At 45.5% G+C, this 57,671-nt stretch carries 53 protein-coding genes, 3 pseudogenes and 1 other annotated feature (2 of these 57 cut by a window edge); of the genes and pseudogenes, 19 read left to right on the forward strand and 37 right to left on the reverse strand.

Going from position 1 to position 57,671, the window contains the following annotated elements; all coding sequences use genetic code 11:
• From ACEN8J_RS16650 to ACEN8J_RS16670, 5 genes and pseudogenes are all read right to left on the reverse strand, one after another.
• A protein-coding gene (locus ACEN8J_RS16650) for a DUF2326 domain-containing protein (protein WP_495593740.1) crosses the window boundary here: on the reverse strand, positions 1-851 show its 5' portion. 1,042 nt of this gene lie to the left of the window's left edge; 851 of the gene's 1,893 nt are visible here — the first part of the coding sequence; its start codon is at positions 849-851; its stop codon lies off the left edge, out of view.
• A 1-nt stretch (position 852) separates the two neighbouring features.
• Positions 853-1,353 carry a hypothetical protein gene (locus tag ACEN8J_RS16655; protein ID WP_495593741.1) on the reverse strand — a complete coding sequence of 167 codons (501 nt, stop codon included), beginning with the start codon at positions 1,351-1,353 and terminating at the stop codon, positions 853-855.
• Between the two features lie 10 nt (positions 1,354-1,363).
• The gene (locus tag ACEN8J_RS16660) at positions 1,364-2,110 is read right to left on the reverse strand and encodes a hypothetical protein (RefSeq protein WP_495593742.1); all 747 of its coding nucleotides are present in this window, start codon (positions 2,108-2,110) and stop codon (positions 1,364-1,366) included.
• A gap of 573 nt (positions 2,111-2,683) precedes the next feature.
• A pseudogene (locus ACEN8J_RS16665) lies at positions 2,684-2,929 on the reverse strand (nucleoside triphosphate pyrophosphohydrolase); the annotation flags it as partial.
• A gap of 77 nt (positions 2,930-3,006) precedes the next feature.
• The gene (locus tag ACEN8J_RS16670) at positions 3,007-3,546 is read right to left on the reverse strand and encodes a HEPN domain-containing protein (RefSeq protein ID WP_029516130.1); all 540 of its coding nucleotides are present in this window, start codon (positions 3,544-3,546) and stop codon (positions 3,007-3,009) included.
• A 353-nt stretch (positions 3,547-3,899) separates the two neighbouring features.
• On the opposite strand from ACEN8J_RS16670, the gene ACEN8J_RS16675 reads away from it, so the two are divergent.
• Positions 3,900-4,247, forward strand: a complete 348-nt coding sequence (locus ACEN8J_RS16675; RefSeq protein WP_029516129.1) for a helix-turn-helix domain-containing protein — start codon at positions 3,900-3,902, stop codon at positions 4,245-4,247.
• A 41-nt stretch (positions 4,248-4,288) separates the two neighbouring features.
• On the opposite strand, the gene hcp is transcribed toward ACEN8J_RS16675, so the two are convergent.
• The 4 genes from hcp to ACEN8J_RS16695 all read right to left on the reverse strand — a co-directional run bounded on the left by hcp (position 4,289) and on the right by ACEN8J_RS16695 (position 10,020).
• Complete coding sequence (gene hcp / locus ACEN8J_RS16680; RefSeq protein ID WP_340931532.1) at positions 4,289-5,581, reverse strand: hydroxylamine reductase; 1,293 nt, start codon at positions 5,579-5,581, stop codon at positions 4,289-4,291.
• 144 nt (positions 5,582-5,725) lie between these two features.
• Positions 5,726-7,027: a response regulator gene (locus ACEN8J_RS16685; protein WP_495593744.1), complete on the reverse strand. Its 1,302-nt coding sequence runs from the start codon at positions 7,025-7,027 to the stop codon at positions 5,726-5,728.
• Positions 6,978-8,978 (reverse strand): cache domain-containing sensor histidine kinase, encoded by a 2,001-nt coding sequence (locus ACEN8J_RS16690; RefSeq protein WP_495593745.1) that lies wholly within the window; start codon positions 8,976-8,978, stop codon positions 6,978-6,980. The genes ACEN8J_RS16685 and ACEN8J_RS16690 overlap by 50 nt, the downstream gene beginning before the upstream one ends.
• A 34-nt stretch (positions 8,979-9,012) precedes the next feature.
• Positions 9,013-10,020 carry a substrate-binding domain-containing protein gene (locus tag ACEN8J_RS16695; protein ID WP_165144527.1) on the reverse strand — a complete coding sequence of 336 codons (1,008 nt, stop codon included), beginning with the start codon at positions 10,018-10,020 and terminating at the stop codon, positions 9,013-9,015.
• Positions 10,021-10,237: 217 nt separating this feature from the next.
• Between ACEN8J_RS16695 and ACEN8J_RS16700 the strand changes: the two genes are divergently transcribed.
• A complete protein-coding gene (locus tag ACEN8J_RS16700) occupies positions 10,238-11,464 on the forward strand; it encodes an acyltransferase (RefSeq protein ID WP_495593746.1) in 1,227 nt (408 codons plus the stop codon).
• Positions 11,465-11,645: 181 nt separating this feature from the next.
• On the opposite strand, the gene ACEN8J_RS16705 is transcribed toward ACEN8J_RS16700, so the two are convergent.
• Together ACEN8J_RS16705 and ACEN8J_RS16710 are read right to left on the reverse strand one after the other, a co-directional pair.
• The gene (locus ACEN8J_RS16705) at positions 11,646-11,915 is read right to left on the reverse strand and encodes an aspartyl-phosphate phosphatase Spo0E family protein (RefSeq protein ID WP_141695431.1); all 270 of its coding nucleotides are present in this window, start codon (positions 11,913-11,915) and stop codon (positions 11,646-11,648) included.
• 238 nt (positions 11,916-12,153) lie between these two features.
• The gene (locus ACEN8J_RS16710; RefSeq protein ID WP_495593747.1) at positions 12,154-13,551 is read right to left on the reverse strand and encodes a helix-turn-helix domain-containing protein; all 1,398 of its coding nucleotides are present in this window, start codon (positions 13,549-13,551) and stop codon (positions 12,154-12,156) included.
• A gap of 203 nt (positions 13,552-13,754) precedes the next feature.
• Between ACEN8J_RS16710 and ACEN8J_RS16715 the strand changes: the two genes are divergently transcribed.
• The 3 genes from ACEN8J_RS16715 (at position 13,755) to ACEN8J_RS16725 (ending at position 15,468) form a co-directional block, all read left to right on the forward strand.
• Positions 13,755-14,204 carry an AbrB/MazE/SpoVT family DNA-binding domain-containing protein gene (locus tag ACEN8J_RS16715; protein ID WP_029516123.1) on the forward strand — a complete coding sequence of 150 codons (450 nt, stop codon included), beginning with the start codon at positions 13,755-13,757 and terminating at the stop codon, positions 14,202-14,204.
• Between the two features lie 170 nt (positions 14,205-14,374).
• Positions 14,375-14,881, forward strand: a complete 507-nt coding sequence (locus ACEN8J_RS16720; protein WP_209950033.1) for a DJ-1/PfpI family protein — start codon at positions 14,375-14,377, stop codon at positions 14,879-14,881.
• Between the two features lie 92 nt (positions 14,882-14,973).
• Positions 14,974-15,468 (forward strand): hypothetical protein, encoded by a 495-nt coding sequence (locus ACEN8J_RS16725; protein WP_029516121.1) that lies wholly within the window; start codon positions 14,974-14,976, stop codon positions 15,466-15,468.
• Between the two features lie 84 nt (positions 15,469-15,552).
• Here the strand turns inward: ACEN8J_RS16725 and ACEN8J_RS16730 are convergent, their stop codons facing one another.
• The gene (locus tag ACEN8J_RS16730) at positions 15,553-16,023 is read right to left on the reverse strand and encodes a hypothetical protein (protein WP_318627021.1); all 471 of its coding nucleotides are present in this window, start codon (positions 16,021-16,023) and stop codon (positions 15,553-15,555) included.
• Between the two features lie 393 nt (positions 16,024-16,416).
• Here ACEN8J_RS16730 and ACEN8J_RS16735 point away from each other — a divergent pair.
• The 4 genes and pseudogenes from ACEN8J_RS16735 to ACEN8J_RS16750 all read left to right on the forward strand — a co-directional run.
• Positions 16,417-16,659 (forward strand): annotated as a pseudogene (locus ACEN8J_RS16735) (hypothetical protein); the annotation flags it as partial.
• Between the two features lie 82 nt (positions 16,660-16,741).
• The gene (locus ACEN8J_RS16740) at positions 16,742-17,815 is read left to right on the forward strand and encodes a polysaccharide deacetylase family protein (RefSeq protein WP_029516119.1); all 1,074 of its coding nucleotides are present in this window, start codon (positions 16,742-16,744) and stop codon (positions 17,813-17,815) included.
• A gap of 176 nt (positions 17,816-17,991) precedes the next feature.
• Positions 17,992-18,927 carry a hypothetical protein gene (locus tag ACEN8J_RS16745; protein WP_029516118.1) on the forward strand — a complete coding sequence of 312 codons (936 nt, stop codon included), beginning with the start codon at positions 17,992-17,994 and terminating at the stop codon, positions 18,925-18,927.
• A 75-nt stretch (positions 18,928-19,002) separates the two neighbouring features.
• Positions 19,003-19,239, forward strand: a complete 237-nt coding sequence (locus ACEN8J_RS16750; protein WP_013309068.1) for an NHLP leader peptide family RiPP precursor — start codon at positions 19,003-19,005, stop codon at positions 19,237-19,239.
• A 99-nt stretch (positions 19,240-19,338) separates the two neighbouring features.
• Here ACEN8J_RS16750 and ACEN8J_RS16755 read toward each other — a convergent pair whose 3' ends face one another.
• Together ACEN8J_RS16755 and ACEN8J_RS16760 are read right to left on the reverse strand one after the other, a co-directional pair.
• Positions 19,339-21,228 carry an ATP-binding protein gene (locus ACEN8J_RS16755; protein ID WP_029516117.1) on the reverse strand — a complete coding sequence of 630 codons (1,890 nt, stop codon included), beginning with the start codon at positions 21,226-21,228 and terminating at the stop codon, positions 19,339-19,341.
• Positions 21,229-21,360: 132 nt separating this feature from the next.
• Positions 21,361-21,648, reverse strand: coding sequence for a hypothetical protein (locus ACEN8J_RS16760; RefSeq protein ID WP_029516116.1), 288 nt, complete (start codon positions 21,646-21,648; stop codon positions 21,361-21,363).
• A 183-nt stretch (positions 21,649-21,831) separates the two neighbouring features.
• Here ACEN8J_RS16760 and ACEN8J_RS16765 point away from each other — a divergent pair, with 183 nt between their 5' ends.
• From ACEN8J_RS16765 to ACEN8J_RS16780, 4 genes and pseudogenes are all read left to right on the forward strand, one after another.
• Positions 21,832-22,092, forward strand: a complete 261-nt coding sequence (locus ACEN8J_RS16765) for a hypothetical protein (RefSeq protein WP_029516115.1) — start codon at positions 21,832-21,834, stop codon at positions 22,090-22,092.
• Between the two features lie 91 nt (positions 22,093-22,183).
• Positions 22,184-22,363, forward strand: coding sequence for a hypothetical protein (locus tag ACEN8J_RS16770; protein ID WP_029516114.1), 180 nt, complete (start codon positions 22,184-22,186; stop codon positions 22,361-22,363).
• A gap of 101 nt (positions 22,364-22,464) precedes the next feature.
• Positions 22,465-22,735: a binding site (T-box leader), on the forward strand.
• Between the two features lie 88 nt (positions 22,736-22,823).
• A complete protein-coding gene (locus ACEN8J_RS16775; RefSeq protein ID WP_029516113.1) occupies positions 22,824-23,906 on the forward strand; it encodes a bifunctional 3-deoxy-7-phosphoheptulonate synthase/chorismate mutase in 1,083 nt (360 codons plus the stop codon).
• Positions 23,907-24,145: 239 nt separating this feature from the next.
• A pseudogene (locus ACEN8J_RS16780) lies at positions 24,146-24,313 on the forward strand (hypothetical protein); the annotation flags it as partial.
• A gap of 86 nt (positions 24,314-24,399) precedes the next feature.
• On the opposite strand, the gene ACEN8J_RS16785 reads toward ACEN8J_RS16780, so the two are convergent.
• Positions 24,400-25,260: a TrmB family transcriptional regulator gene (locus tag ACEN8J_RS16785; RefSeq protein ID WP_029516112.1), complete on the reverse strand. Its 861-nt coding sequence runs from the start codon at positions 25,258-25,260 to the stop codon at positions 24,400-24,402.
• 154 nt (positions 25,261-25,414) lie between these two features.
• Between ACEN8J_RS16785 and ACEN8J_RS16790 the strand changes: the two genes are divergently transcribed.
• The gene (locus tag ACEN8J_RS16790; protein ID WP_029516111.1) at positions 25,415-26,317 is read left to right on the forward strand and encodes a DMT family transporter; all 903 of its coding nucleotides are present in this window, start codon (positions 25,415-25,417) and stop codon (positions 26,315-26,317) included.
• A 116-nt stretch (positions 26,318-26,433) separates the two neighbouring features.
• On the opposite strand, the gene ACEN8J_RS16795 is transcribed toward ACEN8J_RS16790, so the two are convergent.
• Positions 26,434-26,613 (reverse strand): aspartyl-phosphate phosphatase Spo0E family protein, encoded by a 180-nt coding sequence (locus tag ACEN8J_RS16795; protein WP_023987319.1) that lies wholly within the window; start codon positions 26,611-26,613, stop codon positions 26,434-26,436.
• 150 nt (positions 26,614-26,763) lie between these two features.
• Positions 26,764-27,996 carry an MFS transporter gene (locus tag ACEN8J_RS16800; RefSeq protein ID WP_495593749.1) on the reverse strand — a complete coding sequence of 411 codons (1,233 nt, stop codon included), beginning with the start codon at positions 27,994-27,996 and terminating at the stop codon, positions 26,764-26,766.
• Between the two features lie 131 nt (positions 27,997-28,127).
• On the opposite strand from ACEN8J_RS16800, the gene ACEN8J_RS16805 reads away from it, so the two are divergent.
• Together ACEN8J_RS16805 and ACEN8J_RS16810 are read left to right on the forward strand one after the other, a co-directional pair.
• Positions 28,128-28,385, forward strand: a complete 258-nt coding sequence (locus ACEN8J_RS16805; RefSeq protein WP_029516109.1) for a YqkE family protein — start codon at positions 28,128-28,130, stop codon at positions 28,383-28,385.
• 330 nt (positions 28,386-28,715) lie between these two features.
• Complete coding sequence (locus ACEN8J_RS16810) at positions 28,716-29,393, forward strand: peptidylprolyl isomerase (protein WP_029516108.1); 678 nt, start codon at positions 28,716-28,718, stop codon at positions 29,391-29,393.
• A 228-nt stretch (positions 29,394-29,621) separates the two neighbouring features.
• Here ACEN8J_RS16810 and ACEN8J_RS16815 read toward each other — a convergent pair whose 3' ends face one another.
• Together ACEN8J_RS16815 and ACEN8J_RS16820 are read right to left on the reverse strand one after the other, a co-directional pair.
• A complete protein-coding gene (locus ACEN8J_RS16815) occupies positions 29,622-30,293 on the reverse strand; it encodes an MgtC/SapB family protein (protein ID WP_069010363.1) in 672 nt (223 codons plus the stop codon).
• Positions 30,294-30,413: 120 nt separating this feature from the next.
• Positions 30,414-31,847 (reverse strand): N-acyl-D-glucosamine 2-epimerase, encoded by a 1,434-nt coding sequence (locus tag ACEN8J_RS16820; protein WP_165144482.1) that lies wholly within the window; start codon positions 31,845-31,847, stop codon positions 30,414-30,416.
• A gap of 186 nt (positions 31,848-32,033) precedes the next feature.
• Between ACEN8J_RS16820 and ACEN8J_RS16825 the strand changes: the two genes are divergently transcribed.
• Positions 32,034-32,825 carry an SDR family oxidoreductase gene (locus tag ACEN8J_RS16825; protein WP_165144479.1) on the forward strand — a complete coding sequence of 264 codons (792 nt, stop codon included), beginning with the start codon at positions 32,034-32,036 and terminating at the stop codon, positions 32,823-32,825.
• Positions 32,826-32,993: 168 nt separating this feature from the next.
• On the opposite strand, the gene ACEN8J_RS16830 is transcribed toward ACEN8J_RS16825, so the two are convergent.
• Complete coding sequence (locus ACEN8J_RS16830; protein ID WP_029516104.1) at positions 32,994-33,788, reverse strand: YwaF family protein; 795 nt, start codon at positions 33,786-33,788, stop codon at positions 32,994-32,996.
• A gap of 152 nt (positions 33,789-33,940) precedes the next feature.
• Here ACEN8J_RS16830 and ACEN8J_RS16835 point away from each other — a divergent pair, with 152 nt between their 5' ends.
• Positions 33,941-34,153 (forward strand): hypothetical protein, encoded by a 213-nt coding sequence (locus ACEN8J_RS16835; protein WP_013309048.1) that lies wholly within the window; start codon positions 33,941-33,943, stop codon positions 34,151-34,153.
• Positions 34,154-34,247: 94 nt separating this feature from the next.
• Here the strand turns inward: ACEN8J_RS16835 and ACEN8J_RS16840 are convergent, their stop codons facing one another.
• The 7 genes from ACEN8J_RS16840 to ACEN8J_RS16870 form a co-directional block, all read right to left on the reverse strand.
• The gene (locus ACEN8J_RS16840; protein ID WP_029516103.1) at positions 34,248-35,519 is read right to left on the reverse strand and encodes a methyl-accepting chemotaxis protein; all 1,272 of its coding nucleotides are present in this window, start codon (positions 35,517-35,519) and stop codon (positions 34,248-34,250) included.
• A 263-nt stretch (positions 35,520-35,782) separates the two neighbouring features.
• On the reverse strand, positions 35,783-37,123 hold the full coding sequence (locus tag ACEN8J_RS16845) for a hemolysin family protein (RefSeq protein ID WP_340931517.1): 1,341 nt from the start codon (positions 37,121-37,123) through the stop codon (positions 35,783-35,785).
• Positions 37,124-37,264: 141 nt separating this feature from the next.
• Positions 37,265-37,924 carry an SGNH/GDSL hydrolase family protein gene (locus tag ACEN8J_RS16850; protein ID WP_318627026.1) on the reverse strand — a complete coding sequence of 220 codons (660 nt, stop codon included), beginning with the start codon at positions 37,922-37,924 and terminating at the stop codon, positions 37,265-37,267.
• A 168-nt stretch (positions 37,925-38,092) separates the two neighbouring features.
• Positions 38,093-39,010: a PD-(D/E)XK nuclease family protein gene (locus ACEN8J_RS16855; protein ID WP_029516100.1), complete on the reverse strand. Its 918-nt coding sequence runs from the start codon at positions 39,008-39,010 to the stop codon at positions 38,093-38,095.
• A gap of 116 nt (positions 39,011-39,126) precedes the next feature.
• Complete coding sequence (locus ACEN8J_RS16860; RefSeq protein ID WP_495593750.1) at positions 39,127-40,437, reverse strand: galactokinase; 1,311 nt, start codon at positions 40,435-40,437, stop codon at positions 39,127-39,129.
• Between the two features lie 189 nt (positions 40,438-40,626).
• Positions 40,627-42,150: a copper amine oxidase N-terminal domain-containing protein gene (locus ACEN8J_RS16865; protein WP_029516098.1), complete on the reverse strand. Its 1,524-nt coding sequence runs from the start codon at positions 42,148-42,150 to the stop codon at positions 40,627-40,629.
• Positions 42,151-42,251: 101 nt separating this feature from the next.
• The gene (locus tag ACEN8J_RS16870) at positions 42,252-43,916 is read right to left on the reverse strand and encodes a PucR family transcriptional regulator (protein WP_495593751.1); all 1,665 of its coding nucleotides are present in this window, start codon (positions 43,914-43,916) and stop codon (positions 42,252-42,254) included.
• Between the two features lie 244 nt (positions 43,917-44,160).
• On the opposite strand from ACEN8J_RS16870, the gene ald reads away from it, so the two are divergent.
• A complete protein-coding gene (gene ald / locus ACEN8J_RS16875) occupies positions 44,161-45,291 on the forward strand; it encodes an alanine dehydrogenase (RefSeq protein WP_341038904.1) in 1,131 nt (376 codons plus the stop codon).
• A gap of 81 nt (positions 45,292-45,372) precedes the next feature.
• On the opposite strand, the gene ACEN8J_RS16880 is transcribed toward ald, so the two are convergent.
• The 10 genes from ACEN8J_RS16880 to ACEN8J_RS16925 all read right to left on the reverse strand — a co-directional run.
• The gene (locus tag ACEN8J_RS16880) at positions 45,373-45,918 is read right to left on the reverse strand and encodes a mismatch-specific DNA-glycosylase (protein WP_341038902.1); all 546 of its coding nucleotides are present in this window, start codon (positions 45,916-45,918) and stop codon (positions 45,373-45,375) included.
• A 14-nt stretch (positions 45,919-45,932) separates the two neighbouring features.
• Complete coding sequence (locus tag ACEN8J_RS16885) at positions 45,933-46,796, reverse strand: aldo/keto reductase (protein WP_495593752.1); 864 nt, start codon at positions 46,794-46,796, stop codon at positions 45,933-45,935.
• A 13-nt stretch (positions 46,797-46,809) separates the two neighbouring features.
• On the reverse strand, positions 46,810-48,051 hold the full coding sequence (locus ACEN8J_RS16890; RefSeq protein ID WP_495593753.1) for a WD40/YVTN/BNR-like repeat-containing protein: 1,242 nt from the start codon (positions 48,049-48,051) through the stop codon (positions 46,810-46,812).
• Positions 48,052-48,200: 149 nt separating this feature from the next.
• Complete coding sequence (locus tag ACEN8J_RS16895) at positions 48,201-49,655, reverse strand: PstS family phosphate ABC transporter substrate-binding protein (RefSeq protein ID WP_495593754.1); 1,455 nt, start codon at positions 49,653-49,655, stop codon at positions 48,201-48,203.
• A gap of 197 nt (positions 49,656-49,852) precedes the next feature.
• Complete coding sequence (locus ACEN8J_RS16900) at positions 49,853-50,617, reverse strand: class I SAM-dependent methyltransferase (protein WP_495593755.1); 765 nt, start codon at positions 50,615-50,617, stop codon at positions 49,853-49,855.
• 209 nt (positions 50,618-50,826) lie between these two features.
• On the reverse strand, positions 50,827-52,923 hold the full coding sequence (locus ACEN8J_RS16905) for a DUF6449 domain-containing protein (protein WP_029516089.1): 2,097 nt from the start codon (positions 52,921-52,923) through the stop codon (positions 50,827-50,829).
• Entirely contained in the window at positions 52,898-53,800 is a 903-nt protein-coding gene (locus ACEN8J_RS16910; RefSeq protein ID WP_495593756.1) for an ABC transporter ATP-binding protein, read from the reverse strand. The genes ACEN8J_RS16905 and ACEN8J_RS16910 overlap by 26 nt, the downstream gene beginning before the upstream one ends.
• Complete coding sequence (locus tag ACEN8J_RS16915) at positions 53,793-54,182, reverse strand: GntR family transcriptional regulator (RefSeq protein ID WP_029516087.1); 390 nt, start codon at positions 54,180-54,182, stop codon at positions 53,793-53,795. Before ACEN8J_RS16915 ends, ACEN8J_RS16910 begins: the two co-directional genes overlap by 8 nt.
• A gap of 163 nt (positions 54,183-54,345) precedes the next feature.
• Positions 54,346-57,021 (reverse strand): PAS domain S-box protein, encoded by a 2,676-nt coding sequence (locus ACEN8J_RS16920; protein WP_318627035.1) that lies wholly within the window; start codon positions 57,019-57,021, stop codon positions 54,346-54,348.
• Positions 57,022-57,204: 183 nt separating this feature from the next.
• A protein-coding gene (locus ACEN8J_RS16925) for a nucleoside hydrolase (RefSeq protein WP_165144455.1) crosses the window boundary here: on the reverse strand, positions 57,205-57,671 show its 3' end. Its footprint extends 469 nt past the window's final position; the window shows 467 of its 936 coding nt (coding positions 470-936); the start codon falls outside the window, past its right edge; the stop codon is at positions 57,205-57,207.

Raw genomic sequence — 57,671 nt, forward strand, 5'->3', positions numbered from 1 at the left:
TCCTGAACCAGTTTACTACGTCTTTGGTTAGCTAAATCCTGTGTTTTATTTATATTTACTAATTCTTGTTTATATTTTGATAAAATCTCTTCGTGGCTGTTAATTTCTTCTTTAATATTTCTTATCTGACTTTGAAGTTCTACTTCCGTTACTTTCAATTGATGCCTTGCATATTTCATAATAACATTATAAGTTTTCTGTTTTTCGCTTGTTTCTTCTGAAACGACTGACTGTTGTATCTCCAATTCCGTTTTTTGTGGTGTTAATAAATTTAAAAGAAATTCAATCCTTTTCCGTTTCACTTGAGCATTTTCATAATAAGTCGCAGGTTGAGCTAAATTTTGAAATCCACCTACTTGATTTCGAAGCAGCATAGAGATTATTTGTCTCCATGATACTAATTTCTTATTATTAAAAAAATTTTGTTCTTGGAATATTTCGCTTTCCAAGAATGAGCAGTACTCTTTAACTTCCTTCATTTTAAAATCAATTTCATACCCATTGATAAGATCATTAATAACCCAATTTTCATAAATTGAGATCAATTGACCATTAATTATCCCTCTCTGAATGGTATAGCGTTTTTCTCCAATTGAGAATTCCAAATACAACTGCATAAGTTCCATACGATCTTTCGCAGCTTTTTTATCATCTGCAAGAAAATTTTCTTTACCTAATCCATAATTTATTAGGTCAATAAAGGTAGATTTCCCAACGCTGTTTCTCGTATTAATATTTTCCGTTCCCGCGTCTTTTGCTAATATAATGTTAAGCCCTTTACGAAAAGTGATATCTATTTCTTTTTCCGAAGGGTATACAAGTAATCGGTTAAGATACAATGAGTTTACCATTTTATATACCACCAACTATCCCTTTTATGCGTTCCTTTAAATCATCTAATGAAATTTGATCCATTAATTGAGAAATATACTTTGCTTTATGTACAACTAACTCAAAACTTTCGTTTGTCAATAAATCAACTGAACTGGAGCGAACATCTTCTTTCAAACAAATGTATTGATCAGCTATTATAATCATATCTCTAGACAATAATTCTTTAAGTCCACTGAGAAATCGACTATTATATTTTTCAATAATGACATTTGAAAGCATTACATCCAGATTATCTTTTTCCCATTCTGGTATCTTGGACATAAATACTCTTTTATCATCTAAACTTAATAGTTCATTCATCACATTAACGAAACGAAATAAATACATGCCTATTGCAATTTCATCGAGAGTAGCTCTTTTGATAAAATGTAAAAATGTTAATAAATACATTCCATTTAGAACACCACTTTCTTCAACGTTATTCAAATCACCTTCCGCTGCAAGATCACGTTTACTCATTTAAAATCCCTCATTCATTAAAAATATAACACTGAAAAGTGGTGTCGAATATAACACCATAAATTTGATCTTCAATATCTTCTCTAACTTGATATTCCTCAGGCAAAATATTAAACAATTCATTGACGAGTTCATTTAATCTGTAGTCCGCATTATATTGGTCAGGAGGAAATCTTACAAGAATTCGCTTTGAGTAGAACTTTTGAACCTTTTGATTTAATAATACAAAATGATCATCAAAGCCTAGCTTTTTCGCCTTCCTTTTCAAAACACCATTATCATTCTTCGATCTTACTGCCAAAGTCTGATTACTTGGTGAGAACTTCGCTTTGTTTTTCAATTTATCGTGAAACTTAGTGAAATCTTCAGCCACACTTTTGTCTGAAGTTGACGTATCAGATTCTTCAATAGCATTTATTGAATCAAGCTGCTCTAGTAATACTGAATAAAGATTAGACAACTGAAATGCTATTTGAGTATCTAGCTTACTTAAGCGATTCGAGCCTAATCTTGCGGAATTACTTCGAAGTCGCTCGATTTCAAACGTTAATTCTAAACTCATTCCGTATCGGACAGCAGTTGTTACAATAGAGTCTGCTTTCTGTGGATTGGTTGTACCCTCTCCAAATACATCTTCCGGATTTTGATCAATTGAGCGTGCCAGGCAGCGCCAATCGTAAACCTGAAGATTCATTTCACATAAAGATTGAATAAGCTGTTGTTGCTCTTTAGGGGATGGCGTATGACTACTTAACATTAGAATTCCTCTCTATACATTTATATATTAAAACACAAATAGCAAATTCAAAGAACATAAATCCCGCCTAAAAAGACCTGCCTAGATAATGATTCAATAGACCCAATAAAATGCCTGAAAATTTTAACAAAATAGGACAAAATAACGAACAACTTAGTTCATTGTAACATTCTGGATAACATAATTGAAGCACGGATTTTCCTGAATTCTATCAATTTATAAGAAACTGTAATATCATTACTAATCCCCTCAGAATTATTTTTCTTCGCTATATTTCGTGGCTGAAAGCATGTTGATAGTGATAATAAAGCAATATTACTTGGAGCTTCAATAGACATGACTGCTCGCAACAGCCTCTAAACACAAGGATTTCGTGATACTTATCACATATTCTTCCCACAACTTCGAGTAGCGAAATAGCCAGTTTATTACACGTTTTAATACTCGTATTTTATAAATGGATACGGAAGAGCGTATTACTCGATATACAATGAGCCTCAAGAATCAATTCTTGAGGTTCACTGTATATCGTTTTCTTAATTTAATATTTCAGTATCACCTATATTAATCCGTCAGCTCTGCTGCATTCGCCCCATGTACTTCTGCCAGCGCTCGGATGACTTCCAGCATATCCGCCAGCTCTTCCAGCGCATCCTGATCTTTTTCCGCTTCAAAATATTCCCCGACTTCTTCACGAAGCTTCGTTCGCAGTTCCTGCTTATATTCCTCTGGGTCCAAAATGCGTGTCCGACATTCCTTACCTTGAGACATAATGAGTTGCGGAATCCGATCTCGCACCAGTTTGTTGTATGTAGGCATATGAAAATAACACCCTTTCTGATGTGGAGGTGTTAGCCATCATCCAACATCTTCCTTTTCGTCATTATATCATTAGCTCAAAAAGAACCGGGTATTATTGATAAAAGATCTACCGATTCATTGAACGAATTTTCTTTATAAATAGACGGATACCGCTTAGACGGATCAGCTACGATCCGCTGTGACAGAGACTCTAGAATAGAGTCCGTTTTATAAAGCAACTTGTCTACTTCCTCCTGTCTCATCGTCTCCTCGGATGCTTCATCCTCTCCCGAAACCAGATAATGTACCGTACCGATAAACAGCACCATATCTAAATTGGGCTCAGCATCTGTGTGAATTAAAGGGAATAGGTCAGTCATGGATCGAATGTACGATGGAATGATTTGGTTTCGATGAACATACATGGCCTTAGCCATAGAAAACATCGCTCGATCACAAAGAATGAGGCAGTTTTGAAACTGATTATGGTCGCGCATCATCTGTGCAAGCTTGATCTGGTATTCGGCAAGCTTTTGAAAATCCATCATGCAATTGAATATGTAGGTGTCGCTGTACTTAGGCAATTTGAAATCGGAATCACTATGTAGTTGGGGACTTAAGGAGTAATGTTTCATGGGGAATCAACTCCTGAATTAAAATTTCATAAATAAGGGTTTTGCAAAATCCTGAAACAAATGTGAGCAACGTAGCACAAATATGTAACCATCAAGATGTATAATTTTCTAGCTACCGGACAAGCTTCCTAATAAATATTACTATATAGTAGTTTTTAATTCAATTTACTTACTAACACTTATTAATTAGATGTAACTCTTTCTCTACACTTCTAACTAGAGGATTTTGCAAAATCCAACAAGCGACTTCCAATAATAATATATAGGTCGTGATGATCTAGTTCGTCTATATATTGCACTTTGGAGCGATTGAAATCGATTTTGTAGAACCCTTACTATAGAGAGGTGTATTCATGTCAGAACTTTTGGAATTAGTCGGTACACGTATTCGAGATATTCGAAAGTCTAAAGGGCTTTCCCAAGAAGCTTTAGCCGAAAAAGCAGGATTCAATTCGAGTTATATTGGATTTATTGAGCGAGCGGAGAGAAATATATCTTTGAAAAATCTGGAGAAAATAGCGAAGGCATTGAACGTGGGCGTCTATCAGTTGCTTACATATGTGAAGGACAATGATGAGCTTACCGAAGAACATTCGAGTATTAAAACCATTTTAACTCTCCTAAGAACTCGTGAATCCAAAGATACTGAACTGGCATTAAAGATTCTTACGGACATCTTTATAAGAATCGATGAACGATGAAACAAAAAAGGAACTGCGCTTTGCAGTTCCCCACCAACCCCTTACGACAACGCCAACATCGCTTTCATATCTTCCTCTGCGGTAGTAATTAGCTTCAAGCCAAACATCTCCACCAGTACATCCAGCACGCCAGAAGAAATGAACTCAGGCGGCTTCGGCCCAATGCGAATATCTTGGATGCCAAGGCTGAACAAGCCCAGCAGAATGGCAACCGCTTTTTGCTCAAACCAGGACAGCACAATGCTGACAGGCAGCTCGTTCACCGTACAACCGAAAGCATCCGCTAATGCCAGAGCGATTTTCACAGTAGAACCCGAATTGTTGCATTGCCCCAAATCAATATAACGGGGAATCCCTGTATCTCCAACGGTTCCATAATCCACGTCATTGAAGCGGAATTTACCACAGGATGTGGTCAGAATGACCGTATCGTTCGGCAAGGATGTAGCCAGCTCGCGATAATAGTTGCCGCCTTTGCCTGGTGCGTCGCAGCCTGCAATAACGAAGAAACGGCGGATATGCCCGTCTTTAACGGCCTGAATAATTTCAGGAGCCAGCCCGATGACCGTCTCGTGATGGTATCCTGTCGTAAGCACCTGTTCCGACTCTACATCTGCGGCTGGCAGAGCCAACGCGCGCTCGATCAATGGAGAGAAATCGTCGTCCATGATCTTAGCTACTCCCTCCAGCCCGGCTACTTCATAAGAGAAGAAGCGGTCTGCATACGTGCCTTTAATCGGCATAACACAGTTCGTCGTAGCCAGAATTGCGCCCGGGAACTCTTCGAACAGTCTACGCTGGTCATACCAGGCTTTACCGATATTCCCTTTGAGATGTGCATATTTCTTCAATGCCGGATAACCGTGAGCAGGCAGCATTTCCGAGTGAGTATAGATATTGATGCCCTTGCCCTCTGTCTGCCGCAGCAATTCCTCCAGCGCATATAAATTATGTCCGGTCACGACGATGCATTGGCCTTCGATTTTATTTTGGCTGACCGTAATCGGCTGCGGAATGCCAAAACGATCCGTATGCGCACGATCCAGCACATCCATGATCCGTACAGCCGCATTTCCGACCTTCATCGCCATTTCCAAATGCTCTTGTACATTAAAGTTAGAATTGGTTAAGGTCATATATAACGCTTCATGCGTGATGCGATCTACCTCAGGATCGGTATAGCCCAACTGGCGAGCATGTGTCGCATAGGCAGCAATCCCTTTTAATGCAAAAATCATCGTATCCTGCAAGCTCGCTATCGTCTCATCTTTCCCGCACACCCCAACTACTTTACACCCGCCACTCGGCGTCTGTTCACACTGATAACAAAACATATCGTTTTCCTCCAAATATTTATAGATATTTGTTCGTTATCCCCAGCGTAACAAACCCCTGAATGCGTAGGTGTGATTACACACACATTTTTTAGCATTTATCATAATAAGACAGTGTAAGACAATTCCACATTCCAATTATTCCTATTCCAACGAATTTTCCTGAATTCCCCCGCCTTTACGGTACTGTACAGGAGACACGCCCATGGTCTTTTTAAAAGCGGTGCTAAAATAGTGCTGACTGTCGTATCCCGTACGTTCTGCTATATCATAGATAGACAACGTCGTGGAATCCAGCAGTTGCACCGCTTTACGGATACGGGCACGCGTGACGAGGGTCACGAAGCTGTCGTTGAGCTCCTTTTTCAGCACGCGGCTGAGATATACGGCGGATACCTGTAGCCGCGAGGCAAGGGCTTCCAGCGTCAACTCCCGGTCTGCGTAGCCTTCCTGAATAAGCTGCCGAGCACGGCGTACGATGGGAGACAGCTGCGATTCGCCATACACCCGATCCCGACACACCCGGTACGCATCCATTGCGTCTTCCAGCCCACCCGCGTTGGATTCCACATGCGTATGAACCGCTATATTCAGGTAGCGTCCAATCGCCTGCTCCATGGAAGCGCCAATCGTCTCGGGTGCCTCCTGCCACAGGCATATGCCGATCAGCCCGTTCGCATCGCGGAACAATACATGTGGCAGGTCCTCCAGCAGTTCGCCAATAATATTCTCAGCGGCAAAAAGAAACAACTGGCGGTCATTCTCGCGCATAATCGTCTGCCGGGCCTCTGCCGCTGGCCACCGTACGACACCGATCTGAGCAGGCGGCCGCGATGGAAGCCGTAAAAACGCCAACTGCTCCATGACATCTATGCCCATATGTTGCCCTTCCAGCCATTCCAGGCAAAACCGCTGGCGCAACAACGGAATATTCCGCTCAATCTGCCCGGCAGCTTGTTCTACATAGGCGGCACGCTTACGCTCTTCCTCGAGCCGCTGACCGAGCCGCGACAGCGCAGCGTGAAGCTGCTCAGCATCTACCGGCTTCAAGATATAATCCTCTACGCCAAGTCGGACTGCCTCCTGCGCATAAGCAAATTCATCATGCCCGGAAATGATTAGACAGCGGCACTCCGGACGTACTTCCCGCAGCCGACGAATCAGTTCAATCCCGTCCATGAACGGCATATTCATATCGACCAGCATGATATCTATGCGAAGCTGACCCACCAGCTCCAGCGCTTCTTCACCATCCTCCGCCTCAGCTGCAACCTCCATGCCGAGTGCCGCCCAGTCTATGCAATCCCGTATCCCCTCTCGGATGATCGGCTCATCATCTGCGATCAATACTTGGTAACGCTGTGCTGTCCCTGTTATCACTTCCGTTATGGCCTGGTCAATCAGACTCACCGTCGTTGAGTTGTCTCTGCCCTTTGATTTCGTCATCCTGACCCTCTCCTTTTTCATGCGGCTTCTTCAGTTGCGCCATATCCAGCAGCAGCGGATGAATGATCGTCACGCAGGTGCCTGCTCCTTCTTTACTATCCAGTACAATTCCATATTCCTCACCAAAAGATAGCCGGATACGCGCTTGTACATTCAGCATGCCGTAGCTTCTACCATTTGTACTAGCCCCACTTTGCTTCTGCTGTCCTTCCATCGCCTCCAGCGGTATTTCCAGCAATTCACGCAGCTCACGCAGCCTTTCTGCCGCCATCCCTGCGCCATCATCACGCACCGTCAGCAGCAGCTTGTCGCCTTCAGCTTTAGCTTCTATCCAAATCGTGCCTGGGCCACGTCTGGCCTTGATGCCGTGATAAATCGCATTTTCCACTACAGGCTGAAGCATCAACTTCAACACGAACAGATCCTTTAGCTCGTCGGGTACATTCAACTCCCAGCGAAGTCGGTCACGATAGCGGGTTTGCTGGATTTGCATATAGCTAGATATATGCTCAATCTCGGAGCGCAGCGGAATAAAGTCATCCCCCTTGCTCAGCCCGAGACGAAACAATCTCGATAGCGCTCCTACCATGTCAGATACGTCGTCTACTCCATTTCTTCGGGCCATCCAATGAATCGTATCTAGCGTATTGTATAGAAAATGGGGCTTAATATGCTCCTGAAGGCTGCGTAGCTCGGCATCCCGTTTTTGCCGTTCTCTCAGTTCGCTAAGTGACATGAGACGGCGAATTTGCTCCAGCATCCGGTTAAAGCTCCGCCCCAGCATTCCGACTTCATCCCCACGGTCACTCCATTGGCGAACTGTAAGATCCCCTGTCTCTGCCGTCCGCATATAGGACATCAGCCGGAAAATTGGCTGCGCAATGGAACTCGACAATCGCAAGGATGCCGTTAAGCCAAATAGACATACAATGAAAACAAAACAGACGACATAGAACTGAATTTGTCGCACTTCCAGTGTAGATTCGCGTGCCGGGAATACCCCCACTGTTCTCCAGCCCGTGAATTCGGAAGCCCTGAACATGAACAGCAATTCCCTGCCCCCAGCTTCACGGGTAAACATCCCGCTGTCACCTGCCCCGAACCATTGCGGTGGAATGCGCTCAATCAAAGGCATATCCGGCCTGTACACGCTGCGTCCCTCAGCATCTGTCACCATTAAATACCCACTTTTGCCCAAGGTTACATCTCTGGCGGCCTGCGACACAGCCCGTAGCTTGAGGTCAATCATTATCGCGCCTAGCACGCGTCCGGTTTCCGAATCCGTAACCGAACGAACGACGGAGACAATTTCACTGTCCTTGTACCGGACATGAGTGGTCACATTACGGTGGCTCGGCTGTCCTAGCACAGTGAATATGCCTGCATGCTGCGCCGCCTGTTGGTACCAATCTTCTTCCGTCAGGCTACGCGTGCTTCGAGCATACATTTCGTTGCTGATATAGTCGCCTTTTTCGTTCACGATCAGAATCCCTGCAATTTCAGGATATAACGTAGTATAGCCCTGCAAAAATTGCTTCATTTTATACAGCGTATCCTGCTCCTGTACAGAACTTAATGCCTGCTTGGAGCTGAGAGCCTGATTTTGCACCGAGTTCTGAGTCTGCTCCCCCTGGTTTTCCGGTGTTATTACACTCGCATGACCTGCGTGGCCGTCAGCCAGCGTCTTCCCTTTCCAGAACTCCCCGATATCGGGGTTAAAAGCAATCAGATACGTCATGTTCTGCAAATTTTCCATTTTGGTGTCCAGTGCTTCATTTACCTTGCCAATCAACTGCATCGTATGGTCTTCCACCTGCCGCTCAATAATCCGTTCCACCGTCCAATTGACCAGCAGACCTAATCCCAGCGAAGGTACAATGCCAAACAACAGGAACAGAAGCATCAGCTGATAACGTAAGGGCATATTGCGCAAGCGTAACCGCGGCATCATGTGGTGCACTCCTAGCTGGATACGCTTCCAAAATTTATTTCGCATAATAATCATCTACATTCGCCTGGGTGACAACAGAGATTCCAGTGTCTACCCGCACGGGCAGCGGAGTGTTGTCTCCAGTGGAAGAAGGCGCAGGAGTCGTCAAATGATGATGCAGATGGAACAGATATTGAAGCGACCAATAGCCCATATTCCATGTTCCCTGGGCAATTGTTGCCGAGATTGTGCCACCACGAATCATATCCAATGTCGCTTTATTCGTATCAAAAGAAATGATTTTCAGCGGGTGGCTGTTTTTTTGACTCAGTACCGCTTCACCTACACCTGTTCCTCCCGTTGCTTCGGTCACAAAAATGCCCGCCAGTTTCGGATAAGCTTTCATCAGCCTTTGCGACTCATCCCGGGAGACCATCGCGTCTGCGCGGCCATCCGCTACTTCCACCACCTTCATGGCAGGATACTGCCGCTGTATGGTATCGCGAAAGCCACGCAAGCGTTCCTCATGATTTTGCTGACCGGGTAGCGTCAAAACAGCGACTTGACCTTCTCGTCCCAACAGCTCTGCCATTTTGTCCGCAGCGGTCACGCCCGCCTTATAATTATCCGTGCCCAAAAAAGAATACGCCCGACTCCCCGGCGCTTCGGCATCAAACAGTACCACAGGAATGCCCGCATCCAGCGCCTTATTAATTACCGGAATCAGAGAGTGAGGATCAATCGCTGATATGGCAATCCCTGCGGGCTTACGAGCAATCGCCTGCTCAATAACTGTCGTCTGCTCCTGTGCATCATAACGGGTAGCTCCCCGATACTCCACAGTCACTCCCAAAGCATCTCCTGCATCCTCGAAACCCTTGAGCCCGCTTTTCCAATACTCCAAGCCAGACTGGAAGGTAATCATCATATAGGTTTCTCCGATGCTGCCTCGTAGCCCCTTATCTTCCCAAGTACCATTCAACGGGCCAGTTTGTTCATACCTGAACACATAGAGAGCAAAGGCCGCAATCAACAGCATATATACCAGCAGCGTTTTTTTCATCCTTCCTCCCTCTTCCTGTGTGTATCCTTAAGTTATAAATTCACTTTAATTTATTCTGGTTTCACTTAGATTGTAAACGCAATCATATTAAATTGGAACTACTTCACTCTTCTTACTTTCAGGTGGCGTTAATCCTGCACTAATGTTTCTACGTTACAATACCTACAATTGCGCTAGGAAAAACATGTGCGTATCTTGAGGAAAAGGAGTGATATGGATGAGCAAGCCGCGTATCGCGGAGTGGACAGAACTACGGGGCCTTGCCTACCTCGCTGTCGTGCTTCAGCATTGCATTGGCGAATATATTTATCGCAGCGACATCCAACAGCCAGATTCTGTGATGCTCGCGATGCTGTATCATTTGACACGTTTTGGCACACCGACGTTCGTTTTCCTGTCTGCGGCGCTGCTTTTTTATAATGGTAACAAACCGATTGGCTACCCTCGCTATATTGGCAGGCGGTTTCGAGATATTTATGTTCCTTTCCTCTGCTGGACGGTTATTTATTGGGTATGTACTCAAAACTGGTCAACGGCGCAGTGGGGAAATATTTATTTTTACAAAGGTATGTTCGAGGAAATGATCATCCCCGTCAGCGGATATCATCTATGGTTTGTAGTGATGATCTTTCAGTTTTATATTTTGTTTCCTTTATTTTCAAAAGCAGCCGGGCAGGTTCAAGCGTTTCTACGCCGTTACAGCACGAAAAGACGCAAACAGCTTGTTTTGGCTGTTATGCTGATTGCCGCTGCGGCTTACGCTTTGTTGTTACAATGGTCCTACTATGACATGTCTGCATGGAGCACTGGGTTGCCGTCCTTTTGGCAGACTCTGTTAGATTACCGCACTTATAACTTTGTTATGTATTTTTTCTATTTTATGCTGGGCGCAGTGTGCGCCTATATGACGGACACCTGGCGGGGATTGGCCCAACAGACGTTACCGTGGAATGTATTTGTCTTTATTGGTCTATTCATGCTTATGGGTCACACAATGCTGATCCAGTCGGGTGTTACGATCAATCTCAATATTTCTACTTATCTGAAACCAAGCACCTTCGTGCTGATTGTCTCGCAGTTGCTTTTGTTGTACGGACTGCTGCTTCATTTGCAAAAAGATACGCGATCCGAGCCGTTTCGCCGTATGCTGAACTGGATTGGACGCTATTCCTTCGGAGGATATCTGGCCCATGCGCTCGTGCTGTCCTTCATATCCTACTACACCCGCCCGCTTGCACTGGGTGATCATCATTTTACAGCTACGCTCATTACGTTTGTCGTCGTGGCAAGTGTTTCTCTGGGCATCAGCTGGCTCTTGGCCCATCTGCCCGGCGGCAACTGGATTGTTGGCTCCAAAGGCAGACAGCGGTTGAACTGGCATGCGTTTCGTTTCCAGTTCCTTTCCTCTAAGCGCGCTTCCAAAAGCACGCAGGAGCTTGGCTAAACTTGTGCGTCTGTGTTTCAGCATGGGGTTATAAATCCAATGGACTTTGGCAGGGCTCTCTTATGGAGCTCTGCTTTTTTTGTTGCCTTAGTATGCTGTCCCCAAAAAAATGATTAACATTTTATGACATGAATATGTATTTTATTTTAAAATAAGTCATTATATAGAATAATAATAAACATTACGTGGGAGAAGTCACAGTTTTGCATAAAGAGAAAGGGGAGGATGGACTGAACATAACATCGTCGTTGTTAATGATCTGATCCAAAACATGGTGAGGCTGCTTTCTGGTCTGATACATACGGTTGTACTGATTAATCAGTTCATCCAAAAGCATAGACTGTTCAAGTACACAAGCATGTCCGAAGCCATACTCTGCGTAAAGATCATGCAAGTGTTGTCTGGCGTGTTCCATTTGTTGAATTAACGTTTCCGTTTTATCCCTGTTCATCCTGCATACCTCCTATTGAATCTTATTTTAAGGAGGGATGTACAAATACGTCATGATCTTTTTTGAACCTAAAAATTACAAAATAATACAAAAATAGACCAGCTATAAGCTGGTCAATAGTAATGAATTTGAAGATGATGATTACTTGGATCACATTCCACCAACGTGTCCTTGTGTTTGGATTGTGCCATGGCTTAGGTTTGCAGTTTGATATGGTACTGTGAATACCAGTAAAAAGCTAGTTACCGCTAAGCAGAAAGCCATCCTTTTGATCATTTTTCTCCCACACCTCCTCATAAATGGATTGAAACCGAGCCTGTGTTTTAGGAGCCGCATGTAATTTGAAATGATAAAATAATCCAAAACAGTTGGCAATAAGTAGTACGTGGTTAATTGTAACAGCTTTTTCAAAAGCGTTTATTAAACAATTGAAACCATATGGATATCTGCCTTTATTTAGGCTGTACTTGGCCATTTTGTACCAGAAGCGTACGTATTCTTCCGATAAAACTTGTTGAGTATACGTATCAGAAGATGATGGTTCCTGATACGCTGCAATTTGGGACTCAAAGCGTCGAAGGATATGATCTACATCTACATTATATCGATTAGCTACTTCAAGGACGTTCAGTAGCTCGGCAAAAATCTCCTTTTCGGCAGCCATATGTTCTACGTAATCTGGCAGAACACTGATGTCCCCGGACATAAGTCTATTGACGTACGTATTAATTTTCGCCCATTGCAGATATTGCTTCTTCCAATAGAGAGACTCAGAATCTTGTTCCTTCACCCAACTTAGATCCGCATAACAATGAATGTGTTCTAATGCTTGTTCATGATCCCCTCTTGCATCGCAAGCACTAGCACACATTAGATCAGAATAGGCTATGTAGGTGAAAAACGGTCTAATTGGCTTTTTTTTCGAATCTGTTCCTTTTCGCTTGGAGTTATGAACCAAATTATATTGGATCTGTCCTAATTGACCCATCTGATGGGCAAATTCATACACCTTGTCCCACATGCTTAATGACCTGTAGACGTTAGCCAAATCTTTTAAAGCATCTAATTGCTCTATCTCGTCTAAACGATCCACAAAAGGGGCAAATTCAATGGCAGCTTGAAGATTTACAGCTCTATCTTGTCCAATATTGATTTGGAACAAACGATACTGGCAGACCGCCAATCGCTCTGAATGCTGCTGCTTCTCACTTTCAGCCACCTTTTTGTAAAGGTATGCCGCTGCTTCGTTGTAACCGTCTTTGTATACATTTTCGGCAACTTCAAAGAGCGATGGCGGATAATTAGGATTATCCAATAACATAATTACAACTCGCTGCAAGCAGTCGAGTCGTCCTAGTTCAATGCATCGGTACAGAAAAGGGCTTATTTTTTTCCAGTTTAGCGGAGATTCTTCAATGCATTCTTCAATATAACGTTCGTAAAAATAATCCGGTGGTAAATTCATTCCCGCAGTAATACTATCCAGTTGATGAACAGAAATAGATCGGTTACCAGTCACAATGCTACTAACTGTACCTACATTCAAATCAATCGTGTGACCAAACTTGGTCATCGTTAAGCCTTTTCGTTTCAGATAAGTTTGAATTTCTGCCTGTATCGTAGGTGTGATTTCCATGGATAAACCACCCTTTCAGCATTTTCATAGAATTTCAATTTCAATTTCAATAAACAATGTAGTTTGGAAACTAATGGTATAATTATTGATTTCTTTCACGATAATACCATCTTTTGGAACAAACATAAATTCTTTTACTTTATTGATTTTTATATTTTTTTTAGGAGATCATTGGATGTTGGACAATGGAAGGAGAAGATCACTTGAAAAATACAGGTATGACACGTCCCTTGGATACGTTAGGCCGGATTGTTATTCCTAAGGAGATGCGAACCTCTATGGGGATTCAAGCTGGTGAATCTTTAGAATTTTATTTGGATGTTGAAACAGGATTATTGAGCATGCGAAAGTATATAGGAGTCTGCTGTCATTTATGCTATTCGGTTCAGGATTTAAGCTATTTCAGGGGTTCATTTTTATGTAAAAAATGCATAAACGATCTGAAGGGAAACATAGGTGTGAGTCAAATGCCTGTACCTGTTATTAAGGAACCTGCGTGCAAAGAAAAAAGTGTACATCGGTTGTCTTCACAACATTTGGTTGAGAAGCTAAGAAGACTCATGCGCGAGCATCCAAACGCCAAGCAAGGCGAATACGCTGAACGGCTCGGCGTATCCCAAGGCCGTATTTCCCAGCTTAAAAAGCTATTATAGGTATCGCTCAACTCATATTCTAGCAAAGCTAAATAACCAGTCGCTGGTTGATTTCGTGCGACTGGTTATTTAAACTTCTAAGCCTATATTTGCTGTAAATTATGGAATTAAACCTATCAAAGTGGTATATTGACTCAAAGCTAAAAACTAATGTTGAAGTAGGTGTATAAATGAAATCACACGTTTTAATTTATGATGGTTATGTGAGTTTTGAGATTATGCTAGCAACCTATTTTATGAAAACCAAAGGGGACATTGTTACGATTGGAGTAACCAAAGACCCTGTAATTTCCTATGAGGATTTTAAAGTTACGCCTTCGGTAGCCCTTGATGAAGTGTCTGCTGAGGATATTCAACTCCTAATTATACCTGGCGGAGATAACACCCCATTAAAGACGAACAAGCAGCTTCTAGCTCTAATTAATACATTGAATAATGATCATAAAGTGATAGCGACCATTTGTTCTGCCACTGAACTACTGGAGATAGCAGGTGTCTCCTATAAAAATCCTGTGAATCATCCAACGGGTCTGGAGATACACAAGAATATCATTACGGCTAAACCAAATCAGTATGTGGACTTTGCAATTGAAATAGGCAAGGTGATGAACATTTATACTGATGATGAAGATTTAAAAGAAACCATTGATTTTTTTAAGCTCTTTAAAGATAATTGACTCTTCTGCTCTCCCACAACAATCACTTTATGTATGGTGATATTTAGGATACTATAGTGAGGGAATTAGCATACATAAGAGGGGTAATCAAAATGAATGACAAATTAAAGGGGCTATTAGTGGGCTTAACCATTGGCATGATGATTACTGGTGCAACTGCAATGGCTGCATCTGGAACAAGCGTAAATGCTGTTGTGAAAAAGTTTGATGTATTTTTAGAGGGGACAAAAAAGAACACTGCCGATGGCTTGATTTACAACGGAAACACGTATATCTCTGTTAAAGATATTGGGATTGCAGAAAGCAGACAAATCAGCCTCATTGATAATAAACTGTATTTAGGTAAACAGCAAAAGATGATTACAGAAAATCAAGCACTCCATATTCTTTCTGATAAAATAAAAAAGGATGCTGTTAAATATAATTTAAACTTAATGGTTGAAGGTTTGGAAGGAACTAAATATTGTATAAGAGTTTACGAAGATTTCCCTGATCACATTGCAACTTATGGATTCTATTATGTAGATAAATACACCAGTAAAGTAACTAAATATGACATAGCACAAGATAAGGAAGTGGAAATTTAAGGATGGGTTTCCCCATCCTTTTTTTATTGTCAAACGATCTACTCCTCGACTTATTCAAGAGCAGATATACCACGGTATCCCCGGCTAACGCTTCAATTGAGCTTCATTCGAAGCGCCGGACTTACGATCGAATGTAATCGGGCCTTTACGGTTCACAAGCCGTTTCAAGTCCACGGTCATTTCATTCTTCAACTTATCAATGAGCTGTTCCTCTTTGATGCCTTTGCTTTTAGCAACCTCGGCCAACGACTTCCCTTGTCCCAGCTCTTTCTCTAACTGGACAGGAGTGATGCCCAGCAGCTTGGCTACTTTCTCGTTGAGATGGTGATTCAAGCCGCCAGGCCTTTTGCCGTGCCTATGTCTGTGAACATGCCCGTGTTCGTCCTGTGGTTCAGCATTCCATTGGCGGGCTGCCCCTTGGATAGAGTCGTTGGGAGTGAGAGTTTGCAACGAATTACTCGGTTCCGTCCCGGAAGCTCCAGCTGCACCCGCAGTGCCATACATCATCACTCCTCCATACAGGATAGCAGCGGTCAATTTCCATTGTTTTTTCATGTTGCAGACCCTTCTTTCATCCTTTTTAAAATAATATTTTCTTTTCCCGCTATTTTTATTCATATTTTCGCCTGTTAAGTAACCATAAGACGGGAAAAAAGAAATTATGAACATTGCTATCACAATTACACCCAACCTTCGATCTACACGCGCTCCTTGGGAACCCTATCCTGTAGAGTGAGCAAGAATGAATAACTATACTTTCTACAATATAACTTGAAATTTTCCAAGTTATATATTAAGGAAAATATGATAAAATAAAATTGTAAACGTTTACATTTTTATTTTTGGAAAGACATGTTGCATTAAGCTACTACAGAATGCACTGCATCATAGTGAGGCTACAGGAGGAAAGTCCAATGAAACAAAAAAATAAGGTTATTTTTATGGACATCCAAACGCACGAGCAAAACCATATCGGTCAGCGAGCACTTCAAAAAGTGGGAAGACATGGACAAGATGTATGAAGATTCACTTATTGTATAGGGATACCAAAGCAGTCGGAGTGCCAATGTAACTAGTAATACAATTACGATTGGCGGCAATAATGGCACCAGAAACCAAGAGATCGAGCTCGTTGTAATAGCCGATGACGGAACATGGAATGCTTATGTTGATTATTTGGAGATCAACTAAAATTTCAAATCTAGTAAAGAGTTGAATCGGTTCGGAGTATCGGAACATCCATACTATATTAAAATAGCTAGGAGGTAGACCCATGTTTATAGCTAAAGCAGGAAAATGGACGGCGATTATGTCAATCACCTTGTCTTTATTCACAGGCTCGCTGGTGATCTCGAGCAACCAGGCGCTTGCGGCTGATTGCTCGAGCGGTTATGTAGCGTTAACCTTCGACGATGGTCCCAATCCCTCTAACACCAAAGCGCTTCTTAGTGCTCTGAAGCAAAACGGTTTACGCGCGACGCTCTTTAATCTTGGACAAAACGCGCAGAATAATCCTTCGCTTGTACGTGACCAGCAAGCAGCAGGCATGTGGATCGGTAATCATTCATGGTCACATCCGCATATGACACAACTGAGCACATCGCAGATGTCATCGGAAATTACACGCACGCAGCAAACGATACAGTCCATTACTGGCACGGCACCAAAGTTGTTCCGTCCTCCGTATGGCGAGACCAACGCAACCCTCAAATCCATTGAGACCCAAAACGGTCTTACCGAAGTATTGTGGAACGTTGACTCCCAAGACTGGAACGGCGCCTCCACCGCACAGATCGTAGCTGCTGCGGGCAAACTTAAAAACGGCGATGTGATCCTGATGCATGATCAGTACCAGACTACACTCCAAGCTATTCCACAAATTGCACAGAACCTCAAAAATCGTAACCTTTGCTCTGGTATGATCTCACCAAGCAATGGCCGGGCGGTAGCGCCTGATGGCGGAAACGGCGAAACGCCGCCAAACAAAGGCACAAAAGTGGAAGCAGAGAATATGACCAAAGGCGGTCAGTATACTTCAAATATCAGCTCGCCGTTCAACGGAGTGGCTTTATACTCCAACAATGATTCAGTGAAATTCACACAGAATTTTACCAGCGGCACCCATAGTTTTTCACTCCGTGGTGCTTCAAATAATTCCAACATGGCCAAAGTTGACTTGAAAATTGGTGGACAAACGAAGGGTACCTTCTACTACGGCGGGAACAGTCCTGCGGTCTATACTTTAAACAATGTCAGCCATGGAACCGGAAATCAAGAGATTGAGCTTGTTGTAACAGCCGATAATGGGACATGGGATGCTTATATTGACTATTTAGAGATCATCTAATTTAAAAAAACAAAATCCCGGCGGGATCTTCCCAACCGGGATTTTTGTCGATATCCTTTTTACAACATTCTCAATGTAAAAATAACAAAATCTTGAAAATTGCAATCTGTTGTATAATGGCGGGTAACAACTAGAAGTCGCTATAAAAATATTCATAAGAGATGCAGGTGATGGCGATGGAATGGTATTTTGCATACAAAGACGAATTGGAAAAAGTATTTCGTCAAGCGGAGGAACGGACGTCCACGTTTCCAGCTCCCTTTCAGCAAGAGGGTTTGGACTATCTGGCGCGTTTTAATCCGTTGCGGGAAGACAGCACGCGTAATTACATATGCTATTTGCTTCCATTTTGGCTGCAAGAACTCACAGGACTGCCCCCCGAAACATGCCGCAGGCTGTCACTTGGCAACGTGTTCGTCATGGCTCACTATTTAATTCAAGACGATGTGATGGACACAGCAGCAGACAACCGTAAAACGCAACTCGCTTTAAGTCAACTATTCTATACCGAGTGTCTAAGCGTATATCGGGACCTTTTTCCGGCAACCTCTCCTTTTTGGTCATATGCCCGAACGTATGTTGATGAATGGGCCGTTAGTGTGATATCCGAAGGAACAGAGGACTATTTTCAAGGAGAAAAAAATAAGGTCGCGCTGAAAGCAAGTCCATTAAAAATGGCCGGAACGGGTGCTTTGCTGCTCGCAGGCCGTGCTGATCTGATTCAAAACATTACAAATATGACGGACTTGGCGCTACTCGTGCTTCAAATGTCGGATGATTGGGCGGATTGGTCAGAAGATTTGGTCGAACATAGCTATAACTGTCTTTTGTCCCATATCAGTGCCGAGCAAAAGACGGCTTACTGTGAAGGATTGGGACCCAAACAGATTCAGGAAGCGATTTATGTACGCGGTGCGCTTGCCAGCTATGTGAACATTGCCGATCAAGCAGTCCAACAGTTAGAGACCCTGGAGCCTTCTATCCACGGCCTACATAGCTTTGCACATTCTATCGCAGCTGAGCTGGGCGAAGTGGCGGCAGAAATTGAAGGCGGACGCTCGCATTTGAGAAGAGGCGGACTTGACTACTGGCTCTCCAAAAATATGAAATAATGCTAGATTTTTCTGAGCCCTTCGTGGTATACTGACTAGGTAAATATAACCAATTGAATGAGAGGGTGATTTTTGATGGCTACTGAAGTTCTTCAAACACAAGTCATTCAAAAAGCTTGGGAGGATGCCAGTTTCAGAGAGAAACTGATGACTGATCCCAAATCTGCAATTCGTGATGTGTTAGGAGTCGTGATCCCCGATCATATCCAAATCAAAACATTAGAAGAAACGCCTGATCAGTTTTTTCTGGTAATTCCTCCAGACCCCTCCGGCGTGCTCGCTGCATCCCAGAAACCTCGCTCAATGTGGTAGAATGATTGTTAATGCTTATTTAATCTAGATTCCTTAACCTCATAGGGGTGGGCTCAGCAAGCTTCCCTCCGTTTTCTCCGAACGCAAAAAAGCCGGATATTATCCGGCTACGGGGAAGCGGATGGTCGCTTCTGTTCCCACCCCTTTTGCACTTGTAAAAGTTATTTTTCCATTCATCGTTTCAATAATCCGAAAAGTCACCATCATTCCTAAACCCGTGCCTTTTGTCTTATTCGAAAAATAAGGCTCACCTAGTCTGGATAAAGTCTGAGCATCCATCCCTTCACCATTATCCCGAATATGAATGACAGCTTCTCCGTTATCCACATAAGCCCATATATGAATAAGCCCCTGGTCTCGCAGCGCTTCAATACTGTTTTTGATGATATTGATGAACGCCTGCTTGAACTTGGAGGAATTCCCGCGTACTTTGATTTCCTGGGGAATATCCAGCGAAATTTTTCCACCTTGCAAATTAGCCATTGGACTGATGATTCCTTCAATATGCTTGAATTCGTCCAATATGGTCAACGTTTTGGTTTGGTCAAATTCTGGCTTGGCAAAGGTCAGAAAATCAGTAATAATCGCGGAAGCTCGATCCAGCTCCTCCAGAGCGATATGTAGATAGTCTTTGTTCTTACCATCCTCCTGCTTGCTCATCAACTGAAGAAATCCACGTGTAACTTGAAGGGGATTACGTACCTCATGAGCTACAGATGCAGCCAGATCGCTAATAATCTCCATTTTCTCCGAACGTTGAAGCTCATTATTGAACATTTCCAGTTCTCTGGAATACCGAACCACCTGCTTGTGCTTTTCTGCCAGTCTTCTGCCCAAAATCGCGATCAACGCCAGTACAAAACCGAACACGCCCCATTTCCACAAAAACATATTGTAGTGTCCGTCCAGAATGAAAAACCAGCTCAGTTCCCCGATAGAGATGACTGCAAAAAATGCAAAGCCTGTCGATAAGATGATCGCTTCGTGATCACCCTTAAGTGCCATGCGAACCGAAGCAAATACCAGCAGTATCATTAAGGCGACGAGTAATATACCCAGAATGACTACACTAAAAAAATAATATATGTTGTTCAACCGCTCCTGTGCTCCTAAATTCACAATCATCATGGTAAAGCAGAACAAAGAGTAGGCGGTTAACAACTTTCTGAATTTGCGAATCAGTATAATCGAATTGATGTTTTGCTCAAAAAAGAAGGCTAATGAGGGCAGCAGAATAAATAGTGCCACATCAAAAAGTTGTAAGTACAGCTTGCCATAGCCGCGATAGAATGTATACAAGAATGGTGAATACGTTACGATCATCAGACCAATAGACAATACAATCGCACTTAGAGACAGCCACATGGCCATACTCGGACGGAACAGAAAAAACGAGCAGATCAGCAGCACCAGGGCGATAAAGATAAACGTACTGCCCAGTACAATATCTAAAACATCCATTCTGACCAAGGTCCCCAACAAATCACGATAATCACCGGTCATCACATTACCGATGATGCCCAGTCTTTTCTTACTGCTTTCCGTCCATATGTATAATGTTTTACCGCTGTCTTCCGGCTTCAGCGGAATCAGAATACGATTATTCTCATAATTGTACCCACGGTAGGATTCGTAAAAATTGGTCCCATCCTTATACAGCGTAATATGCCTGCCATAAATATTTTCAAAAAGGATCGCTGGCGTTTCATCATTTAGCGAAGGTAACTTAATACGAATCCAGGCGGAGCCTATATTGCCAGGCTGCCTAAGCAGTTGTGTATCATCTTCAATATGCATCCAGATCTTGCTGGGATTCTTTACCTCATCTAAAGAGCCATCCTCGTCTACCTCTCCCCATCTCATATCCCAGGAGGGTATTTTATAATCCCCTTCCGGGGTCATTTTGGCCGCATAGGCGGAGTGACCCAGCGACAACAGCATCACAATGACCGCTAGCAGGGCGGCGACAGCTTTGGGCACATGCCTCATATTAAGCACCTCAAAGTTACATAGTAGGATTTACAAGTTTGTATACGTTTTAACATTTTTTACGTCCTGAAATTATATTATTCTATACGATGATGTGCATACCTTCTTCACAAGAAGGATATCATGTTCTTTTTACTCATTTTTTGTAAAATCTTCATATTGATTAATGATCATTTCCTGTTCGCGCCGCTCTTTCTGCTCTCTAAGCTCCAACCATGGTTCACAATCTTCATCTTCATAGATCGTCCAAATATCGGAAAATAAATAATCGCGTATTTCTACTATTTTTCCGGCCTGTCCGCCATCTGTCCAGTATAAGCCTTCCGGGCGCCGAATGAGGGTGCGGGAAAATCCCGGGGTAGATGCCTTTTGTCCTACGCGGATACGACTAATCATCGGACCAAACATGTACCATTCCAATTCATATCCCTCCCTATCTTCTTTATCATATCACAGCAGTTACCAAAAAAACGCTAATTGAGAATGGGCATCTCCCTATTCGCATGATTTTAACTTCCTACAGACACACTAACTGAAGGTTTAGCCGTTCCGCTGTTTGGGTAAGGTCGGAATAAGCAACAAAAAGTAAAGGAGCTGAGCAACATGGCAAATCGTGACGATCGAACTACTGAGCTACATGACAATGATTTTGAGCCTTCTCTGCAAAATGCAGAAACCAACTGGGAGAATCTGACCGAAGGGCCGGATACTCCTCTGGAGGACGTACCAGATGCCGATGAACTGACACCGAACAGTCCCGTTGATCCTTCTGCTCCTGCCGAATTCCTGCATGGTACCGATTTGCTGAATGGTACCGATGGGGATGAAGAAGATCAACTGGAAAGCGACGATATGCTGGATTAACCACTTCATTTTATCGAGTGAAAGAAAACGGTTACCCATTCTGCTATGCGGGTAATGTAGTGTATAACAGAAAGGAGTTGACTGATCTCCTATGTATAAAGATCCGATGTCTCAGGCCGATATGGAATACAAACGGTATAAAGCCTTGAATCCTGTGGAAGCAGACGACCGTAGGACTGCGGACAAGACGAATACGGACGATACCTCGACCGAAGATAACCCACGAGGAGTCGCATCTGCGAATCCCGAACCCAGGGATCAAGGAAAATAAAAGGGCAGCAATTCAAGGGCAAAAACTTGAACCTGATAATCAGGGCTTGCCTTCTGTACCTACTTTGTTTAAAATAAGGTCAAATCTTTTGAATACCATGAACAAAGACATCGACGGAGACAAGTAAACGTCTAACGGATTCCCACAGAAAGGTACGAATTGCTGAGAGCGTACCGCAATCCCGCGTTGAAATTCACTCCCGAGTCGAGCCTTGAACCGACAGAAGGATTCATTCCTTTGTCCGAGTAGAGGTTTCCGGAAGCCCCCGTTACGGGCATCAAGCTCAGAAGTTACTGCTGTCGACTGAACGACGTTGACGATTCGTATGTATACTTCTGTAATTAGGGTGGTACCACGGCATTCGTCCCTTGCGGCGAGTGCCTTTTTGTGTTATTTTCTGCAAAAAAGTCCATGGACTGACAGAAAAAACAAATTAAATTCGGGAAGGGTGTAGTACTGTATGTCTACAAATGAAAATTCTTTGGAGCTGCTGCGTGAACAACTCGATGCTACAAATTTGCAATTGCTGGAGCTGCTGTCCCAACGCGCTGAACTGGCCGGACAACTTGGAAAATTGAAGGAAGCTCAAGGGGTACCTGACTTTGATCCGGTACGTGAGCAACAAATGCTGGACAAGCTGATCGCGGCTAACCGTGGGCCTTTTGACGATGCTACGATTCGCCAACTGTTCAAAAATATTTTCAAGGCTTCTTTGAACTATCAAAAAGAAGAACACAAAAAACATCTGATCGTCAGCCGCAAAAATCAACCAGATAGCACAATTATTAAGGTTAAAGATACGCTGGTAGGCGGCAAAGCCTCCATCATGGTCGCAGGTCCATGCTCGGTGGAAAGCTACCAGCAAACTCGTGAAGTAGGTGCGGCTCTCAAGGAAGCCGGTGTGCCGATTCTTCGTGGTGGCGCGTTTAAACCACGTACGTCTCCGTACGATTTCCAAGGACTGGGCGTGGAAGGACTGCAAATTCTCAAACGTGTAGGTGATGAGTTCGGGCTGGCTACAATCAGTGAAATCGTCGATCCAAGACATTTGGAGGAAGCGATCCAATACATCGACATTATTCAAATTGGTGCGCGTAACATGCACAACTTTGAATTGCTCAAAGCTGCGGGTGAAACAAGAACTCCGGTTCTGCTCAAACGCGGACTGGCTGCAACAATGGAAGAGTTCCTTCATGCTGCTGAATACATCGTTTCCCGTGGTAACACGCAAGTCATGCTGATTGAACGCGGTATCCGTACGTACGAAAAATGGACGCGTAACACGCTGGATATTTCCGCTGTTCCGATTTTGAAAAAGGAAAGTCATCTGCCTGTATTGGTGGACGTGACTCACTCGACAGGCCGTAAGGACATCCTGGCCCCTTGCGCCAAAGCTGCCCTGGCTGCTGGAGCCGACGGTATCATGGTGGAGGTCCATCCGAACCCGGCAGTCGCTTTGTCCGATGCTCAGCAACAGCTGAACATTCCTGAGTTCCACAACTTCCTATCTGAAGTCAAAGAATCCGGTTTATTCAAAGCGTAAAACTAATTTTATGCTGGGACTTGTAAACCGCTTTCATTTTCTCGGACATTGATGTAAAATCGGATCAGGATTGTGACTGATCATGCAGGCAAAACCTAAATGTATATATGCTCAACTATTGTTGAGACATATATATGTTTAGGTTTTTTTTATGCCTAAATCTTGAATAAAAAGAATACTTACATGGTCATAATCCTAAAAAACATCATAGGAGCGTTCAGAGTGGGGAACAAAAATGAGAGAAAGTAAACACGATTGACTTGCAAGGTAGTGATACGAATGCAGTTAGTTTCACAGTTCCCGCAGATGCTAAGTCAGGGAATACGCTTCATATCATTGCAGAAGTACAGGACAATGGAAAACATCCTTTAAAGCATTATCAACGTGTGATTGTAACCGTAAAATAATAGAACACAACATCCAATAAAATTAGGCTCATGGAATAACACTCCATGGGCCTGTTTATTTTTGCACATCGGACCTCAGACAATCTCTATACACGTTTCATGCTTTTTTCAGTCAAAGGAATATAATATCCTTTGCCATTCGGACCCATAGCAAATTTATTGCGGAGATGGATTAGATTAGGGCCGAATTTCTCTTCTAATTGTTCACGGAACTCATATAGGATTTCCATGATATAAATATCATGAATAATCACTTCCGTAATCGGCATCACCAGACCCGGATGCAACGTCCATGCAGCGCGGCTGTCATCTCCTAGTGAAAGTATGCCAGCTACGACCTCCCGGTCGTCTATGCTAAGTACAATCCACCGCCCCCCAATTTCGGACGTAATCTCTTCACTCATATCATGGCGGTAAACAGTAGCGAAATCAAAGTTAAGCTCCCCATACGCTACAATGATCACTTCAATTCCTTGTTGGGCTACTTGCTCTAAGGCATCTCGGAACACCTCGGCATCCTCTTTCCAAATTTCCAATAAAATTCGGTGTTTAGCTCCTTTTACCCCTTCATTTATACGATTGATAATGGCTTCATACCCCGAAATATTCCAAATATTCTCTCTATTTTGAAATGATGCCGTGTACTGCTCCAAACTCTCTTGCGCCACATTGAAAATCTGCTCTGCTTTGCGTTTTCTCTGGGCAATCAATTCATGTGGCGGAAGCGGCACATACAGAGGCGTATTTTCTTGACTGACCATGATGTCCCCACGGTTGACCATTCCAGACAAAACCTCGTAAATTTTGGATCTCGGTACCCCGGAATTCAATGAAACGGCGTATCCCGAAAGCGGAGAGCTTTCCAATAAGGTCACATAAGCCTTGGCTTCATATTCACTAAAATTCAAATCCCGTAGAATTTCTAATATATTTGGTTTTGGTTTCATGACGTCTTCTCCTCAATTCGTGTTCATCCTTACTATATCACTTCCCCTTGACAAAAACTGATATACACACTATCTTTTTAGTAACGTTTTTATAGTAGTCACTATAGTAGCAACTATTGTATTTCACAGGGGATTACCTCAGGGAGGATTTAACTTGAACAAAGTCATAGCTCATCACAGCGAAAGCAACAGGATTTACTACGGTTCTACGATCCTGGCCCTATTGATCTGGAGTACATCGTTTATTGCCACCAAAGCAGCCTACACGACGTTCCCCCCGCTTACCTTGGGTCTATCCAGATTTATTATAGCTTCCGTAGTGCTAGGTATCGTTTTGCTGATTAAAAAAGAACATGTCAAAGTAAAGCCAAAGGATTTGGCTACGATTTCGTTTAGTGGTGTTTTGGGAATCACTTTATATTTTTCAATGGAGAATATAGGGGTTAGCCTGACTACCGCTTCCAACGCAGCATTGATTGTTGCATCATATCCCGCAATTACGTCGCTGCTTGAGCTTATTTTGTATAAAGTGAAAATATCCAAATATAAAATTTGCGGCATAGCACTGGCCATGATCGGGGTATATTTCTTGACTTCAGTTGGCGAAAGTTCGGATAGTAAGAATCAACTCATCGGAAATTTAATATTAATCGGGACGGGTTTTGCGTGGGCGTTTTACACTTTCATGACGCGTAAGGTTGTGGACAAATATCCACCCGTGACGTTATCTTTTTACCAAACCGTTGCAGGGAGTATCTTTTTTATACCGTTGGCTCTATTAGAAAAGGATCGTTGGCAGGTTCCAACAACAGGATCGTTTATGTTGTTAGTATATCTGGGTGTATTCTGCTCCGTTATCGCGTTTTTGCTTTATAATTACGGATTAATCAAGCTGTCACCGAGCAGTTCCGTTTCTCTGATGAATTTGGTTCCGATATTTGGAGTCTTATTTTCTGTGTTGCTTTTGCAAGAAACGATTACATGGCGCCAAATCATCGGCGGTTTGGTCGTTATTATCGGTGTTTTACTAAGTGCCCATCAAACAAACCGTACCTAAAATGATAGATTGCACACTAGTTAGAAAAGTTAAGACAAGCATCGTTGTTATAATTATCAGCGCTACAATACAAGGGCGAGTGACCTCACCAAAAGTTTCTCGCCCATCGGTTACATTTATGCCGTCGGTTTTTTTTCTTTTATATAAAAAAGGTGGTTATATTGATTGATGAGGTTATCCATAATTACAGACTGTCTGAGCACACTGGCATGATTAAAACCATGTTTTGCTTGCAAAATATACAGCTTTTGACGAGCATTCTCAAGCTGTTGACGCAAAATGTCGTCTCTTATCATAATATATCCCTCCTTGTCATATTATCAGTGTAGAGGGTTATGAATAAGTATACTAAAAGTAAAGGTTTGGGATAATTATCTAATCGCGCAAAAAAAGACCTGCTCTAGGAACCTTAAGCTTATGCCATTAGACAATCTGCTGTCATTCTCCTATCCGGCAGAATGAATATCCTGATCCGTGACGTTCTTCTTGGCTGAAACCGGAAAAACGTTTTTTCCCTTGGCCCATAGCAACAACGCTGCAAGCAGCAATATGCCACCGTTTAACACAAAGATCCAGCGGATTGGCATCCAGCTGCCAAGCATGCCGCCAATCAACGGCCCCGCCATGGTCGCGAGTTGGGTGGATGATTGATTCAAGCTAAAGGCTCGTCCGCGAAACTCCGGCTTGGTGACCTCCACAGTCATTGCGTTGATAGCAGGCATAACGGACGCATAAAACAATCCATATCCAAACCGAAGCGCACCAAAACCAACGAAGTTGGTTACATAAAATTGTAGGATGTTCCCGATTCCCGAACCGATCAGCCCAATCAGCAGCACGTGTGCAAATCCGGTCCGTCCTCCAATCCGTCCCCACCGGGGGGCCATCAGCACGGCCGCAATGCCTACGGCTGAGAATACAATTCCGGAACTTAGAGACGCTTGGCTGCGGTCAACTCCCATCTCAAGCACATATACCGTAATTAATGGTTCCAGTATCATAACAGAAAAGGTGCTTAATCCCGCCAAAATAAGCAAAAAATACAATGGCCGGTTAGCAATAGCCTCCTTGATATCATCACGAACATGCGAGCGGGTACGGGTTCCCTTGAAGCTGTCCTCTCTAGCGCCAAAGGTCGCAATTAATGCAGATACCAGTACAAGAGCTGCAGAGAAAAAAAAGGCATTCCGATTGCCATAATAATGGCTCACTACACCACCGATCAACGGGCCTATAATGCTGCCTGTCGCCCCAGCGGTCGCCATTATACCGAGCGCATAGCCCGTTTTCTCTTCTGGCGAACCCGTTCCGACCAGCGCAATCGCAGCAGGAATAAACCCGGATAGAAGACCTTGAAACAGTCGTACTCCTACGAACACATATGGATCTGTCACAAAGGCACATATCAGGTACAACACCGCCAGGCTAAAGCCTGAACGAATCAGCATCGGCTTACGTCCATATTTATCTGCAAGCGAACCCCAAAATGGGGCAATCAGCGCACTGGCTAAAAAAGTGACTCCAAAGGCAGTCCCCGACCACAGTTCCAAATGATCATTTACGCCCATTTCCGTATTCAGAAAAATAGGTAAAAACGGAATAGACACGGAATAGGCCATGCTGCAAAACAACACGCCAATCCACAAAATGACCAGGTTTCGCTTCCAATATAGATGCATGATGCCACACGTCCCTTCTGCTCATTCCATTATTACCCCCTCAATTAGAAAAGTCTACCGCCCCCCTCATCCTTCCATCGTGGAACAACCGTGAAGAAGCTGATATAATCGAATGGAATGGAGATGATGACATGGCTAAGAAAAGAAATTCGTCTTCCCCTGCTCCTGCGCCTCAGGACAAACCTGCTACGTTAAAGGATCTGTTGAGTCAGGATGTGCTGAATAAGCTTAAGGCTCAAGCCAATGAAGCCCAAGCAGAACAGGACAAGCGTAAAGAAGACGAACGGCAGCGTGCCGTCGAAGCAAAAAAAGCTGAACAGAAGAAGCTAGATAACAACTTTGAGCATCTGCTGAATAACAGCAATTTGGACTGGCACAAATACAAATAAGCCAAAACCATAACGGTTTTGGCCTATCTTTACGCTTTATGTTATAGCCAGTCACGAATATGTTGTACTGAGTACAGCACCCCTACCCAAACCGGCAGACTGAACGCCATACCCCATATGAGACCTTTTGCCAGCTTTTTGTCTACCTCCATCATGATCCTGCCCCTTTCCTTGGGAATAGCAGCAGTATGGGTCAAGAATACGGCTTTCAAACCCGTATTTCCTTATCCCCAGCAAAAAAGGTATGATAGAAAATGGAAAAGTGTTCTGCGCTGCCCCCAAACTTTAAATTAGGATGTTACACCATCCAACCTTTCAGGAGGAATATCAATGAACCGAAAAACGATACGCCCATGGTACACGCTGTGCCTACTGGCCATCATGCTCGTGCTGGTTGCTGGATGCGGTACAAAAGCGGCCGATGTGGAAGCTGCCAGCCGGACAAGCACTTCAACTCCTGCTGCGACTAAAGACAAGAACAAGGCTGTTTCCCATCCGATTGTCACGATTGTCATGAATGATGGCAAGAAAATTAAGCTTGAGCTGTATCCGGAAGTAGCACCGAACACGGTTAACAATTTCATTTCTTTGGTACAAAAGGGAGCCTATAACGGCACCATTTTCCACCGTGTGATCCCAGGCTTTATGATTCAGGGTGGTGATCCGCAAGGTAACGGTACAGGTGGCCCCGGCTACAGTATCAAAGGCGAATTCAAGAGCAATGGTGTTAACAATACACTCAAACATACACGTGGCGTATTATCCATGGCCCGCTCAGCGGATCTGGATTCGGCCGGATCGCAATTTTTCATCATGGTTGCCGATGCGGACTACCTCGACGGTCAATATGCTGCTTTCGGTAAAGTAACGTCCGGGCTGGACGTGGTCGATGCTATCGTCAATTCCAAACGGGATAGCAATGACAAACCGATCCAACCGGCTACGATGAAAAAAGTAACTGTGGATACGCTGGGTAAAAAATATCCAGCTCCAGTCAAAGTAAAGTAAGACATTCAAATTATTCTTTCAAAACGGGATAACAGCAACGACCTTGCGCATACGCGTGAGGTCGTTTTTGCTTATCCCTTGATGCTCTCTAAGCTGCTGCCTCTATGATGTAGTAAGAGTATATACACAAAAGGAAGCGTTTTCAATCATTATTTTTAAAGTTTTTTTCCGTTATAAGAGCCGCCAGCGTTCGACAAAAAAACTACTGTATGAGCAGTAAATATTCGTCTAATTGGACTTGGCCTCGACTGAACGAATACCTTCCATCTCTTGCAGCAGTGACAGCAATTCCTCCACTCCCTCTGACCGGGACAGCTTTAGAAGCATATGAATAACCAACTGTTCACCGTTATTGATGCGCTCGGCGTGAAAACTGTGAATGGTCAGCTTCTTGTGCTCCAACAGTTCTTTGATCCGATTCAGTACGCCCGGTTCATTGTCGACCTGAACAACCACTTGTCGCGTAGACGGGGTAGCCATCTGATAAAACCGACTATGGAGCAAGGACTGAGCCGCTAAAATAAACAACGTCACACCTGCACCAAGCCCATACATTCCTGCACCTACGGCTATACCGATTCCGGCGGTAGTCCAGATGCCTGCGGCTGTGGTCAATCCTTTGATTCTATTTTTTTGTGTGAAAATCATCCCTGCGCCGATAAAGCCGACTCCACTTATAACCTGCGCTGCTATTCTGGAAGGGTCCAGCGACAGGTTAGACCAGACGGCTTGATCCTGAAACCCATATTTGGATACCACCATCATGAGTGCTGCGCCAATACCGACAATGAAATGCGTGCGAATGCCTGCCTCCTTCATCCGACTCTTCCGTTCATAGCCGATTAACGCACCGCACAAGCCAGCGAACATGACCCGAATCAGATAATCCCAATCCCACATACTTTTTTCACTCCACTATTTATTTATGTTTTGAAAAGATGTTGCCTTAATATATACAACTCAATAATGCTACGGCAAATGAGCCGTTTATACAGCTGTTATTTTGTTATTACCCAAATTTTAAGGTATCTTCACTTCATGCTCTGGCAGATTGCGATGTACCTTTCTCCCCTTAAACAGCCACAACTCCGGTGTATCCTGTACACCATCAAGGCGCAAGCTGAACGCCCCCGCTGGTAAATTGCGTATACGCAGCAATAGACGGTTTCCGTCTGCTACGGCATCCACAAGCTCTAACAACGTTAGTGAATCCTTCCTTAGGTGGCGGCTCAGGTCACGTGTTGTACCTGCTCTGTCCTCCCGGCTCCATATACGCAGCTCATCTACAGACGGTGTAGCAATCCGCTTGCTGAAAGAAATAACCACCTCATCTTCAGCTGATCGTTCCGCCTTAAGCGGTTTGGGCGGCTCATCGTACATGTAACCACCCAAATGGTATTCATAGGCGGTCCAGGCGTCGTACCCGCCCTCCAAGGCGGCAGCGCCAAACCGCCGCGTCCACTCACGGTCCCGAACCATACGCGCGAGAGAACCGATATCCGCCTGCACCCCGAGGGGCAGACCCGGATAAGCGGCCCGTATCGACTGCGCGATGCGGGCGTAGCCGTGGGTATACTGCGGCGGCAGACGGCGACGCATCCAGTCCGGCCAATGGGTCTGGAGCACGTGCATATCCGGGGCTACGCACCCGATCATGGCTACCGCGTCAAGACCCTGCCATTCCCGTAGCTGGCCGGGGACATCGCCGCGTCCGCTCACAGCAAGCGACCATGTCGCCACACAGATGTCCGGTCGGACATCTCGCACACCACCCGCACCGTTTACCAGCTCGCTGATCAGGCCATTCACGGCGTCCACACGCAGATCAACCCACTGCGCGTACAGCTTCGGAACCTTCCGGTAATAATTCCGCGCATGCTTGTCGCGAAAATCCGGAATGTCCTCACCGCTACGCTCGCGAAAGGCGCGCTGTGCATGTGGCCCAATATCCCCGTACACTCCACTGCGCAGCCCGTTCCATTCGGGGAAATAAGGCTCCGCCACCTCGAACCCGTCGAACGGAATGTCGGTGACGAGCCGGGCAGCGGCTTTCTTTTTCCATTCCACATACTCCTGGGCAAAATGCGAAAGCCGCTGAAATCCGTCGTTCGGTTCGCGCAGCAGCTCCATGCGCCATCCTTTCCACTCCGGCGGCAGCTGGGACACGCCAAAAGAACCGTTGCCTAGCACCATCGCCCACACCGCTATGCCTCTGCGTTGAAAAGCAGCAACAAGCGCTCCATCCACTTCATTTTCACGCACGACAAAATAATGAACGGTCTGGTAGCCCGCAAGGGCGATCTCATCTGCTATACTGTCCCGCGAACGGTTCGCGTAATAGGGAAACAATGGATCGATTTGAATACTGGGGCCGCTCAGTGCCCACGGTTTCACTTTTCCGGTCAGTGCTATAGCGTCTGTCGATTCGGGTTGGTCATTTGCGTTATAGCTCAATTCGATCCACCTCCGTCACCCGGTCTTCCCCGATACGTGTTCCTGCTATAAGTTCCTGCTGGTTCCCTATGTTACCATATTTCGCAAATGGGGTGAAATCCAGCGGTGACTGTTTCACCATCAACGTACAGAGGTATGGAATAACGAGTCAGGTTTAGTTTATGAACGGAATGGGAGGAATAGTCAATGGCAGAGCAGAGATTGCAAGGAAAGATAGCAGTGGTCAGTGGTGGAGGTTCAGGAATCGGCAAGGCGACCGCGATCCGTTTTGCAGAACAAGGCGCCAAGGTGGTCATGCTGGATCGGACACCCAAGCATGCAGAGGAGACCCAAGCAATTATTGAGCAGGCTGGCGGTGAAGCACTTGTGCTGGAATGTGATATTTCCAAGCCAGATATGATTCAGCAGGGGTTCGCTAAAGTCGTGGAAACGTACGGAAAGTTGGATATCGTGTTCGCCAACGCAGGCATTAACGGCACCATGGCCCCTATCGAGACACTGGAGCTAGAGGAATGGGACCGCACGATGAACATTAATCTTCGCGGCACCTTTGCTACTGTTAAATATGCCGTTCCTTACCTGAAAGAACGCGGCGGCAGCATTATCATTACCAGCTCCATCAACGGTAATCGAACCTTTTCGGGTATTGGATTCTCAGCCTACGCCTCCACCAAGGCAGCTCAGGTTGCGTTTATGAAAATGGCAGCGCTGGAGCTGGCACGTTACAAAATTCGGGTCAACGCGATATGCCCGGGAGCCATCGACACGCAAATTGATAATAACACATACCCTTCGGAAGACTTGAAGAAGGTACAAATTCCAGTCGAATTTCCGAAGGGCGGAGAGCATCCGCTAGAGGATGCCCCTGGTGAACCAGAGCAGGTTGCCAATCTGGTCCTGTTTCTCGCCTCAGACGAGTCATCTCATGTATCGGGTACGGAAATTTATGTAGACGGAGCAGAATCACTACTGCGTTAAGTATTAGAATGAGAAAAGATGTACCCATGCGTACTACTGTTTAGGCATTCTTAGCATTCTTAGCATTCTTAGCATTCTTAGCATTCTTAGCATTCTTAGCATTCTTAGCATTCTTAGCAGCCTTATCCTTGGTCAGATACTTGTGGAGAAGGCTGCTTTCATATGGCTTTACAACGGCTTTGATGTCGACCTATCAGCACCATGCACAGCTCCTTTGCGAAAGCGGACATACAGCCTGCCTCCCGGGAGCACCTCGAACAACAGCATCAGAAGCGAAAAGAACAGCAGTGCAATGGCTTCTTCTGCCAGAATGTACAGAGGATATGGCCCCAAAACATCCAATATCGACGGTGTCGACGGCTTTCCGGCTAGAAACATGTAGTTAGCACCGAGAGCATCGTCTACGATCCACACTATCAGCGCCAAGCCATTCAGAAAAAGCATAGCTCCCCCCACACTCTTCCATGTCGGTTTGAGTCCTTCTATCCAGGTCATATACAAGGCTGCCAAAATAATAGCACTATGAGCTACGAAAAAATGGATAAAACGATAATGCGGAAAGGCATATGCCAAATTTGGCGTGAGTACTGCTTGGAGCGCCCCTCCAATTCCGGCAAAAAGGATGATCGGATATAACCAGCGGCTTCGAAAAATGAGCATCAGGATAGACAACAGCAGTGTCACACTACACAGTTCTAATGGCAATGAAGTCTGGACATCCCAAATATGCTGCATCACATACCAAATATTCAGAGTCACCTCTGACAGAATGAGGACTGTAATTAACAACCAGCGAATTCCCTCACTTACAGGCTTGTTCGACCGAATCCATCCCCTAGTCAGCCACAGCAGCAAAGCGCAAACAATGAGTCCCAATACAGCCAACCCATGTGACGGAGAAAAAGCCTCGAACCCTTCTGGCGCGTTGGCATCAAACCAAGGCCCTGACCACGACCTATCCATAGCTAGCCCCCTTTGATCTTTTTCTCGATCTCTTTCTCGCTTCATTGCATTCTATTTTATAACCAATAGCCAATTATGTTCTAGCCGCGTTTCTTGCTTGTTCAATACCTTACCTTTATGATAAAAGATATTATATTCAAAGGAGAACCCTCATGGCCATTAATCGCCGATTAATTACAGATCAGGATTTCAATGAGGCACTGGAACGTCATCTTCGTGTCCGAGTATTTCAGGATGACCAATTGATTGGCTCTGGCGGAATCATAATCCGTTTCGACGATCAAACCATCGTCGTGCAATCCAGCGTCAGTGATCTGGCTTACCACCCTAGAAAACAATGTGAGTTTTTTGAAATTAAAAAATAGCCGCTACACACCGGGAAACCATTTTGCTGCGTTTTCCGGTGTATAGCGGCTACATTTTGTTCGTATATATCATGCCTCACATGACGATTTCTGATTATAGTTGCATTCCACGTGTTTTCATCATGAGTTTATTCGTAAGCACTTTCAAATCCTCGGAAGAAGACGAAATTTCCTGCATAATTGCTGTCTCCTCATGAGCAGCTGTATAAATTTTGTGAGCCCCTTCAGAGAAGGCCCCAGACATTTGCTGAATACGATGGATCTGCTCAAAGGTTTGATCTACCCGATTCGTCTGCTCCGTCACGGCCTCTTCCATTAAACGGATGCTCTCGACAAATTCACGTACAATAGCGTTCAAATGGTTCAGCGTCTGATCCACAGAGCTTGTCCGTTCCGCCTCGGCACTGACCAATGACGTTTGCTGATGCATCAACTGCACTGTCTCTACGATTTGTGACTGCACACGGCTAACGATGGCATTTATTTGCTGCACAGACTCCGTACTTTGGGCGGCAAGTGCGCGAATTTGGTGAGCCACTACCGCAAACCCGTTCCCTTCTTCTCCCGCACGCGCCGCTTCTATAGAAGCATTCAACGCCAGCAAATGGGTTTGTTCAGCAATATCCTTCACGGTGCTTGTAATCGCTTCAATTTGGGAAGCTTCTTTTTCCAGTCGTGCAATTACCTGCTGCGAACGACCATGTGATGCTGTCAGCTCTCCCATTCCATCCATCAGGGATGAAAATACGGTCTGCGTCGAATCTACTGAATGCTCCATATGGCCTGACAGTTCCAGCATATGTCCCGATTTGCTACGCATCATTTTAAAATCGCCCAGCATTCGGTCTGCTGTTTTAATCGATTGGGCAGATGCTTGCTTTTGCTGCTCCACGCCATTCAAAATATCTTCTACCACCGAAGACATGGACTCAATTTGTGTGGTAGCCTGTACAATAGCCAAGCTCAGATTTTCCGCACTTTGCGAAGTGGTTCTGGTGCTGTACGAGATCTCATTGAACATATCTTTAATGTTCAGCATCATGTGCCGAAATGCATCATACAGAACTTTGATTTCATCCTCCGAGCGACGTTCAGGAATCACAACAGACAGGTTCCCCGCCGAAGCTTCCTCTGCCGCCTTCGCCAACCTAACAATGGGCCGCGTGAGTAATTTTGAGATCAACCAGCCCAAAATGCCACTCCACAGGACACCCAATAACAGAATGATCGAAGTGTACACCCATTCTTGTGTACCTTGAGCAAGCCAGTCCTTGAGTACAAAAATAAAAAAAGCGCTTGTTCCATAGGTTATTGCAGAAATTGAGACAAATGCAGTAACCATTTTCGTACCTAGTGACATCTTCATGTACTGTAGCCCACCCCAAAAAACTCAAATTTGATTCCATTTTACCATAAAATTGCTACATTTCTAGTAGAATTTTTCACAGACAGATATATTTATGAGCATAAAGATACAGAGTCTTAAGTCCCCTATCCTAATTACAAAAAACAATATGTTACCAGGTAGCAGCTTGCATCTTAAGATGGACAAATTGCGTTGCCACAAGCTTTACAGGCTATTCGTCACATCTTAAGCAAGCTGTTACTCGACAAAGCCATTTTCCATTATTAAAAATCATTGTCATTTTTCTGTTCAACGACTGCTTTCTTCATCGCTTCAATTGTGTCTATTTGGTGACTGTTTTTTTCCAGTACAGTAAACTCCCATAAACCGATGGTCAGCTTGTCTCCTTGCTGGATATCAAAACGCTCTGAAAGCATCCATCCACCAATCGTATATACGTCCCCGGCCTCAATATCCGTCTCCAAGCGCCGATTGACCTCATGAATGAGCGCCTGTGATTTGAGTATGTAACGATGATCATCTGTTTTTGTAATGAGTGGAGTTAACGCTGCGGGGGTTTCGGTGTCGGTATAGGAAGGAATGTCTCCAACAATCTCCTCCATAATATCCTCCAGTGTGACAAGTCCAGATGTTCCACCATATTCGTCCACCAGCACCGCTACTGGAATGCGCCGTTTTTGCATCTGAATCAGCAGATCCCGAGCCTGAACCGTCTCGATAACCTGAAGCACCGGATGAATATAAGAAGCCATCGTCGTATTCCCTGTGCTGTGCCCACGTGCCAAATCATGCAGGGCTTCCTTAACGCGAATCATCCCGATAACACGATCCCGGTCGCCATGTTCAGCTACAGGTAGAAAATTATAAACTTTGTCCTCGATCAGCTCCATAAACTCGGCCACTGTTGCCTGGTGGGAGATGGAGCGGATGTGGATGCGCGGTACCATAATTTCCTGCGCTGCCCGGTCGTCAAAATCAAATACATTGTTCAGATATCGATATTCTGTCGGTGTAATTTCACCACTACGAAAACCTTCAGATAATGCCAAACGAAGCTCAGCTTCACTAAGTGCTGCATCTTCTTCAGATACTTTTTTGAGCCCAAAGAGACCTGTAATGACACGCGATGAACGACTAAGAACCCAATTCAGAGGATAGGTCATTTTATAAAATATCGTGATCGGACGGGCAAAAAACAATGCCATCGGTTCCGCAATCTGTATGGCGAATGTTTTCGGTACCAGCTCCCCAATGACCACCTCAAAATAGGTCAAGATCAGAAAAGCCAGCAAAAAGGAGAGCACTCCCGTCAGGCCTGCCGGAATATGAGCCAGCACAAACAGGGGGTGTAGCAGATGTTCAACAGTAGATTCCCCTAGCCAGCCTAGCGCCATTGAGGTTAATGTCGTTCCGAGCTGACAAGCAGATAAATACTCGTCCAGCCGAGACAGAATGTTTTTAACAGCTTTCGCATTTTTGTTACCTTCTGAGGCCAATTGATTGATGCGAGATACCCGCACACGAATAATGGAATACTCCGAGGCCACAAAAAAAGCAGTTAATGCGATAAGTAATATAACCAGAATGATATTTATCGTTTCCATAGCCCTCTCTTGCTCCGTTCATGATGAAGCAAGAAGCACCCCCTTTGACATTCATTTTTGGATGGAACCATAACATAAGTAATGATGTCCATAATCGTGTATTACCCAAAAATGACAAGGAGTAGACTATGTATGACCCTGTTAGCGAATCGCCAGCGGACTCTTTTGCACGATATCTATCCATTGATCAGCTATCAACTGATGCCCAACCGCTGTCGGATGAACCCCGTCATGCAGCCAATAGGAGGCGTCCGCCTGGGTAGCGGCTTCGTTCAACATGCTCTGGAGCGGCACAAATACAGCACCAAATTCGTCCGCTAGCTGACGTACAATACGCTGATACCCCGTTATTTTTTCTTGCCAAATGTTCCATCGTGCTTCGGTAGCTCCTGTTTTCAAAATAAACGGCTCGCACAGCACGAGTCCCAGATCAGGCATCACTTCACGCGTTTCTTCCAGAAGGTGGCGATAGGCTCGTTCAAATCGGTCCGTCACCCCGGACGGCTCCTGCTCGACGATCCGCCAGGCGTCGTTCACTCCGATTAGAATGCTGAGCAGGTCTGGCTTCAGGCTAAACATGTCCTCATTCCAGCGTGCATACAAATCCGAAACTCGATCCCCCGAGATTCCCCGGTTCACAAATTCTGGCTGTGTGGTCGTCAAACGGCTCCCCAATGCACCTGCGATCAGATACACATAACTCTGACCCAGCCAATGGTTCGCATCCTCATTTCGTCCCCTTCCTCCGTCTGTTATAGAATCTCCCTGAAATAGAATACGTGCGTGTTCTGTACTCGTCATCTTCCTAACTTCCTCCTTCACATTTTCCAATAATACCCTTATCATACCTCGCGTCATCTAAATTATAAAGCGGTTTCAAAATATAGAAGAATTATAGATTTGCCATATGGCCGGATTCACTAGCTTTAATTAGGGTAGGAATCCGGTGGCAAAGGCGATCAAGTCATTTCACACCGCTCGGTACTTACACACCTCACGAAAATTACAGCCTCCGCACGCTCTGCGTGAAGGCATCGGAGTGAAGAAAGACTCGGACTTGGGGCGGTTATAGTAATCGTCATCGAGACAGGACTTCATTTCATCGATGTATCGTCCTACATTACCAACCACTTTGTCGATATCTTCTTGCGCGGGACGATATACCTCATGCTCTCCTGTCATCAAATACTCCACACGTACCTCAATCTTCTCCAAAGGAAGCTGATAGTGCTCCTGCACATAGGAAGCATACAAAAAAAGCTGGTCGGAAAAATCGCCTTCCTTGCCTGTTTTCCAATCCACGATGACCATGTCTCCATTGTCTCTACGGTAGAGCAAATCCATTTTGACATACACCTTCGTCTCATGAAGGAGCATCGTATCCCACTTCTCCACTTCTACAATTCGGGCCTTTCCCTGTTGCAGTTCACGCCAAACCGCAGTACGGTACAAATTGTGTATCACCGCGTGCTGCCGCTCCTTAATAAGGGCGATCCGTTCTGGAAGCACCTCGTCGTCGTAATAAACCTCCGCCAGCATGACGCGATTTTTCGGATCTTGTAGCCATAGCTCACGGTGTAGCGATTCCTTGTAGCTGTTATTCAACATGTTCTTCATAGCTGTCTCAAGGTATGCTGTGCGCGGGATAGCCCCTTTTTCCATCCATCCACGTATGACGGATTCACACATTTGATGCGTAATATTCCCGAATAAAATATATAAGTTGCTCAGTTGCTTGAGCCGATACAATGTAACTTGCTCTTCAGTGCCTTGTGCCGAATTCCAGCCATTATGCGAGCCGTAATAATGATAATAGTATTTGCGTAAGCATTCATCGAACGTTTGAGCCCTCGATTGCGAATAGGACCAGGACGGGTATATAGCCATGACAGGCCCTCCTTCATTAAAACTATCATCTCTTTATTATAACGCAAACCCAAGCTGTATCGGCGATAAAAAGGACGAAGACCTTAACCCATGGGTTAAAGTCTTCTACTGACTGACTAGTTTGTAGACTCGCAATGAGTCCGTTCAACATTGATCAAATTACTAACATTAACGGCACCGTCCTCACGGACGTTGATAACAAGTACCGGCGTTCCCAGCATGTCGCTGATCCACTCCTTATAATCATCCACATGATCATTCGGAAGAATCGTCAAGATGACACCAGCAAAGCCACCACCATGTACTCTGCATGCGCTGTTATCTATTGACTTTAAATACATTTCGGTTAAAGCCAGTGCAACCGATACGTCTTGTTCCCGCGCAATCCCACTTCTATATACGTTTTGGAGCCATTTCCATGAGGAATTACCAGATTCGGTAACGAGCCTCAGGAAATCAGTAAAGCGCCCTTCCTCCAGTGATTTCACCTGTTCATCCACACGTCTATTTTCTTCAAAAAAATGCAACGCCCGCAGCACTGCACGGTCTCCTGCTTTTTCCCTGACCATCTTGAGGTTGGCATATAGATCCTCCGGCAATAAGTCACGGCAAACCGTTGCGCCTAAAGATTGTGCCACTGCACGCATTTCGTTGGGCACTGCCGCGTAATCGTCCGTTAAATCAGCATGATTTCCACCTGTATTTACAATAACAAGGGAATATCCGTTTTGTTCAAAATTCCAATGAACAGGATTTATGATCGGTTCCTTGGGATTTTCAAAGTCAATGGAAATCAAGCCGCCATACGCACAAGCCATCTGATCGAGCAGCCCCGACGGCTTGTTCCAATAGCCATTTTCTGCATACTGACCAATTTTGGATTTAGCAACAGCATCTAACGCTCCCTCGTTATAAAAATGATTTAATATCGTACATATCAACATTTCAAAAGAAGCGGAAGAGCTTAAACCTGAAGCAGAGAATACATTACTTGATATATAAGCTTGGAATCCCCCAATACGGTATCCGAATTCAAGTAGACCAGCGGCAATACCACGGACCAGCAGCATCGTACTGTCATCCTCCGGTTTTGGCGACAAGTCAGTTAAATCGATGACGTACTTCGTCTTGTAGCCTTCAGAAAAGAATGTAATTACAGATTCCTCCACTTTAGAAGCTACAGCGATGGTATCAAGTGTAATACTGCCTGCCAGCACCTTCCCGTGATTGTGGTCTGTATGATTTCCACCAATTTCGCAGCGCCCCGGAGCACTAAACAGTTCAATATCCCCTACACCAAAATGCTCCCGATACGCCTGTATAAGTGATTCATATCGAGTCGTTTGCTCAGAGATTTGCTGTTGACCGTACATTCGGGCAAGCACTATTTGTCCCTCTCTGGAATTCAATAGTTCCATATCTTTCATCGTATATCCCCCTAATTGTATGTGTTTTCCTATGCTGGAATGATACTATCATTATCTCAATTTTCCCTGTATGAAAGTATGGCACTTTTAAAATTTGTAAGCGCTTATTTTAATCGCTTTACTGAGCATTTTATCAATATAACTAAAAAAGAACCAGCCCCTAATTGGGCCGGTTCCTTGAATTTCTTTTTAGTCGCGTTTCAGTACATATTCTCCATCACTGTTACGAGTTACTGTGGCGCCAAGCGCCTCGGCAACTGATTTGAAAGGAACATACAATGTGCCATATTCATCCGTATATGGAGCTTGTGGCAACGTCAATGTGCTTCCTTCCAATACAGCTTGTTTAGAGCCACTTTTCAGCTTAATCGTCTTACCTGTAATATCATCAATTACAGTAGTCTGTTTGGCAGCTGCATCCCATTTTAACTCGGAGTTCAGTTCGCTCGTCAGTTCACGCAATGGAATAAAGGCAGTACCACCACGATTCTCCAAGACGTAGTAATCGTCTTTAGGATCGAAAGTTGTTTCTACTTTTGTAATTTCCAAATCATTTTTTAAAATGTTGTAGATCGGAGAATTCGCTTCAAAATTGCGCAGCGTCGCTCCCGGAGTTAATTCAGCTTGTTTATTCAAGTCAATAACACCGTTAGAAATATCCACTTTATCAGCCGTCACACTACCATTGACGTTCCAAGATTGAGTTTCGGTCAGAATTGTGAAGGACTTCACCGGAAGACCATCCACATCTGGCAAAGCAACCGTCAGGTCTGTTGCCGCTTTGCGAACATTTCCTTTTTCATCAAAATACATGTCGCTTTTCAGAACCGTGTTAGCACTCAGGACCGTTTTGATTTCAGGGGACTGTGCATACATGGTGCTAACTCCTACATCATATTGATCAACAGCTAGATCCAAATATTTTTTAACTTCGGTATAAGCCTCATTGACCATTTTTTCTTTGTTAGCACTCAGTTCCGCTGTTACTTTATCACTATCTTCAATATTCATGCCGGAAGCAATCGTCTTCGTCATATCAATGGCTTGCCCGATCAGCTCTTTCAAGCCTGCTTCGTCCTTGGCCAGATTCGCCAGGAACGGTTTTACCAATGTTACCAGCTCATCACCACGAAGTTCAGCATGCAGATGGGTCAGTTTCACTTTGTCTTTCTCACCGTATACTTCCTCGGTTACAGACGTTGCAGAAATGGTCGAAGGGTTAGGCGCATGCTTGAGCATAAGTGCAGCGGCTGTTTTCGTCAGTTCTCTCACGTCTTTGGAATATACATATGGATCAAATCCAGCAGGCAGACCGCTCAAACTCTCTTGCGAGTTCAGAGATATGTAATAAGGTTTTTTGGCACCTTCCAGTTGAATAGCCAAACCTTGGCGGTCTAAAGCAAGTTCAAACGGCAAATTATACTTATCGATGTGCAATGTACCTTTGGCAGAAGCAAGTTCCTCCGATTGTACTTTGGCTTCATCCACAGTGACGGAAATCGAATTAATCAAATCTACGATTTCTTTATCTCCTTGCGTGATTCCTTCTTTGGGAGTCAACTTAAGAGAGATTTTCTCCGTTGTCTGCTGGGATTTCACATCAAGTGTTCCCAATAAATTTTTACTTACATCAAATCCGCCTACTGCCTGGCAACCTGTCAAAGCTACCATTAACAGAATAAGAGGGACGGCAATCCATTTTTTTATATTCATATTAATCCCCTTTCAAGATATTTCCGTAATCTCTTCTATTATCTCAGTGTTAACACGCATTGTAAATGAGTAGAATGGAAAATAGAACTAGTTATTTAGGATCAATTTTCAGCCTGCAGCATCCGGTAAGCCAGTAGTGCCATTTCCAGGCAACGACGTTTGTCAGGGTCTGCCAGATTTCCCTCTATGATTTCATTAATTTTATCCAGCCGATTATAAAGGGTCTGTCTGTGAATGTACAAAATTCCGGCGGTATCACGCTTGGAACCATGGGATTTAAAGTAGGCATCCAGTGTATCCAAAAGCTGCATATGGTGCTCACGATCATGCGCAATCAGCCCACCCAAATGGTCCTCTACGAACTCTTGTAGAAAAGGAATGCGGGGCACCGCCTTCAACAACTGATAGATTCCGATGCTGTCGTAAAATAACCGATCCTTCATGACTGGGACGCTTCGTGCCACTTCAATGACCTCATATGCCTCTTCAAAACTGCGATCCGTCCCCGTCATGCGATGCCTTACCTTACCAAAGCCTGCATGAATGCGCACCTTATCAAGCTGTCCTGCGGCATAGTTCTGAATATATTGAACTGTATGGGCAAGCACTTTTTTCATTTGCGCTGCGGAACGTAGTGTTAATTCCTCCTTGGCACAAAGGATGTAACACTGACTCCCCTTCATCATCAACAGATTGTGCAACGTTTCTTTTTTCAACAATGAACGAAGTAGCACTAGCACATCCTGATTGATGGACTCCTTGCGCACCTGACTGGCATCTTTGTCCTGATGTTCCACCTCAATGACCCCTGCCCAAAATAAATACTGTCCCTTCGATAACAATCGCAGGCCCATTCGGGTCTGGGCCTGCTCTTCACTGGGAAGCTGCCCGCTCAGCACATCCTGAATCAATTCATTTTGATTACGCAGCAATCGGTCTTCAAGAAACTGTGTTCTCAGCACCAATGTAGCGGCCGCCTTGGCCGTGTAATCGAGCAGCAGCGACATTTCTTCTGTCGGCATTTCACCATGCAGCACCAAACCTACTGCGGAAAACACCTGACCGAAGCATACAACGGGCTGAAACAACACGGCAGTGGATTCATTCAGGTAAAATAGCAGATGCCCCTCCCGATCGGCGGTCATACTAGATTCCACTTCATGGGCATAAAAATCTGCAATACGGTCCGCTAGATCCGGCTGGACGGAAGGTACGAATCGATTGGTATCAATGGAAGACATGTAGATGACCTGCCGGGCTGCATAGTCATGGAGCACACGCAAGAGGGCGCTCATATCAGTACTGCGCAGGGTTTCCTGCTGAAGTTGACGTGAAAATCGTTCCAGATCTTTTAGGAGTTCATGATGTCGGTTAATAAGTAGGGAATGAATATCTTGTGTAATTTCAACAAAACGCACTGGCTGCTCAAATACGATGACCGGGAAGTGATGTCGTTCCGCCAACTCCAGGATTTCAGAAGGGATTTCATGAATGCTCGTGCCCAGCTCCACACACAATCCCGCGGCTTCCGAGCGGATCAGTTGCTCCATATACTCGGCGCGCTCTTCCCCCTTCCGGGTGAGCCACAGGCCGGTCGTCAAAATCAAGTCATGCCGGCTCACAAACGGAGAGACATTTGTGATTTCTAGCACATGGACCCAACCCACACGGCGATGTACGCCCTGTTCCCCCGCCGCCAGCTTCGCCCGCCGGAAAACGGGACGTTCCAGCACATCCGCAATGGTAAATGTTTTTTTACCGTTCATCGGCATTCTCCTTATGTATATGTCTTTATGTCATTTTACATGACATATATTCATCAAAAAGTCGAGCCTTTAAGTCAGATAATCCGACAAAATGTATGATGTCAAGGAGCTTCACCCCTTGTAAACTGTACCTAATCTAACATGAATTGCATTTATCGGCTTGAGTCCATGTAACTAATCAGCAGACTGCATAAAAATGATAGTGTAATTTTCTTAACCATTATTTTTAGGAGAGGTGAATGAAATGAAAATTGGGGTTCCGAAAGAGATTAAAAACAATGAGAATCGTGTCGCTCTAACGCCCGCAGGTGCAGCTCAAATGATCCAACACGGACATCATGTGTTTGTGGAAAGCCACGCAGGTGTTGAAAGCGGCTTTACGGATGGAGATTATGCCACTGCGGGTGCGACTCTTGTGCAGCAAGCTGCGGACGTGTGGTCCCAGGCGGATCTGATCATCAAGGTAAAAGAGCCGCTCTCCTCTGAATACGGATATTTCCGACCAGGATTGATTTTATTCACCTATCTGCATTTGGCCGCCGAGCCAGCACTGGCCCGCGCTTTAACAGACAACGGTGTAGCCGCTATTTCCTATGAGACACTAGATGTTGAGGGCAGCCTCCCGCTGCTTACTCCGATGAGTGAGGTTGCCGGTCGAATGGCTGTACAAATTGGAGCACAACTGCTGGAAAAACCAAAGGGTGGCAAAGGCATCCTGCTGGCAGGTGTGCCGGGGGTCAAACGCGGTAAAGTGACCATTATTGGCGGAGGGGTGGTCGGTACCAATGCTGCCAAGGTCGCCATCGGTCTCGGGGCAGATGTGACACTAATCGACCTAAGCCTGCCAAGACTGCGCCAACTGGATGATATTTTTGGCAATCAGCTCCATACGCTAGTGTCCACCCCGTCCAACATTGCTGAAGCCGTGGCGCAAAGTGATTTGCTGATCGGCGCTGTCCTAATCACTGGTGCCAAAGCTCCGCGGCTCGTAACGGAAGCCATGGTACAGACGATGCAGCCCGGTTCTGTGATTGTGGATGTCGCCATCGACCAAGGCGGCATTGTCGAGACGATTGACCACATTACGACACACGACCAGCCTACCTATGTGAAGCATGGCGTCATTCACTATGCGGTAGCAAACATGCCGGGCGCGGTACCGCAAACCTCGACGCTGGCCCTGACGAACGCGACGCTCCCTTTTGCTCTCCAGCTCGCAGATTTGGGTGTGCAGGAGGCGCTTCGCAGAAGCAAACCACTGCTTAGTGGCACCAATGTCCTGAATGGACATATTACCTACGAAGCGGTCGCACGTGATCTGGGATATCCTTATGTTCCCGTGGAACAGGCAGGGCAGGCGAAAGCCTTACAATAGAAACAGCTCAAAGAACCACACGCTCTTCCCAGCAGGGACCGAAGCGTGTGGTTCTTTTTGTACTAGCTATATTCACCGTACTTACTGCGTTTCAGATATTTCTGACGAAAGGAACGTTTGAAGACGGCGATAAATATCTGTGATTTCTTCCAGCGACATGCGCACCAGTCCGCTAGACGAAGGTGCCACAAATTCATGCATCTCAGGAATTAGCGGTTCAGGCTGAAATCCCCAATCTACTTTGGATCTTTTACTGTATTCGGTGTACACGCCTTTGCCGACAAAGCAAGCAACCTTCGGGCGGTATTCCTTTAGCTTCTCGTATAGCTTCAGACGTCCTTCGGCGTATTCCTCGCGTGCAATGTCCTCCATTCCCCTCGTGGGACGGGAAACAATGTTCGTAAAACCAAAGCCCAGCTTCAGCAGCTCCCGATCTTCCGATGGATTGTACAAGCGAGGTGTCAAGCCTGCTCCCTCAAGTATGCGCCAAAAGCGGTTGCGCGGATTCGCATAATGATGTCCTACCTCGCCTGATTTCAGGCTGGGATTAAAGCCGATGAATACAACGGATAATCCATAATCCAGATGATCATCTACCTCATGCAGTTCTGTCTCTCGCTCTGTCATGGGCTCCTCCTTCCTCAAACCATATCCAGCGGCTGCTTCCGCATCGGCGGAGGAAAAGCTTCGTCTATTTGTTGAAGTTGTTCAGGGGTGAGCCGAATACTTGCTGCCGCTGCATTTTCTCGTACATGCGATTCCTGTACCGCCTTCGGAATGGCCCAGACATCACCGTCTCGTATGACCCACGCAAGCGCAATTTGCGATGGAGTTACCCCGTGGCTGGCAGCAATGTCTACCATAACAGGATGCTCCAGCAGGCCCCGTCGCAGGCGACCACCTTGGGCAATCGGGCAATAGGCCATCACAGGCACTCCATTCGCACGGCTCCAAGGTAGCAGATCATATTCGATGCCCCGCGAAGCCGCGTGATACAGCACTTGATTGACAGCGCAGGCTTCGCCTCCACTCAGGTTCCATAGCTCCTCCATGTCGGACTTGTCCAGGTTGGACACTCCCCAGCTGCGGATTTTGCCCTGCTCACGCAGTTGTTCCATACCTTCTATTGTCTCTTCCAGTGGAATATTCCCTCGCCAATGCAACAAATACATATCCATGTAATCCGTTCCCATGCGGGTTAAGCTAGCTTCGCACGCCTGAGCCAGTCCTTGGCGGTCCGCATGATGAGGGTAAGCCTTGCTGACAAGATAGACATCGTCCCGGCGCCCCTGAATGGCCTCTCCGACGATCTCTTCTGCGCCGCCCTCCGCATACATTTCAGCCGTGTCCACCAGCAACATGCCCAGCTCGAAGCCAAGTTGAAGCGCACGCACCTCCTCCTGCCGAAGTGAGGCTTTTTCGCCCGTATTCCACGTGCCCTGCCCGATGAGCGGTACTTCACGACCGTCCGTCCATGTGATCACACTTTTCTTATGTTGGCTCATATGCATTCCCTCCTTAGGAGCCTGGTGTCACAGGCTTATCAAATACATGGCTCTGCGTCCAATGCTGTCCACCATCCGAGGTAGTGTACATAACTGGGGCCTGCTCTGAGTCCGAAAAAATAGCCCAGCCTTCTTTGGCATTTGCCATCCCGATTTGCTGACCGCCATAACCGTCAAAGCCTTGCCTTCCATTGTTCCACGTCTTGCCGCCGTCAGTCGTCCAGCCGATCGTATTGGGCTTGTCGCATGGTGCGCAGTAACCGCCCATCCATGCGGTACTGCTATTAACCGCATAGAGCATACCTGGTGCCGCCCCTTCATTTTTGGGAACCTGATTGTCTTGCTGGCTAATACCTGGTGCCGGACCACCGCCAGCGGTGGCATTCGCCAGTACAGGACGCCAGCTTTGTCCACTATCGGCAGTATGCCAAAGCGAATACGACGTCTGATTCATCCCCGTATCTCCAACCAGCTCGATCCATGCGTTGCCACGTTCTACCGAACGAATAATGGCTCCATTTAGAGGCGCCTCCGTTGTCCGTGACATGACAGTAGTCCACTTTTGGCCCCCGTTAACGGTATGTAAAATCTGGAATGAACGGTCTGTGTCCTGCGTAACCGCCCAGCCGTTTTGCCGATCATGGTAATATGGCTGTCCTACCATGTGGCCAGGCACAGGGAGCGAAGACCAGCTTTGCCCGCCATCCTTCGTATATTGGTTGCCACTGAACCCTTCCTTGGATGATACAAAGTGTAAAAAGCCCGTTTGCCCTTGCTCAGGTACAGTCCCAACAACCTCCCAGCGTTTGCCGCCATCGCGAGTGGCCAGCAGCGATCCGCTGTCTGCCATAACAGCCCAGCCTTGCTGCCCGTTCAAGGCAAAAATCTGCTGAACCGTACCTTGGCCCTGATATTGCACATTCCACGTCGATCCGACTGAACCGGATGCAGACGCGTCCGTTCGGGCAATCCAGCCATTTCCGCCGATCCAGCCGGATTGGCCGTCGATCAAACGCAACGCGGTAATATTGTCCATGCGGACTTTCGCTATAGTAGTGTCTGTGGTTGCTTGTCCTCCTATTTTCGATGTATCTACAGTCGCTCCCGAACCATTCGCTTGTGCCGAGACGGCACCCTTTTGCTCATTTTGAGCCGTTTGTCCTGTTTGCGAACTTGTTTGTGAGCCTGTTTCACACCCCGCTGTCACTATGGCTACGGCGAGTAAAAGCACCCAGACCGATGTTTTTTTCTTCATTTTCGTTCATCCCCTTATGTTGGTGATATACATGGCTGTGCGGGTATTGTATTCACAGCCATGTATATTCTATGTATTACCCTGCTGTCTTCGTTTCACTCTTAAGGTGAATATACGGAATGGACTGAATGCAAACCAGCGTTACAGGATTACGAGTTTACAGGAACAAAGCCGCCTTTTTCGATGGCCCGAGTTCCTTCTTCACTTTGCAGCCATTCGAGTAATCGTTGCATCGAAGGGCTTGGTTCCTCGCCTTCCCGTGTGACTACAAACAGTTGAGCTGTGAATGGATATTGCTTCGAGCGGATGTGCTCTTTGTTCGGCTTCACTCCATCAATAGACAAAAATTTGACCTCTTGACGATTATGCATCACATTTGCAAAATAATAAAATGAATATCCGAGCGCGTTGTGATCCTTGTTAAAATCTGCGACTGCATTAATCATACCACCCATAATGCCAATTTGTAGTTCACGTGGCGGGTCAGCCATTTCATGGCCTGCCATCACTTTCTTTTGCATATATGTCTGACTGCCTGAATTTTCTTCTCGCTGATAAGCAATGATCGGCTGATCCTTGCCCCCTACTTCATTCCAATTACGGATAGCCCCTTCATATATACGGCGAACCTGCTCCGAAGAAAGTCCTCTAACCGGATTGTCTTGATGTACGAGGAAAATAAACGCATCCCACCCAATGGGTGTGAGCTTCATTTGTATTCCCCGACTTTTCGCCAGCCGCAGTTCCTCATCGGAAGGACCAGCCACCAGAATCAGATCCGCCTTCTTTTCGATCAAATTGACATATGCCTGATGGGTCGTGTTGAATCTCAGTTCGTGCGCTGCTCGCGCCTTGCTCATTCCGGTCAGTTCATGCAGCATATCCTGCGCAAACGGAATGGCCGCTGTAGCCCCGTCAACTACCGGAAAATCTCTCTCTGCAATGTATGGGCGTTGAGGAAGCATCAGTGTAATCGTCAGCACAATGACGAGCGCAGCAGATATCGCGGCAACAATCCATTGCCATCTATGATCCACCTTACCATTCTTGTCGGTTAGCGCTGGATAACGATTTACCCCAACTCCTACTACCATGCCAACTATCGGCAGCAGTGCAGCCAGTAGAAACCAGATTTCGCCATGCTGTGTATATGGACCCAATACCTCTAACACAGGCTCCGCCCAAGCATGATAGAATGAAAAGAGCCCCCACGCCCCTCCCGACACTTCAGCAGGTTGACCACCAGACCCTTGTATTCCTACAATCCACAACCACAGCCCACATAATAATGATAATAGCCCGGTCAGCATCAGCGAAAGCTTGCCCATGCTGGACATACGCGCACTCAAGGCACCATAAGCTGCAAAGATGAGACCGATAATCCATGCATATAGAAGCAGTATTACAATCACAGTTGTATCCGTTACACCTTCATGCCTCAGCAGAAGCTGCACTTGGGGTGCCACAACCATACTCCAAACTACATTAAACATGACTGAAAACAATCCAAACATAAACGTACCGCCCAACCATGGCCAAAACCATGCTATCCGCACAGACTCGTCCTTTTCCGGCTTGGTTATAACTTCCTTTGGATCAGACATGTACATCCCCCTATAACTAATGAATGAAATGAGACTGTAAGCCATTGCTTCTTCATTGTACAATTATGGTAAAGATTAGTATACGAGAGGAGGATAAAAATGTCCTTATCCGATCTTCCTAGCGATGAATTACTCAAGCTGCGTATGGCAAAAAAGGCCTCCCCCACGGGAAAGGCCTTTTTGTCATCGAATCTTCTTTATATTGCTCTGGCATGGATCAAAAAACGGTGCTGCTTCACGTCCCAATAGCCATCACGTTTAATATCTAAATACAGACCATATAGCTGTTCTATATATTTCTCCGGCTGAAAGTCTGTAATCTGCCATTCGATTGCTTTTAAGTAATAGACAATCGCTCCAATATCGTAAAAGCGCTGTATCGGAAACTGTTCCTGCTGCTCTAAAATTTCGAAGCCATTGCTTTTCAAACCTGCAAGTGCTTGAGAAAGGGTCCAGTCCGCATACTCGTAATCAGGTGCTCCCAAACGGTCGTTGATGCCCACACAATCTAGGCCCCCTACCTGTTGAGTCAAAAACGTCCCACCTGGTCGCAAAATACGCCGTACCTCCGTTGGCGAAAATGACTCATGCTTATTCAGCACGAGGTCGAACCCGGCATCGCCAAACGGAAGGGAATCGTCATCCTGTATAGCCATAACGCGCACACCCAGCGGCTCCAATCTTTCCTTGGCGATAGGAACATTCGGTGCATACGCTTCTGTCGCACATACGATCTCTGGAAAAGGGCGTAGCCGAGATAATAGCTCTCCCCCGCCTGTTCCCATATCCAGCATCGCCTTGGATGAATGAATAAACTTCATAGCCTTGCTGACATAAGACCATTCCAAGGGCTCGCTCGCCACACGTCCCGTATCCGAGATGAATGAAAAATCCCATCCGGAAAATGACTGCTTATAATTCTCCAAGAACTGTAGAAATTCACGATCTTCTGTATATTTCATACTATTTTTGCTCCTCCACCATTGAGCTGTACGTTATTGAACTCTTCTCTCTGTATGTTCTACGTTCTATCTCTCTGTGCATCTATTTTATGTCATCTCTAATGTGGAGGAGCTCTTGCCCGTCGATCAGGTTGTTATATGTCGTGTCCCAACCATCCCATGTTCATCTACCTCCGTCCATATGCCATCCAAACCAGATGCTGTCCCACTTAAGGAACTGTCGGTAATGCCTTCGCAAGCTCCGGTGTCATATCGTTCGGAGTAAAATAGCAATAGCGTGTATGGGGGTCTGAACTAAATAAAGGTTTGATCTTGACCTGAACCAGGTAAGTGCCTTTCGCCATATTTGGAGTATAGCTATAGGGTCTGCGCTTTTCCAGTACAGTGCTCCAGAGCTTCGGATCTTCAATCGTTATTGCTTTATGCTTCTGTTGGATGCTTTTAAATAGCTTATAGTCTTCAATATACTGATTGGATTGATAAGGTTCAAGCTCTTCAGCAATAATAGGAACAGCCCGTATCGAAAAAATATCCTTGGAATCAATGATCACCTTATCCGCATAACCTTTTTGCTCTAGCCAACCTGTAAGCTTGTGATAGGAAGCCGGCCATTCAAATGAAAATTCACGATGCCAGCTCGGTTCGTTATTGATAGAGGATGACTCTTTATTTGTAATAGAAACACTCCCCAATGGATATTTCTCTGATTGCATCTCGCTATAGCTCATATTTAATACTTCTTCTCTGAGTATATCTTCAAATTCACGAGTTTCTTTTGGATTGGTTAAAACCACTCGTCTTTCACTATCATCTACGGATTGGATATTAATCGTCTCTGCTTTTCCTTGCAGCTTATCCAGCCTGTATCTTACCGTTTTATAAGGCTCTGCTTCCATCACTTTAGTCAGTTCTGTCCGGAAAGGCTTCTCCGGGAATGTATAGCGGCGAGTCATGGTGGAACCATCATCCAAACGGTAGACTATGAATGCCGATTCGACGGCCAGGTTTTTGGACAACATTTTCTCGCCAGCTGCATGTGCACGTACGAGTTCTCGATGTAAATTCAGCACAGAGGTGATATAGGCCCTGTCTTGGGAGTAATACGCTTCTTTTTCTGCATCTCCCCCTAGAGGCTCCTCTCGCCCGACATAAACTTTTTCTACGGAGTGTGCTGTTGGAATCCGCCCCTCATAACCCAACCAACCTGAAACCGGGATATATAGTACCAGCCCCATGATCACACCGTACACGACCATTTCCACTAAAGCACGAACACGCATAATTTGCCACGTCTTGCGAATGACCATCTCTACAACGATATAGCCTAAAATAGCTCCAAGTGCATACCCAAAAATCGACCAATTAGCTCCTCTTGTACCTGCATTATTAAAATAATCGCCTAGTATAAGCATGGCGCATAGTATGACTCCTGCCTTGAACAAAGGCTGTAAGAAAGGAAATGCTATGGCCTGAGTCGCCTTTTCGACCAAGCGTTTACGATACAAACCATAACTCAAGGCGACAAACAGCAGAGAGATACCTAAATAGGCAAGTAACTCCATGTAGGAAAAGGCGCACTGTGGCAAGTTGTCCATAATGCGTACAAACGGCGATAAGTTTTCCCAAACATTATTATTGCTGCGAAACTCCCCACCATTAATATATTGAACAACGGTTTCTCGCACCCGCACATATCCGTATAAATTACGTTCTAGAAAACGCCCTATCATCATGAATAGAAACTGAGGCAATAGCAGCAAAACATACACTACTACGGTCTGTAGCAACGATTGTCCCACACAAATCCCTACAAACACAGTAAAAGTAAACAAGAAAATCGTAAGGACGGACACGACCAAAGCCCACGATCCAACATCATTAATTTGAAAAATATAAGGCAGTTCGACTGACGTGTTAACCCAAGCAGTTACTCCCGCAGTCAGCCATACAGGTACAAGTAAAAGAATAAGACCGCTAATTAAATGTGACGTTAATAGATGCTCTCTACGCAAAGGTAGGCTGTGATACAAATCGGATGGCCCCTGTCGCTGAACAAAACGAAGCAGCATCACACCTGCCAGCACCGGTACAGTCATTAAAATCAATTTTTGCAATTCATTACCCGAGTTTGTACTATCGAACAAGCTTTTTAAAACCACTCGTGGTTGTTCATCACCAATGCTCATAAACAATGACAGCGGTACTGTAAACAGTAATCCCGCCAAGTACAGTAGACCGATCCAGCCATGCTGTCTCAGGCATTGGCGAATTACGCCGCCGCTACAGAAGAATCGGTTGGATGTCATAACCTGCGTCCTCCATTTCATAAATGAAAATTTCTTCAAGCGTCAACGGCAGCAAATCGAACACATGCGGCTCGTATGCTTCAATCGTCTCCGCAATCCGCTCTCGCTCACCCCGGATAATAAGCAGCAGAACACTGCCCCTTCGCTCCTTATGTACGACCGAAAGTTGGCTACAGACAGCTTCCCCATGCATGCTGTCCCGAAAAGCAACCTGCACCTTATGCGTATCGGATTTGAGGTCATCGACCTCTTTTTCCAATAGCATCCGACCTTGGTGCATAATGCCGACATGATCACACATGTCTTCAATCTCACGCAAATTATGAGATGAGATCACGACGGTCATCTCACGTGCAGCGGTTTCTTGGAACAAGAGATTTTTGATCATTCTACGCATCACTGGGTCCAGACCATCAATGGGTTCATCCAAAACCAGCAGCTCAGGCATGCAGCTCAAGGCAAGCAAAAAAGCGGCTTGGCGCTTCATCCCTTTGGAAAAACGGTGAAGTTTGCGCTTCGGGTCCAGCTTGAAAATATCCGTAAGCTGTGTGTAGCGTTCCTCACTCCAACTTGGATAAATGGAGCGGTAAAACCGGGCCATCTGACGAATTGTCGCTTGCGGGAAAAAATAAGGGGTATCCGGTAAAAACAGAATGTGCTGCTTGACTTCAGGCTGCTCATACACTGGCTGACCACCGATTAGCACCTTGCCAGTATCCGGTCGGTAAATTCCGGCAATGATTTTGAGCAAGGTCGTTTTCCCTGCCCCGTTCGAGCCCAGCAGCCCAAAAATGGAGCCCTTCTTTACCGTAAGGGCAAGCTGATCGACAGCCTTTTCTTCTGTAAATGTCTTTGTGACTTCCCTTAATTCAATCAAGGGACATCCCCCTTTCCTTTGTTTGCATAGCTTCCACGTATATGTCGTCCACTTCCTGCTGTGTAAAACCGAAATGGACAGCTTCGATCATCTGTTTTAACAATGCCACCCGAATCTCATCCCGCTTCATTTGTTGCGGCTGCTGCTGGGTAGGCGTGACAAAGCTGCCTTTGCCCTGAACGGAATAGATATATCCTTCGCGTTCCAGCTCGCGATACGCCTTCTGAATCGTATTCGGATTCACCGTAAGTTGAGCGGACAATGCCCGTACAGAAGGCAATTGCTCATCCGGCTGAAGCGATCCGTACATGATCATTTCCTTGACCTTCTCCATAAGCTGTTCGTAGATCGGCTTACGGCTGCGGATATCCAGCTCGAACACATGGACTTCCTCCTTTCAACACTGGCTCAAATTCATTTATACATGTTCAACTGTTCTAATTGTACTATTATTAATAGTACAGTTAGAACAGTTTGTCAATCTTTTCTTTGAACATTTCTTACAAAAATAGCCGTGATGCATCCTGCATCACGGCTATGTCTTTTTAGCCTTCCTTTGAATCATAAGGCTGATCACGGCATATATTGGCAAGCGTTTGCCCTTCCGGCAGTTTAAGATCCAGCTGGAACCGGAATGTTGCTCCTTTGGCCTCGTCGCTATCCACACCAATGGAACCTCCCATTAGCTTGACCAGGTTTTTGCAGATGGACAAGCCTAGGCCTGTCCCTCCATATTTTCGGTTCAGTGCCGGATGAAGCTGGGAAAAAGGCTGAAACAATAGATGTTGGCGGTCTGCTGGAATACCGATTCCAGTATCAGTAACACTGAACTCAATCAGGCATCTATTTTTACGACGGCTGTAAGCCTTTCTCTCCACAAAGATATTTACACGCCCTCGCTCCGTAAATTTGATCGCATTGCTCACCAAATTCACCAGCACCTGCCGGATACGCACATGATCACCGACCAGCATCCCCGGCATTTCCTGATCCACATGCCATTCCAGCTCAATGCCTTTTTCCATAGCCTGCGTCATGAATAGGTCAGCCACACTGCCGACCACGTCATCTAGCACAAAGGATTCGTGCAGCAAAGACATTTTACCAGCTTCGATTTTGCTCAAATCCAGTATCTCGTTCAATATCTGCATTAAAGCACCACTGCTACTGGTAATAATATCTATATAGCTACGCTGCTCCTCATCCAATTCAGTATCTGCGAGTAACCCCGCCATACCTATAATGCCGTTCATCGGTGTACGGAGCTCATGACTCATCACAGAGAGAAACTCTGACTTGGCCCGATCGGCGCGTTCGGCAGACTCCTTGGCCCGAATGATCTCCTTTTCATTCGTCCTGTCTACAAAAACCATCACAGCCCCTTTTCGCTCGCCATTATCCATCAAAGGGCTGATTCGATAGGAGGCCAGAAAGCTGGACCCGCCTTTTTTCCAAAATACTGCTTCCTCTGCCTGATAAGAGGCTCCGCTTCGAATCGCTTGAAGAATAGAGGACTGTTCGTCCGGAAAATGACTGCCAATTTCGTCAGCATGGCGGATCATGTCTATGCATGCGCCATTCAGCGGTTTGGCCGATCCTACGCCGAACATCTCGACAGCTGCCGGGTTCATAAAGCGGACATGTCCTTCGGTACTTAAACCCACAATTCCTTCGGATACAGCATTCAAAATAAGCGAATGCTCATTACTGAGCTTCTCAATTTGAGCAATGTAGCTTTTGAGAGGGGTAACATTTTCTATAATCCCGTAGCAGCCTACAATTTCCTCTTGCACGAAAATCGGGATATTCGTCATCTTGATAAATAGACGCTCCCCCTCCTTATGTATAAATTCCGATTCATAGGTTTGCGTCTCACCCTGCTTGGCCAGCTCCATGTGACGCTTGATTTTATCCTGTTCCTCAGAGGAAGCCATGATAAGTATGTCAGCCCCAAGCAACTCATCCTTCGTATAACCCGTAAGCTCCTCCAAGCTCGGATTCACACTTAAGATATGACCTTCCATATTCACGGCGCATATCCCGAGTGGATTATGCTGAAATAGTGACTTATAGCGGTTTTCACTTTCACGCAGGCGCTGCTCCATTTCCCGGTGCTCTGTAACATCCTGGATCATACCCACCACTTGAACGGGCTTGCCTGCATGCTCGTCCATTTCAGCTTCCCAGATTGAACGCAGTACCTTTTGTTCCCCATTCGGCAATACAATTCGGTAAAAGGTCTCTTCGTGTATTCCCTTCAATATAACGTTGGTGATAATCTGTTTCATGCGCTCTGTATCTTCTGGATGAACAGCCGCCATGAACGCGTCAATACTTGTTTCAACCGGCTTGACACAATAGCCAAATATGCTGCGAAATTCCTTGGAAAAATGCATAACATTGTTGACCAGATCCCAGTCCCATGAGCCGAACATCGCCAACTGTTGAGCTTTTGCCAGGTTCTCCTCGCTCTTCTGGCGCTCTGTGATATTTCGTCCGATGGATAGAACTCGCTTGATTCTGCCCCGTTCATCCCGAATAATGCGGTACGATACTTCTAGCCACAAATAGTGCCCGTCCTTATGACGAACACGCCGCTTCATGATGCCTGTTTCCTTGAACATTCCATGTACACGCATGTAATCGGCATCTTCGACATGGTAAAATTGCAATCGTTTTTTCCCAAGCATCTCCTGTTTCGTATAGCCTAGGAGTTTTTCCACCGAAGGAGAGATATATTGGAGTATGCCGTCCGCCGTGCTATATGAGATAACATCCGGCGTATTTTCCGTAATCAGCATATACAAATCCTCATTATCCGAGAGCACCTGCTCCATGTCCTTTTTCTCCGTGATATCCATTGCATACGCAATCAAATATGATTGCTCGGTAGCCTCATCATCAAATATGGTTAATTCCAGCGATAGCCAGACGGATGTTCCCCGTTTATGTTTCAAACGTAGCTCTGTCTTATAGACTTGATCCGTAGCCTGTAGCCAACCTGCGTAAGCCTCCCTCAACCCTCGCTGATCCTGAGCCTCTTTATACAAGAGATGGTAATATCGGATATCCAGTAATTCCTCCTGCTCATATCCGACCATTTTGCAAAAGGCGGGATTGACGTACAGGCACTTCCCTTCCCTCGACAAAATCACGATTCCTGTCGGGGCATGATTATACATATGTTCCAGCAAAGGTAGTCGTCGAGCAGCAGAAAACACAATCAATCTCCTCCTTTGTAGTCTGGCAGTTTTATCCAATTGCACATATTATACCATGACGTGGGATTTTTATAGCGGTGAGTCCACCTCTAGATGAAAGCCCTTAAACATGTATGCACAAAAGATTGCCGATGCAGATTCATCGGCAATCTTTGAATTATTTTTTTATACCACCCGGCTAATTTATACCACCCGGCTAAGAAAATGACGCAAAAATCGCTCCGCATCGACTTCAAGTGCCACATCAACCGTAGTCAGTGCTTGAGCTTCGTTCTCATTTTGCATCTCACGGGTGCGACCAACCTCGGTGGAATCGCCCACCTCGACGGCAATGTGCATTGGACGCGTCTCCACAAAACTGGAGTCAATAGCCAACCCTACGGCTAAAGGGTCATGCAAAGCACAGCCTGCAATGCCAGGTCTGAAATTGCGATAGGCTTCCATATAAAAGTCTGTCATATCTGCCATAAACGCGCCCAGCTCGGTCCCTTGCTCACGCCATTTGTCCACATCCTGCTGGGGAAGCAGTGTCTGCATCGTGACGTCCAGCCCGACGAGCGTAAGCGAAAAGCCCGCTCCCAGCACATAGGCTGCGGCTTCTGGATCGGCGTAAATATTCGCTTCAGCCGTTGGAGTTACATTCCCTTTCA

This window comes from Paenibacillus sp. Paensp38 (assembly GCF_059491915.1).

Coding starts and splice junctions, on each gene's coding strand:
- ACEN8J_RS16655 (WP_495593741.1), bottom strand. CDS start 1,353: ATGAGTAAACGTGATCTTGCAGCGGAAGGTGATTTGAATAACGTTGAA.
- ACEN8J_RS16660 (WP_495593742.1), bottom strand. CDS start 2,110: ATGTTAAGTAGTCATACGCCATCCCCTAAAGAGCAACAACAGCTTATT.
- ACEN8J_RS16670 (WP_029516130.1), bottom strand. CDS start 3,546: ATGAAACATTACTCCTTAAGTCCCCAACTACATAGTGATTCCGATTTC.
- ACEN8J_RS16675 (WP_029516129.1), top strand. CDS start 3,900: ATGTCAGAACTTTTGGAATTAGTCGGTACACGTATTCGAGATATTCGA.
- hcp (WP_340931532.1), bottom strand. CDS start 5,581: ATGTTTTGTTATCAGTGTGAACAGACGCCGAGTGGCGGGTGTAAAGTA.
- ACEN8J_RS16685 (WP_495593744.1), bottom strand. CDS start 7,027: ATGACGAAATCAAAGGGCAGAGACAACTCAACGACGGTGAGTCTGATT.
- ACEN8J_RS16690 (WP_495593745.1), bottom strand. CDS start 8,978: ATGATGCCGCGGTTACGCTTGCGCAATATGCCCTTACGTTATCAGCTG.
- ACEN8J_RS16695 (WP_165144527.1), bottom strand. CDS start 10,020: ATGAAAAAAACGCTGCTGGTATATATGCTGTTGATTGCGGCCTTTGCT.
- ACEN8J_RS16700 (WP_495593746.1), top strand. CDS start 10,238: ATGAGCAAGCCGCGTATCGCGGAGTGGACAGAACTACGGGGCCTTGCC.
- ACEN8J_RS16705 (WP_141695431.1), bottom strand. CDS start 11,915: ATGAACAGGGATAAAACGGAAACGTTAATTCAACAAATGGAACACGCC.
- ACEN8J_RS16710 (WP_495593747.1), bottom strand. CDS start 13,551: ATGGAAATCACACCTACGATACAGGCAGAAATTCAAACTTATCTGAAA.
- ACEN8J_RS16720 (WP_209950033.1), top strand. CDS start 14,375: ATGAAATCACACGTTTTAATTTATGATGGTTATGTGAGTTTTGAGATT.
- ACEN8J_RS16725 (WP_029516121.1), top strand. CDS start 14,974: ATGAATGACAAATTAAAGGGGCTATTAGTGGGCTTAACCATTGGCATG.
- ACEN8J_RS16730 (WP_318627021.1), bottom strand. CDS start 16,023: ATGAAAAAACAATGGAAATTGACCGCTGCTATCCTGTATGGAGGAGTG.
- ACEN8J_RS16740 (WP_029516119.1), top strand. CDS start 16,742: ATGTTTATAGCTAAAGCAGGAAAATGGACGGCGATTATGTCAATCACC.
- ACEN8J_RS16745 (WP_029516118.1), top strand. CDS start 17,992: ATGGAATGGTATTTTGCATACAAAGACGAATTGGAAAAAGTATTTCGT.
- ACEN8J_RS16750 (WP_013309068.1), top strand. CDS start 19,003: ATGGCTACTGAAGTTCTTCAAACACAAGTCATTCAAAAAGCTTGGGAG.
- ACEN8J_RS16755 (WP_029516117.1), bottom strand. CDS start 21,228: ATGAGGCATGTGCCCAAAGCTGTCGCCGCCCTGCTAGCGGTCATTGTG.
- ACEN8J_RS16765 (WP_029516115.1), top strand. CDS start 21,832: ATGGCAAATCGTGACGATCGAACTACTGAGCTACATGACAATGATTTT.
- ACEN8J_RS16770 (WP_029516114.1), top strand. CDS start 22,184: ATGTATAAAGATCCGATGTCTCAGGCCGATATGGAATACAAACGGTAT.
- ACEN8J_RS16775 (WP_029516113.1), top strand. CDS start 22,824: ATGTCTACAAATGAAAATTCTTTGGAGCTGCTGCGTGAACAACTCGAT.
- ACEN8J_RS16785 (WP_029516112.1), bottom strand. CDS start 25,260: ATGAAACCAAAACCAAATATATTAGAAATTCTACGGGATTTGAATTTT.
- ACEN8J_RS16795 (WP_023987319.1), bottom strand. CDS start 26,613: ATGATAAGAGACGACATTTTGCGTCAACAGCTTGAGAATGCTCGTCAA.
- ACEN8J_RS16800 (WP_495593749.1), bottom strand. CDS start 27,996: ATGCATCTATATTGGAAGCGAAACCTGGTCATTTTGTGGATTGGCGTG.
- ACEN8J_RS16805 (WP_029516109.1), top strand. CDS start 28,128: ATGGCTAAGAAAAGAAATTCGTCTTCCCCTGCTCCTGCGCCTCAGGAC.
- ACEN8J_RS16810 (WP_029516108.1), top strand. CDS start 28,716: ATGAACCGAAAAACGATACGCCCATGGTACACGCTGTGCCTACTGGCC.
- ACEN8J_RS16815 (WP_069010363.1), bottom strand. CDS start 30,293: ATGTGGGATTGGGATTATCTGATTCGGGTCATGTTCGCTGGCTTGTGC.
- ACEN8J_RS16825 (WP_165144479.1), top strand. CDS start 32,034: ATGGCAGAGCAGAGATTGCAAGGAAAGATAGCAGTGGTCAGTGGTGGA.
- ACEN8J_RS16830 (WP_029516104.1), bottom strand. CDS start 33,788: ATGGATAGGTCGTGGTCAGGGCCTTGGTTTGATGCCAACGCGCCAGAA.
- ACEN8J_RS16835 (WP_013309048.1), top strand. CDS start 33,941: ATGGCCATTAATCGCCGATTAATTACAGATCAGGATTTCAATGAGGCA.
- ACEN8J_RS16840 (WP_029516103.1), bottom strand. CDS start 35,519: ATGAAGATGTCACTAGGTACGAAAATGGTTACTGCATTTGTCTCAATT.
- ACEN8J_RS16845 (WP_340931517.1), bottom strand. CDS start 37,123: ATGGAAACGATAAATATCATTCTGGTTATATTACTTATCGCATTAACT.
- ACEN8J_RS16850 (WP_318627026.1), bottom strand. CDS start 37,924: ATGACGAGTACAGAACACGCACGTATTCTATTTCAGGGAGATTCTATA.
- ACEN8J_RS16855 (WP_029516100.1), bottom strand. CDS start 39,010: ATGGCTATATACCCGTCCTGGTCCTATTCGCAATCGAGGGCTCAAACG.
- ACEN8J_RS16860 (WP_495593750.1), bottom strand. CDS start 40,437: ATGAAAGATATGGAACTATTGAATTCCAGAGAGGGACAAATAGTGCTT.
- ACEN8J_RS16865 (WP_029516098.1), bottom strand. CDS start 42,150: ATGAATATAAAAAAATGGATTGCCGTCCCTCTTATTCTGTTAATGGTA.
- ACEN8J_RS16870 (WP_495593751.1), bottom strand. CDS start 43,916: ATGAACGGTAAAAAAACATTTACCATTGCGGATGTGCTGGAACGTCCC.
- ald (WP_341038904.1), top strand. CDS start 44,161: ATGAAAATTGGGGTTCCGAAAGAGATTAAAAACAATGAGAATCGTGTC.
- ACEN8J_RS16880 (WP_341038902.1), bottom strand. CDS start 45,918: ATGACAGAGCGAGAGACAGAACTGCATGAGGTAGATGATCATCTGGAT.
- ACEN8J_RS16885 (WP_495593752.1), bottom strand. CDS start 46,796: ATGAGCCAACATAAGAAAAGTGTGATCACATGGACGGACGGTCGTGAA.
- ACEN8J_RS16890 (WP_495593753.1), bottom strand. CDS start 48,051: ATGAAGAAAAAAACATCGGTCTGGGTGCTTTTACTCGCCGTAGCCATA.
- ACEN8J_RS16895 (WP_495593754.1), bottom strand. CDS start 49,655: ATGTCTGATCCAAAGGAAGTTATAACCAAGCCGGAAAAGGACGAGTCT.
- ACEN8J_RS16900 (WP_495593755.1), bottom strand. CDS start 50,617: ATGAAATATACAGAAGATCGTGAATTTCTACAGTTCTTGGAGAATTAT.
- ACEN8J_RS16905 (WP_029516089.1), bottom strand. CDS start 52,923: ATGACATCCAACCGATTCTTCTGTAGCGGCGGCGTAATTCGCCAATGC.